This is a genomic window from Marinobacter koreensis (assembly GCF_023156285.1).
Classification (GTDB): domain Bacteria; phylum Pseudomonadota; class Gammaproteobacteria; order Pseudomonadales; family Oleiphilaceae; genus Marinobacter; species Marinobacter koreensis.
Genome location: NZ_JAKZAJ010000006.1, coordinates 1 through 56767, shown reverse-complemented (window position 1 = coordinate 56767; position 56767 = coordinate 1). Strand labels below are relative to the sequence as shown.

At 58.5% G+C, this 56767-nt stretch carries 50 protein-coding genes and 1 tRNA gene (1 of these 51 cut by a window edge); 21 read left to right on the top strand and 30 right to left on the bottom strand.

What is annotated here, in order from left to right:
• The 4 genes from MLD04_RS15745 to MLD04_RS15730 all read right to left on the bottom strand — a co-directional run.
• Positions 1 to 1910 carry the 5' portion of a CHASE2 domain-containing protein gene (locus tag MLD04_RS15745; protein ID WP_248160401.1) on the bottom strand. Its footprint begins 658 nt before the window's first position, so 1910 of the gene's 2568 nt are visible here — the first part of the coding sequence; it begins with the start codon at positions 1908 to 1910; the stop codon falls past the left edge of the window.
• Between the two features lie 33 nt (positions 1911 to 1943).
• Positions 1944 to 3578: a FecR domain-containing protein gene (locus tag MLD04_RS15740; protein ID WP_248160400.1), complete on the bottom strand. Its 1635-nt coding sequence runs from the start codon at positions 3576 to 3578 to the stop codon at positions 1944 to 1946.
• Complete coding sequence (locus MLD04_RS15735) at positions 3571 to 4299, bottom strand: response regulator transcription factor (protein ID WP_248160399.1); 729 nt, start codon at positions 4297 to 4299, stop codon at positions 3571 to 3573. The genes MLD04_RS15740 and MLD04_RS15735 overlap by 8 nt, the downstream gene beginning before the upstream one ends.
• Before the next feature lie 114 nt (positions 4300 to 4413).
• Positions 4414 to 6588, bottom strand: a complete 2175-nt coding sequence (locus tag MLD04_RS15730; RefSeq protein WP_248160398.1) for a DNA topoisomerase III — start codon at positions 6586 to 6588, stop codon at positions 4414 to 4416.
• Between the two features lie 142 nt (positions 6589 to 6730).
• Here MLD04_RS15730 and MLD04_RS15725 point away from each other — a divergent pair, with 142 nt between their 5' ends.
• Entirely contained in the window at positions 6731 to 7087 is a 357-nt protein-coding gene (locus MLD04_RS15725; RefSeq protein WP_248160397.1) for a BolA family protein, read from the top strand.
• Positions 7084 to 7707: an L-threonylcarbamoyladenylate synthase gene (locus tag MLD04_RS15720; RefSeq protein WP_248160396.1), complete on the top strand. Its 624-nt coding sequence runs from the start codon at positions 7084 to 7086 to the stop codon at positions 7705 to 7707. The genes MLD04_RS15725 and MLD04_RS15720 overlap by 4 nt, the downstream gene beginning before the upstream one ends.
• Before the next feature lie 9 nt (positions 7708 to 7716).
• Here the strand turns inward: MLD04_RS15720 and MLD04_RS15715 are convergent, their stop codons facing one another.
• Positions 7717 to 8388, bottom strand: a complete 672-nt coding sequence (locus tag MLD04_RS15715) for a hypothetical protein (RefSeq protein ID WP_248160395.1) — start codon at positions 8386 to 8388, stop codon at positions 7717 to 7719.
• Positions 8389 to 8604: 216 nt separating this feature from the next.
• On the opposite strand from MLD04_RS15715, the gene MLD04_RS15710 reads away from it, so the two are divergent.
• Positions 8605 to 10224, top strand: a complete 1620-nt coding sequence (locus MLD04_RS15710) for a methyl-accepting chemotaxis protein (RefSeq protein WP_248160394.1) — start codon at positions 8605 to 8607, stop codon at positions 10222 to 10224.
• A gap of 26 nt (positions 10225 to 10250) precedes the next feature.
• On the opposite strand, the gene MLD04_RS15705 is transcribed toward MLD04_RS15710, so the two are convergent.
• Positions 10251 to 10898: an MBL fold metallo-hydrolase gene (locus tag MLD04_RS15705; RefSeq protein WP_282451972.1), complete on the bottom strand. Its 648-nt coding sequence runs from the start codon at positions 10896 to 10898 to the stop codon at positions 10251 to 10253.
• 96 nt (positions 10899 to 10994) lie between these two features.
• Here MLD04_RS15705 and MLD04_RS15700 point away from each other — a divergent pair, with 96 nt between their 5' ends.
• A complete protein-coding gene (locus MLD04_RS15700) occupies positions 10995 to 11657 on the top strand; it encodes an alpha/beta hydrolase (RefSeq protein ID WP_248160393.1) in 663 nt (220 codons plus the stop codon).
• Positions 11658 to 11693: 36 nt separating this feature from the next.
• On the opposite strand, the gene MLD04_RS15695 is transcribed toward MLD04_RS15700, so the two are convergent.
• On the bottom strand, positions 11694 to 12269 hold the full coding sequence (locus MLD04_RS15695) for a Tll0287-like domain-containing protein (RefSeq protein WP_248160392.1): 576 nt from the start codon (positions 12267 to 12269) through the stop codon (positions 11694 to 11696).
• A 223-nt stretch (positions 12270 to 12492) separates the two neighbouring features.
• Here MLD04_RS15695 and MLD04_RS15690 point away from each other — a divergent pair, with 223 nt between their 5' ends.
• Positions 12493 to 13359 carry an MBL fold metallo-hydrolase gene (locus MLD04_RS15690; RefSeq protein ID WP_248160391.1) on the top strand — a complete coding sequence of 289 codons (867 nt, stop codon included), beginning with the start codon at positions 12493 to 12495 and terminating at the stop codon, positions 13357 to 13359.
• A 34-nt stretch (positions 13360 to 13393) separates the two neighbouring features.
• Complete coding sequence (locus MLD04_RS15685) at positions 13394 to 15145, top strand: SulP family inorganic anion transporter (RefSeq protein ID WP_248160390.1); 1752 nt, start codon at positions 13394 to 13396, stop codon at positions 15143 to 15145.
• A 21-nt stretch (positions 15146 to 15166) separates the two neighbouring features.
• On the opposite strand, the gene MLD04_RS15680 is transcribed toward MLD04_RS15685, so the two are convergent.
• Both MLD04_RS15680 and MLD04_RS15675 read right to left on the bottom strand, forming a co-directional pair.
• Positions 15167 to 15841, bottom strand: coding sequence for a spermidine synthase (locus tag MLD04_RS15680; protein ID WP_248160389.1), 675 nt, complete (start codon positions 15839 to 15841; stop codon positions 15167 to 15169).
• A gap of 75 nt (positions 15842 to 15916) precedes the next feature.
• Positions 15917 to 15993 (bottom strand) — tRNA-Arg (locus tag MLD04_RS15675).
• Positions 15994 to 16080: 87 nt separating this feature from the next.
• Between MLD04_RS15675 and MLD04_RS15670 the strand changes: the two genes are divergently transcribed.
• Both MLD04_RS15670 and MLD04_RS15665 read left to right on the top strand, forming a co-directional pair.
• Positions 16081 to 16788: a TIGR04283 family arsenosugar biosynthesis glycosyltransferase gene (locus tag MLD04_RS15670; RefSeq protein WP_248160388.1), complete on the top strand. Its 708-nt coding sequence runs from the start codon at positions 16081 to 16083 to the stop codon at positions 16786 to 16788.
• Positions 16775 to 17413, top strand: a complete 639-nt coding sequence (locus MLD04_RS15665; protein WP_248160387.1) for a TIGR04282 family arsenosugar biosynthesis glycosyltransferase — start codon at positions 16775 to 16777, stop codon at positions 17411 to 17413. The genes MLD04_RS15670 and MLD04_RS15665 overlap by 14 nt, the downstream gene beginning before the upstream one ends.
• Positions 17414 to 17420: 7 nt before the next feature.
• Here MLD04_RS15665 and MLD04_RS15660 read toward each other — a convergent pair whose 3' ends face one another.
• Positions 17421 to 20261, bottom strand: coding sequence for an insulinase family protein (locus MLD04_RS15660; protein ID WP_248160386.1), 2841 nt, complete (start codon positions 20259 to 20261; stop codon positions 17421 to 17423).
• Between the two features lie 28 nt (positions 20262 to 20289).
• Positions 20290 to 20589, bottom strand: a complete 300-nt coding sequence (locus MLD04_RS15655; protein ID WP_040886623.1) for a hypothetical protein — start codon at positions 20587 to 20589, stop codon at positions 20290 to 20292.
• A 381-nt stretch (positions 20590 to 20970) separates the two neighbouring features.
• Between MLD04_RS15655 and MLD04_RS15650 the strand changes: the two genes are divergently transcribed.
• Complete coding sequence (locus tag MLD04_RS15650) at positions 20971 to 22956, top strand: SDR family oxidoreductase (protein ID WP_248160385.1); 1986 nt, start codon at positions 20971 to 20973, stop codon at positions 22954 to 22956.
• Positions 22957 to 23006: 50 nt separating this feature from the next.
• On the opposite strand, the gene rnt is transcribed toward MLD04_RS15650, so the two are convergent.
• Both rnt and pyrC read right to left on the bottom strand, forming a co-directional pair.
• A complete protein-coding gene (gene rnt, locus MLD04_RS15645; protein ID WP_248160384.1) occupies positions 23007 to 23663 on the bottom strand; it encodes a ribonuclease T in 657 nt (218 codons plus the stop codon).
• Between the two features lie 44 nt (positions 23664 to 23707).
• Entirely contained in the window at positions 23708 to 24739 is a 1032-nt protein-coding gene (gene pyrC, locus MLD04_RS15640; RefSeq protein WP_248160383.1) for a dihydroorotase, read from the bottom strand.
• 148 nt (positions 24740 to 24887) lie between these two features.
• Between pyrC and MLD04_RS15635 the strand changes: the two genes are divergently transcribed.
• On the top strand, positions 24888 to 25805 hold the full coding sequence (locus MLD04_RS15635) for a flagellar protein MotY (protein WP_248160382.1): 918 nt from the start codon (positions 24888 to 24890) through the stop codon (positions 25803 to 25805).
• Between the two features lie 6 nt (positions 25806 to 25811).
• On the opposite strand, the gene MLD04_RS15630 is transcribed toward MLD04_RS15635, so the two are convergent.
• On the bottom strand, positions 25812 to 26738 hold the full coding sequence (locus MLD04_RS15630; protein WP_248160381.1) for a histone deacetylase family protein: 927 nt from the start codon (positions 26736 to 26738) through the stop codon (positions 25812 to 25814).
• Positions 26739 to 26948: 210 nt separating this feature from the next.
• Here MLD04_RS15630 and MLD04_RS15625 point away from each other — a divergent pair, with 210 nt between their 5' ends.
• On the top strand, positions 26949 to 29705 hold the full coding sequence (locus tag MLD04_RS15625) for a bifunctional acetate--CoA ligase family protein/GNAT family N-acetyltransferase (RefSeq protein WP_248160380.1): 2757 nt from the start codon (positions 26949 to 26951) through the stop codon (positions 29703 to 29705).
• A gap of 18 nt (positions 29706 to 29723) precedes the next feature.
• On the opposite strand, the gene rdgC is transcribed toward MLD04_RS15625, so the two are convergent.
• From rdgC to MLD04_RS15585, 8 genes are all read right to left on the bottom strand, one after another.
• Entirely contained in the window at positions 29724 to 30650 is a 927-nt protein-coding gene (gene rdgC, locus MLD04_RS15620; protein ID WP_248160379.1) for a recombination-associated protein RdgC, read from the bottom strand.
• 97 nt (positions 30651 to 30747) lie between these two features.
• Positions 30748 to 30948, bottom strand: a complete 201-nt coding sequence (locus tag MLD04_RS15615) for a DUF2788 domain-containing protein (RefSeq protein WP_008937903.1) — start codon at positions 30946 to 30948, stop codon at positions 30748 to 30750.
• A 24-nt stretch (positions 30949 to 30972) separates the two neighbouring features.
• Positions 30973 to 31743, bottom strand: coding sequence for a peroxide stress protein YaaA (gene yaaA, locus MLD04_RS15610; RefSeq protein ID WP_248160378.1), 771 nt, complete (start codon positions 31741 to 31743; stop codon positions 30973 to 30975).
• A gap of 12 nt (positions 31744 to 31755) precedes the next feature.
• Entirely contained in the window at positions 31756 to 31989 is a 234-nt protein-coding gene (locus tag MLD04_RS15605) for a glutaredoxin family protein (protein WP_008937905.1), read from the bottom strand.
• The gene (locus MLD04_RS15600; protein ID WP_248160377.1) at positions 31989 to 32741 is read right to left on the bottom strand and encodes a YciK family oxidoreductase; all 753 of its coding nucleotides are present in this window, start codon (positions 32739 to 32741) and stop codon (positions 31989 to 31991) included. The genes MLD04_RS15605 and MLD04_RS15600 overlap by 1 nt, the downstream gene beginning before the upstream one ends.
• Before the next feature lie 34 nt (positions 32742 to 32775).
• Positions 32776 to 33465, bottom strand: coding sequence for a phosphoglycolate phosphatase (gene gph / locus MLD04_RS15595; RefSeq protein WP_248160376.1), 690 nt, complete (start codon positions 33463 to 33465; stop codon positions 32776 to 32778).
• Entirely contained in the window at positions 33458 to 34174 is a 717-nt protein-coding gene (gene ubiG / locus MLD04_RS15590) for a bifunctional 2-polyprenyl-6-hydroxyphenol methylase/3-demethylubiquinol 3-O-methyltransferase UbiG (RefSeq protein ID WP_248160375.1), read from the bottom strand. The genes gph and ubiG overlap by 8 nt, the downstream gene beginning before the upstream one ends.
• A gap of 32 nt (positions 34175 to 34206) precedes the next feature.
• Positions 34207 to 35550 (bottom strand): TRZ/ATZ family hydrolase, encoded by a 1344-nt coding sequence (locus tag MLD04_RS15585; RefSeq protein WP_248160374.1) that lies wholly within the window; start codon positions 35548 to 35550, stop codon positions 34207 to 34209.
• Positions 35551 to 35761: 211 nt separating this feature from the next.
• On the opposite strand from MLD04_RS15585, the gene mtnA reads away from it, so the two are divergent.
• Complete coding sequence (gene mtnA / locus MLD04_RS15580; RefSeq protein ID WP_248160373.1) at positions 35762 to 36823, top strand: S-methyl-5-thioribose-1-phosphate isomerase; 1062 nt, start codon at positions 35762 to 35764, stop codon at positions 36821 to 36823.
• Here the strand turns inward: mtnA and MLD04_RS15575 are convergent.
• The 4 genes from MLD04_RS15575 to MLD04_RS15560 all read right to left on the bottom strand — a co-directional run bounded on the left by MLD04_RS15575 (position 36812) and on the right by MLD04_RS15560 (position 43359).
• A complete protein-coding gene (locus MLD04_RS15575) occupies positions 36812 to 37555 on the bottom strand; it encodes a helix-turn-helix domain-containing protein (RefSeq protein WP_248160372.1) in 744 nt (247 codons plus the stop codon). The genes mtnA and MLD04_RS15575 overlap by 12 nt on opposite strands.
• Before the next feature lie 15 nt (positions 37556 to 37570).
• Positions 37571 to 39748, bottom strand: coding sequence for a carboxy terminal-processing peptidase (locus MLD04_RS15570; RefSeq protein WP_248160371.1), 2178 nt, complete (start codon positions 39746 to 39748; stop codon positions 37571 to 37573).
• Positions 39749 to 39969: 221 nt separating this feature from the next.
• Positions 39970 to 42120 carry a 3-hydroxyacyl-CoA dehydrogenase NAD-binding domain-containing protein gene (locus MLD04_RS15565; protein ID WP_248160370.1) on the bottom strand — a complete coding sequence of 717 codons (2151 nt, stop codon included), beginning with the start codon at positions 42118 to 42120 and terminating at the stop codon, positions 39970 to 39972.
• A gap of 30 nt (positions 42121 to 42150) precedes the next feature.
• Positions 42151 to 43359, bottom strand: a complete 1209-nt coding sequence (locus MLD04_RS15560) for an acetyl-CoA C-acetyltransferase (RefSeq protein WP_248160369.1) — start codon at positions 43357 to 43359, stop codon at positions 42151 to 42153.
• A 183-nt stretch (positions 43360 to 43542) separates the two neighbouring features.
• Between MLD04_RS15560 and MLD04_RS15555 the strand changes: the two genes are divergently transcribed.
• Positions 43543 to 43806 (top strand): late competence development ComFB family protein, encoded by a 264-nt coding sequence (locus tag MLD04_RS15555; RefSeq protein ID WP_248160368.1) that lies wholly within the window; start codon positions 43543 to 43545, stop codon positions 43804 to 43806.
• A gap of 6 nt (positions 43807 to 43812) precedes the next feature.
• Here the strand turns inward: MLD04_RS15555 and MLD04_RS15550 are convergent, their stop codons facing one another.
• A complete protein-coding gene (locus MLD04_RS15550; RefSeq protein WP_248160367.1) occupies positions 43813 to 46269 on the bottom strand; it encodes a DUF349 domain-containing protein in 2457 nt (818 codons plus the stop codon).
• A gap of 178 nt (positions 46270 to 46447) precedes the next feature.
• On the opposite strand from MLD04_RS15550, the gene MLD04_RS15545 reads away from it, so the two are divergent.
• On the top strand, positions 46448 to 46939 hold the full coding sequence (locus MLD04_RS15545; protein ID WP_248160366.1) for a regulatory protein RecX: 492 nt from the start codon (positions 46448 to 46450) through the stop codon (positions 46937 to 46939).
• Here the strand turns inward: MLD04_RS15545 and mltF are convergent.
• On the bottom strand, positions 46936 to 48456 hold the full coding sequence (mltF, locus tag MLD04_RS15540) for a membrane-bound lytic murein transglycosylase MltF (RefSeq protein ID WP_379883459.1): 1521 nt from the start codon (positions 48454 to 48456) through the stop codon (positions 46936 to 46938). The two genes, MLD04_RS15545 and mltF, sit on opposite strands and share 4 nt — an antisense overlap.
• Before the next feature lie 279 nt (positions 48457 to 48735).
• Here mltF and purL point away from each other — a divergent pair, with 279 nt between their 5' ends.
• The 3 genes from purL to MLD04_RS15525 all read left to right on the top strand — a co-directional run bounded on the left by purL (position 48736) and on the right by MLD04_RS15525 (position 53371).
• Entirely contained in the window at positions 48736 to 52641 is a 3906-nt protein-coding gene (purL, locus tag MLD04_RS15535) for a phosphoribosylformylglycinamidine synthase (protein ID WP_248160365.1), read from the top strand.
• A 41-nt stretch (positions 52642 to 52682) separates the two neighbouring features.
• Positions 52683 to 52823: a hypothetical protein gene (locus tag MLD04_RS15530; protein ID WP_248160364.1), complete on the top strand. Its 141-nt coding sequence runs from the start codon at positions 52683 to 52685 to the stop codon at positions 52821 to 52823.
• 236 nt (positions 52824 to 53059) lie between these two features.
• On the top strand, positions 53060 to 53371 hold the full coding sequence (locus MLD04_RS15525) for a YqfO family protein (RefSeq protein WP_248160363.1): 312 nt from the start codon (positions 53060 to 53062) through the stop codon (positions 53369 to 53371).
• Here MLD04_RS15525 and MLD04_RS15520 read toward each other — a convergent pair whose 3' ends face one another.
• Positions 53372 to 53917 carry an NUDIX hydrolase gene (locus MLD04_RS15520; protein ID WP_008937921.1) on the bottom strand — a complete coding sequence of 182 codons (546 nt, stop codon included), beginning with the start codon at positions 53915 to 53917 and terminating at the stop codon, positions 53372 to 53374.
• Between the two features lie 98 nt (positions 53918 to 54015).
• Here MLD04_RS15520 and MLD04_RS15515 point away from each other — a divergent pair, with 98 nt between their 5' ends.
• Genes MLD04_RS15515 through purT form a run of 4 tightly spaced genes read left to right on the top strand, consistent with a single transcriptional unit; the run spans position 54016 to position 56515 of the window.
• Positions 54016 to 54603, top strand: a complete 588-nt coding sequence (locus tag MLD04_RS15515) for an NUDIX hydrolase (RefSeq protein ID WP_248160362.1) — start codon at positions 54016 to 54018, stop codon at positions 54601 to 54603.
• Position 54604: 1 nt separating this feature from the next.
• Positions 54605 to 55138 carry a gamma carbonic anhydrase family protein gene (locus MLD04_RS15510; protein ID WP_248160361.1) on the top strand — a complete coding sequence of 178 codons (534 nt, stop codon included), beginning with the start codon at positions 54605 to 54607 and terminating at the stop codon, positions 55136 to 55138.
• Positions 55135 to 55317: a DUF1289 domain-containing protein gene (locus tag MLD04_RS15505; protein WP_248160360.1), complete on the top strand. Its 183-nt coding sequence runs from the start codon at positions 55135 to 55137 to the stop codon at positions 55315 to 55317. The genes MLD04_RS15510 and MLD04_RS15505 overlap by 4 nt, the downstream gene beginning before the upstream one ends.
• 1 nt (position 55318) lies before the next feature.
• Positions 55319 to 56515, top strand: a complete 1197-nt coding sequence (gene purT / locus MLD04_RS15500; protein ID WP_248160359.1) for a formate-dependent phosphoribosylglycinamide formyltransferase — start codon at positions 55319 to 55321, stop codon at positions 56513 to 56515.
• Between the two features lie 48 nt (positions 56516 to 56563).
• Here purT and MLD04_RS15495 read toward each other — a convergent pair.
• Positions 56564 to 56767: hypothetical protein (locus MLD04_RS15495; protein WP_248160358.1), on the bottom strand; the 204-nt coding region annotated here is incomplete at its 5' end.

Sequence of the window (56767 nt, the reverse complement as noted above, 5' to 3'; positions counted from 1 at the left end):
ATCGCCTCGCGATGCTGGCGTTGTTGCTCCCTGAGCTCGGATATGTCGGAGATATTGGCGATTATGCCGTTCTGCTTCACCTCGGGTAACGCGAAGGGTGCGAAATGGATCAGAAAATCCTTGTTATGAATGCGCAGGTCTACCGTACGACTCTGTTGCAGGGTGAGGGTATCTGAGACCGTCTCGTGCCAGGGCGGTGTCTCGCGGGGGTCATGGCCCTCCAGAAGGTTGGCCAGAGGAAGCCCGTTCAGGCTGGGCATGGGTTCTCTGAACCACTCCTCGATATGGCCGTTGGCGAACCGTATAACGCCCAGTTCGTCGGTCACGATGACCCCGTCAGGCATTCGTTCGAAACTGCGGCGGATAAATTGCTGCATCCGCTCCAGCCGCTCGGTGGCAGAGCGCAATCGTTCGATGCGCGCCGAGATGTTTTCCCGGGACGGATGGTAATGGCGAGAGGGCGCTTCGGCATCGAGATCCAGGCGTTGCAGATAGCGCTGAATGACCTCCCGGCCCAGATCGTTCGGAAGCGTGAGGCCAAGGATATAGCTTTGCGGGCCCCGTTGCAGACAAATCCAGCTCCTTCCGTCCAGGTGTGTCCATTGTCCGGGTGTCAGGCGCTCGGGAATGTCTCCAGTGCCGAGACCTTTGCAGGACAGGATGTCCTTCCCGGTGGTCAGCAGCCAACCTTCCGGCTGGAGCAGGGCTTTCAGCTGGTCGAGTAGTTGGGCCGGATGGCGACGGCCAGGCTCGGGTAGCGAGACCTGGGGGCTGCGGGCCAGATCATCCAGCTGGCGGTTCAGAAAGCGATTGGTCATGGCCAGGCGCAGACCGCTGGAGGCTGGAAATGCGAACAGTGGTATCAGCAGAGCGTTGGCCACGGGAATCCAGACTCTCGCTCCGAACAGGGCTGCCAGGAATACCAGGCCGAGCCCAAGCATTGTGGCGAGGCATGCAAAAAGGGTTCGGGTAGGCCGCATGCGGGGCAGGAGCACGCAAAGCATGGCGAGCGTCAGCAGGCACAGTGCGTATTCCATCCACTCGGGTGCCGTGCGAATGAGCAGCCCCTGGGACTGAGCTGAATAGGCATTGGCGTGGAACTCGACACCGGACATGGGGCGGCTCAGTCCAGAAAAGGGAGTCGGCAGAACATCGCCGAAGCCCGCCGCCGTGGCGCCCACGAAAACCACCTTGTTCCTGAATAACTCCGGTGAAGGCGGCTGCCGGAGCACTTGCGCGTAGGAGTAGGTCGGAAGGGTCCCCGCACCGCCGGTCATGGGCACGGCGCGGTATTCATTGCGAACATTCACGAATGAGGGGACATCGATATCATCCTGGCGCATTGGCTCCGCGCCTGTCGCTGCGAGGGCCAGACTTGGCCAGAGGGTTCGTTCAAGGCCGTTGTAAAGGTAGAGTCCCCGGGCGACGCCATCGCTGTCCAGTTCGACATGGGCATGACCGAGGTTGTACGCGGCCGCTGCCAGCATGGGGGCCGGGAGTTGTTCGTTCAGCAAGTACTGCGAGGTTGGTGGTGACAGATAAACCGGGAGCACCACGTTGCCGTGGGTTGTCATCGCACGCGCCAGGTCGGCGTCATCGGTAGATGGCTCCGGAAACAACACGTCAAAAACGATGGTTTTCGCACCCGCGGCTTCCAGTTTTCGGATCAGCTCGGCGTGGCGTGACCGGGGCCAGGGCCACCGTCCGAGCTGCCCCAGACTCCGGTCATCAATCGCAACGACTACCACGTTCGGGGAAGTAGGCGCCGGGTGGGAGGTGATGGCGGTATCGTAGAGCCAGTAGTCGAGCCGTTGCGGCAGGGCCGAAGCCTGCAAAGCCGCAAGTATGACAAGGAGTATCAGGCCCAGGCTCCAGGGAGTCGTTCTTATGATTGGCAAATCCCGGTTCATGAGCCCCGCTTTGTCATGTGTCTGCTGAAGAGATTATTCCAGGTACAGTTCCCTCCCTGGTCCCCAGCGGCTGGTCAGGGGCCCATTCGAGAGCGCTTTCAGCCGCACAAAATACCGTCTTCCGGGAATCAGACGCAAGGCTGCGGTAGTATCAGCCAGGGTTGCTTCCTTGATGATGTTGTGGAACTGCGGCCCTTCGGACAGCTGCAGTCGGTACTCGCTGGCAGTATTCACCTTTTCCCAGAAGATGCGGACCTGGCTGTTGAGGTAGTTCACGCTGATGATCCGGGTGGGCGGCAGGCTGCCGTTTACCACCAGCTTTCGGGCTTCCGATTCGGTGACGGACGTGCCGCCAGCTTCGGTAACGACCCGCCAATAATATTCACCGGGTGACAGCGGCCGGGAGGGCAGCGCCTGGTTTTCCGGTGCCCACTCGCTGGTTGTTATAAGGTCACTGAAGCTGTCGTCCCCGGCAATCTCGACCCTGGCAACCTCGTTGCTGCCATTGAGCTTCCACTGAAACTCGGGCATATCGTCATTAGCGGTTGCGCCCGGGGCCGGAGAAACCAATGTTGCGGGCTGCGCCTGCAGGTTGACATTCAGCGGGAGAGAAGCAGGCATGCCGGCCATTCCCCGGTTATCCAGGGCGGCGAGCTGAACCTCGTACTGCCCGTTGTCCAGAAGGGAGATGTCGAAGTTGGAACCAGTCACCTTCCGGCTTTTGATCCATCGGCCGCTGTCCTTCTCGAAAATATCCACTCGATGGGCCGGGGCGCCATCCTCAGACCAGCGCAACGCGACCGGCAGGCTTGTGACGCTCTCCGGAATCGGGTCCACCGCTGGCGCGGGGGGCAAGCGACGAATGCGCAGGCCGCCTGCTGAATTGGTGGAAAGGCTGGCACCATAACCGGCGGGAACCCGCTGGGTTTTGCCTCGCGGGCCAAAATCCACAATGCCCTTAGTCACCTGCAGCTCTGTGCCCGCAGGCGAGGTCTGGACGGTAAATGCAGTTCCGCGGACGGCCGCAACTGCCGACGGCGTCTCGATTTCAAAACGGGCACCGCCTTCCATGACTGGCTTGACGCGGGTGTGGACTTCACCCTTGTTCAGGCGCAGGCGCGTATCGACCATACCCGACTTTCCATACTGGGTCAGACGATTGAACATGAGACGCGAATCCGGAGACAGGCGCACTTCGGAGCCGTCAGCAAGTTCGACGGTGGCCGTTCCCTGAGCGGAAACGATCTCATCCCCGACTCTTACGAGGCTGTTGGCCGTCAATGGACGCTTTTGACCATCCCGGCCGGAGATCAGTTGCACCGTGCCGCTGACCGACCGAACCCTGGCCGGTTCTGGCTGCCTGCGAAGCCAGTTGAGGGGAATGCGGAAACGGTCACCGGTATCGACGACGGCGTTTTGTGACAGCTGGTTGTACTGTCTCAGCTGGGCGACGCTGTGTCCCGTTGCCAGCAGTTCCGAGGCAACGTCAGAAAAGGTTTCGCCGGATTTAAGGGTGTATGTCCACTCCGGAACACTGCCGGAGGTGGCAGTCGCAGGGCTGCTGGCCGACCCCTGTGTCAACGACAGTTCGGCATGTGCCGGCATCGCAAGGGACAGGAACGCCAGCGCAATGAAAACGGTTGTCAGTGGGAGTAGACGTTTACTCATTCGCCGCACAGGGAGTGGTATCCAGCATGTCGTCGGCTGTCTTCATGGCCTCAAGCCGATAGCCTCGCTGATAAATGGTTTTGATCCGGAAGCCGTTCTCAGGGTTCAGCCCGAGCCGGCGCCGAAGTCGGCTCATGTGCGTATCGACAGTACGGGTATTGATGTCCCGGGCCAGTCCCCACACCCGCTCAAGCAGCATTTCCCGAGTCAGCAGCCGGCCCTGGTTCTGGAACAGGAACAGGGTGAGATCGAAATCCTTGTCGGTCAGTGTCAGCGGCTCACCATGCAACGTAATGCTGCGCTGCTGGGTATTGATCTCGAACGGACCGTAGTGGAGAACTTCTTTGTCGCTGTCCGGGTTGCTTCGACGAGCCAGTGCGTGGATACGGGCAATCAGTTCTGCAGGCCGGGCCGGTTTCGAGAGGTAGTCGTCGGCACCGGCGTCCAGGGCCCTGACGATGTCGGTTTCACTGTCCCTCTGGGTCAGGAAGACTACGGGAATCGGCCAGTTCAACTGAGCCCGTACACCTTCCAGCACATCAATTCCCGTCATGTCCGGGATTTGCCAGTCCAGGATCAGCAAGTCGTAGCTACGATGGAGCACAGCGCTCAGAAACGCCTGACCGGAAGGAAAGCTGTCACAGTGGTGTCCGTTATCGGACAGGATTGTCTGGATGTTTTGCGCCTGTTCGTGTTCGTCTTCAAGCAGAGCAATGCGCATCTTGGTTCCTCCGGAGATATTTCTGCCCGGTCTGTATCTGGACACCCGGGATTCAGGGGCAGACCCTGCATTTTCAGGGGATTATCCCAAAATGTAACGGGCGAATCAGTATCGTTATGTAGATTTGCGTAAATTGATGGCCGGCTGCCCGTCGAGGTCATCTACTGTTTGTCGGCAGCCCGGGAAATTACTGCACCCCCAGAACCAGCCTTTTTTGCCTTTCCGGCGGACCAGTGGTGAAAAACAATGGGGGCAGGGCACGGGTTTCTGGCTGGTTCCGTCGGCTGGTGTGGCCTCCTCAATGGGGCGTGTTCCGCGGCAGTCCGGGTATCGCGTGCAGGCATGGAATCGACCGAATTTACCCTCCCGTTCAACCATCGGTGCCCGGCATTTCGGACAATGGGGCCCGGTCTGGGCCTGATCGGGAGTCGTCTGGTCCGATGGTGATCCCAGGGGGGCGTTGATAAAAGCGCGAATTTCCCGCTTCAGCGTTTCAAGGAAAGCGCGGGGATCACCCTCACCCTGGCGTATGCTCTCGAGGGTGGCCTCCCATACGGCGGTTCGGTCTGGCGTTGTAATGGATTCGGGCAGTGCTTCAATCAGGCGCCGCCCTTTGGTTGTCGCCCGGATGTGCCGGCCTTCCCTGAACAGGTAATTCCGCTTGAATAATGTCTCGAGGATGGCTGCGCGGGTGGCTTCTGTGCCCAGGCCGTCGGTTTCCCGAAGGGTTTTTCGTAGCTCCCGGTCACTGACAAACCGGGCAATGTTGGTCATCGCCGACAGCAGGGTCGCGTCCGTAAAGTACTGGGGAGGCTGGGTCTTTTTTTCGGTGACGGTCGCCTGCTGACAATGGACAGGTTCGTTGTTGTCCAGCCTGGGTAAGGGGGCTTTGGCGGCGTCGGACGGGCCTTCCCGACGCTTGGGTTCCAGTGTTTTCCAGCCTGGTTCGAGGATTGCGGTTTCCGTTGCCCGGAACCGGTGATCGGCAACCCGGGCGGTCAGCTTCCCCTCCCGATGGATCGCATCGGCCGAGAACTGCATCAGGTAATATCGGCTGACCAGTTCGTAGATTCTTGCCTCGGCTTGCGACAATCTGCCATTCGATGTTGGCCGGGTGGTCGGGATGATGGCGTGGTGCGCATCCACCCGGGAATCATCCCATGCCCGGCTTTTCCGGTTGGTGTCTGTCTGGCCGGTCGCCTCGGCGAGGTCCGGGCAAACGCGCCCGATGGCATTGATCACCTGTTGGCGCTGACCATAATGCTCCTCCGGCAGGTACCGGCAGTCGGAACGAGGGTAGGTGATCAGCTGGTGTCGTTCGTAGAGATTCTGCGCGGTATCCAGTACTTCCTTGGCGCCCATCCGGAACAGGCGCCCGGCCTCGATCTGCAGGGCCGAGAGGGACAGAGGCAAAGGCGGTGCTTCCGGCCGGTCCCGGAACTGCGACTCGACGATGGTTCCGGGGCGATCCTCGACGCTCTGGGCGATGCGCTCGGCAACGGAGCGATCCAGAAGCCGATTGTCTTCGTCCAGGCTATCGGCGAACGACTCGTCCGGGAGCCACCGGGCGGTAAAGGGCTGTGGGTCGGCCTCCGGCTCCCGGGCCTGGAACTGGGCGTCAATCCGGTAGTAGGGGCGGGGCTCGAAGTTTTCGATCGTCGTGTCCCGTTCCACCACCAGTCCGAGCACGGGTGTCTGCACCCGGCCCACGGAATACACACCCTGCTCGCCCTGCTGCTGATAACTCAGTGTGTAAAAGCGGGTCAGATTGATCCCGTAAAGCCAGTCGGCCCGCTGTCGTGCCAGTGCCGAATGTGACAGACGCCGATATTCCCGGTTGTCCCGGGGGGCACGGATGGCCTTCTCAACGGCCGATGGTGTGAGATCGTTGATCAGGATTCGGAACACCGGTGCCTTGGTGCCCGTATAGCGAAGTACCTCGTCCACCAGCAGCTGGCCCTCGCGATCCGGATCCCCGGCGTGGACAATGGTCTTTGCCTGCCGGATCAGTGACTCAAGAACGCTGAGTTGCTGGCGGACACCGTCCTTGGGAACCACTTGCCAGCGGTCGGGAATCAGGGGCAGGTCTTCTCCCCGCCATTTTTTCCAGGTCGGGTTGTAGTGGGCGGGTTCTGCTGGCTCCAGCAAGTGGCCGATGCACCAGCTGACGGTGGCGGCGTCCTCGCCTTTGCCGCAACGGATCCAGCCCTGACCTTTCTGGTGGGGACCGGGCAATGCGGCGGCGATGGCGCGGGCCAGACTGGGCTTCTCGGCAATATAGAGTTGCATGGTGTCGGGTGTTACAGGATTGGCGTTGGAATGTGGCCCTTTGGTGGTTTGGTGTCAAGGGCCTTGCCTGGTGTAGTAAACTTGGAGGCCTGTGCTGTGCGCTGTTGGGCACCCACAAAATTTTCCAAAGGAGTTTTGCCGAATGCAAGTACAGAACACCATCGAATCCAAACTGAAGGCGGCGTTTGATGGCCCTTTCCTCTGGGTGGAGAACGAGAGTCACATGCACAGCGTGCCGGCGAATTCGGAGACGCATTTCAAGGTGACTCTGGTTTCTCCCGAGTTTGAAGGGCAGATGAAGGTCAAGCGCCATCAGGCGATTTACAAGGTGCTGGCGGAGGAGTTGGCGGGTCCTGTCCACGCTCTGGCGTTGCATCTCTATACGCCTGAGGAGTGGGAAGCGGCCGGTCAGGCGTCTCCGGCTTCTCCGAACTGCATGGGCGGATCGAAAGGGGATCCGGCAATGGCAATGAAAACCGGTCAGGGAGAGCATTCATGAGCCAGTTTTTCCAGATTCATCCAGAGACGCCCCAGAAGCGATTGATCAACCAGGCGGTGGAGATTCTGCGTAAGGGCGGGGTCGTCGTGTATCCGACAGATTCGGCGTACGCCATTGGTTGTCACCTTGGTGACAAGCAGGCTGCGGATCGGATCAAGCGCATTCGCAAGCTGGACGACAAACACAATTTCACCCTGGTTTGCCGGGATCTGTCCGACATCGGTGTGTACGCGAAGGTGGACAACACCCAATACCGGCTGCTGAAGAATTTTACGCCCGGGCCTTACACTTTCATTCTCGACGCCACCAGTGAAGTCCCGCGCCGGTTGTTGCACCCGAAGCGCCGTTCTATCGGTGTCCGGGTTCCCGACAATGCGATTGTCCAGGCGTTGCTGGGTGAATTGGGCGAACCGATCATGAGCAGCACGCTGATCCTGCCGGGAGACACCGAGCCCATGACGGACCCTTATGATATCCGGGAGACCCTGGAGCACGAGCTGGATCTGATCATTGATGGTGGTTTCTGCGGCCTTGAAGCCACGACGGTGGTTGATTTCACCGGCGAAGCGCCTGAGGTTGTCCGGGAAGGCAAAGGCGATCCGGCACCGTTTCGGGTATAGCGTCTCCGGTCAGGCGCGGGCGTTCAGGCTGAAGGCGTACCTTTGACCATTGCCGGCGGCTTCAATCTGCTGCGCGCCGGCGGTCTTCCTCAAGGTGTCATAGCGGTGAATGACATCGTGAAGGCCGTTGAACTGCTGGTTTTCACTGACCAGGTTGTCCAGAAGCGAATTGTTGACGCCGTAGGCCTGGTTCAGTTTGACCGCGTTGTCCATGAATCGAAGTGTTGGCTCTGTGCTGCTCAGCCGGCTGAAAGCCTCTTTGAACGCGGTATTGTTGTTCAGATCCTTCTCAACCTGCTGTCGGACGGTATCCGACATTTTCCCGTCGACTCTCAGCTCACCATCATCCTTTCTGCTGACATTCACCGTGGTTGCCGGGTGCAGGTTGTACTCGGCAAGTTTGTGCCGCAGGGTCTCCCGCACAAAGGCAACATCCTGCCCGACCGTTTGCTTGTAGTTGGTCAGCGGCAATTGCCGGGTTTTCCTGTCCGATGGATTAGCCAGACTGTCCGAGGGGGTAAATCGGTCGTCCCCGGGTGATCCGGCGGGCTCAGGGGTGGCTGGCGCTGAAGGCTGGGCTTTGCTGGCGGATTGCTCCCGTGTTTCCGCGGAGGCACGACGGTTCTCCATTGCCTGTTGGAACTGTGAGCTGGCCTGAATCAGTGACGCTAAAAGGGACATGGATTTCCTCCGCCGGCGGCGTGTCTCGGCGCCGAAAAATAATCACTGAAGTGACTTAATGCAGAATCCGGGCCATTTTATGAGGTTGGCCTGTGATCTGATCTGGATCAGGGAAAGTTTGACGTTTATCTATACAGTTCTGTGCCGAATTGTCGTCAAAGAAGACATGAGTCAACGTTCACATTGCCGAAGCCGGCATCCAGCAGTCGAGTTGCCATGAAAAAACAATATTCCATCCGTTTCCTGCTACTGGCGGCGCTGGCCGCAGCCTTTTCTCTCGTTCTGGTTCTGACGGTCCTCTACAACGCCAGGGCTCAAAGCGATCACCTTGAGGAATACACCCACCGCTATGTCGACGGGCTTGCCAAGTCCTATTTCGACGGCCTCAATACCATGATGCTGACCGGTACCATGGCCAACCGGGAGATGCTCCGCCAGAAATTTGCAGCGCCCGAGGACGTTCTGGACGTGCGGGTGATTCGCGGCGACCACGTCAAGCAGGTGTTCGGGAATGGGCTGGCCGAAGAGGAGCAGCGCGGAGCGATGGATGAGCGAGCGCTCTCGGGTGAGCGTATCCAGACCTACACGGAAGGCGAGGATGGGCGCGTCTATACCCTGATCGAGCCGGTCATTGCGCGGGAAGACTATCAGGGGGTGAACTGTCTGGGGTGTCATCAGGCCAAAGAGGGCCAGGTACTGGGCGCTATCCGGGTGGATTACTCCATGGCCGACAGTGACGCCCGCCTCCATCAGCAGTTGCTGGCCAGCGGCGGAATTCAGGTGGTGATTTTCGTCACCGTGTTTCTGCTGACCGCACTGGTTCTTGGACGACTGGTGTTTGCCCGCCTGCGCCGGCTCCATGACCGGATGGACGAGATCTCACGCAACTCCGATCTGACCATTGAGCTGGATGTGCATCGAAACGATGAAATCGGTTCTGTCTCCCGGGCTTTCAACCGGATGATGGCCAAAATTCGGGAAAGCATGAATACCGTTCTGGATAACGCCGAACGGGTGGAGCAGGCAGCCAAGAGCATTTCGCTCAAGGCGGAAACCACGGAAAAGGAAGTCCTGGCGCAACGGGACAATACTGATCAGGTTGCAAGTGCGACGACGGAAATGGCGGCCTCGGCCGTTCAGGTCCGGGAAAACGCGATTCACACGACCCAGAAATCGCTGGCCACGGTCGAGTCAGCCGGTACAGGGGAGACCCTGGCCAGAAATGCCGTCGAAGGCATCGAGGCGCTGAACACTGAGGTTCAGGACGGGGCACGCCGGATCGAATTGCTGGATCAGCGCACCAGCCAGATGACCGATATGCTCAAGGTGATCTCTGACATTGCCGATCAGACCAATCTTCTGGCCCTGAATGCCGCCATAGAGGCGGCCCGGGCAGGAGAGCAGGGCCGTGGCTTTGCCGTCGTCGCCGACGAGGTGCGCGCCCTGGCTGCAAGGACCCAGGATTCCACCGGTGATATCCGCAACACCATCGAAGGCCTGAAAGCCGAAGTGGTCGATTGTGTGGGCACCATGCGCCATGCCTCGGAACTGGCCGGCCAACAGGTGGACGCTATCCTGAGGGTGGAGACGGAGCTTCAGGGGATTGCATCAGCGGTTCGGGAAATTACCGGGCTGAACGAGGAGATGGAGAGCGCGGCAAACGAGCAGAGCCAGGTGTCCGAATCCATCAATCAGAACGTGATCGAGATCAGCCGGTCCAGCGAGCAAACCTCGGGCGATGCCCAGGAAACGGCGCGGATTGCCGGCGATCTTCTGGCCATGGCGGAAAACTTGCGTCGCACCATCGAACAGTTTCGTCTCAACCAGTCCCGATAGCAGTGGTTGGCACCGGGGTTGAGGGATCAGCCCCGGTGGTCCGAAACAAAAGGATTACTTTGGCGTTCCTGACCGAACGTCGACATGGGGCCGTGCCCCGGAATGAAGGCAACCGTATCGCCAAGCGGGAACAGCTTTTCCCGGATGGACCGCACCAGTGTGTTGTAGTCCCCCTTCGGAAAATCCGTTCGACCGATTGATCCCTGGAACAGAACGTCGCCAACCAGTGCCAGGCCGGATGCCCGATTGAAAAACACCACATGGCCCGGCGTGTGGCCGGGGCAGTGCAGGACTTCCAGTGTTTCTCCACCGACAGTCACCGTGTCGCCGTCCTCCAGCCAGTGATCGGGTGTGAACACCTCCGGCGCGGGAAAGCCGAACATCTGTGCCTGCTGTGGCAGTCCCTGGATCCAGAAATTATCGTCGTGATGCGGTCCCTCGATCGGCAGTGACAGCGCTTTGGCCAGCTCGGCAGTGCCGCCGGCATGATCAATGTGCGCATGGGTCAGAAGGATCTTCTCGACGGTTACCCCTTCCTCTGAAATGGCGGACCGGATTCGATCCAGGTCACCGCCGGGATCCACCACCGCGGCTTTGCCAGTGGCGTCGCACCAGATGAGGGAACAGTTCTGCTGGAAAGGCGTGACAGGAATGATTCTGTACTTCAGGGACATACCTTTTCTCGAACGGAGTGGGTCATGGGTATCGGGTTATCATACCAACAATGGTAAGGTTCCGGGCTGACTCATCATAGAGGGTAGGAAATGACGATGACAGCCCTGGATACGCTGCAGATCGATACCGGTGATAATCCGGAGATAACGGTAATCTGGCTTCACGGGCTGGGTGCCAGCGGCCACGATTTCGAGCCTGTGGTTCCCGAGTTGGCCTTTGGTAAAGGCCGGCCGGTCCGGTTTATCTTTCCCCACGCGCCGGATATGCCGGTCACGGTGAACGGTGGCATGGTGATGCCGGCCTGGTACGACATCCTCGCCATGGACATTGATCGCAAGGTCGACGAACCCCAGCTCAAGGCTTCCGCCAGGGCAGTCGCCAGGCTGATCGAGCAGGAGCGGGATCGTGGCGTCGCCAGCGAGAATATTATTATCGGCGGGTTTTCCCAGGGTGGGGCGGTCGCCTACGAGCTGGCGCTGAGCTATCCCGAACGGCTTGGTGGACTCTTCGCGCTGTCGACCTACTACGCCACCGCAGCGACCATCGAACTATCCGAGCCCAACCGGGGACTGCCGGTATTCATCGGCCATGGTCGTTTTGATCCGATCGTTCCGGAATCCCTTGGCGAGGCGGCAAAAGCGCAACTGGAGAAGCAGGGATTCGAGCCCGAATTTCATTCCTATGGTATGGACCATAGCCTGTGTCTGGAAGAAATCCGGGATCTGGATTCGTTTCTCGAGCGGTGCCGCGAACAATAGCCACGCGACCGTTGGCTGGTTGCCGCCTCCGGACAATTATTGCTCCGGTTGATAGGTGACGACGAACGCGCCCCTGAGTTCCCCTTCGGAGAAACCGGTCGCCTTGTCGTTCGGATAGAGCTCTGCCAATTTTGCCTTCACGCCAGGCTCAATGGACTTGCCATGGCACCCAAGGCACAGCTTCTGTGTGGGAATAGCGCTCATATACCGAAAGGCCGGTTGTCCGGTGGCATCCGATACCTGCCAGGTTTCGACCGGCTTGCCGTTTTTGACCGGCTGTCGGTCCATGGCCTGCAATTGCAGCCGCTGCCATTCAGTTGGTGTGTTTCCTGGGTTGCGGACCTTGAGACTGGTGCGGCTTATGGTCCAGGCGCCCTTGCTGTTCGAGGCGGCAATCTCAGGGGCCACGGTGTTACAGACCCCGATCCCGTTCTCCAGTCCCCCTTCCTTGATGGCTGCCTGCAGAGCCTGTTTTAAAGATCCTCCAAAGTCCTTGACCATGGCGCGTGCTTCAGCAACCAGGGCTTCCGTGGATGGGGTGGTTTCCTGCGCGATGGCGCCGACCGGGGCTAACGCGAGCAGTACGGCGGATGCCAATGCGGGCTTGAACATGGGTCACCTCCTGATGAGTCCTGTTTAAGCTGTCAGTATAGAGCTCGCAGCCGTTCGGATATCGATTTATTCCGGTGGTGCGACGATCTGTCGCCGGGATAACCGGCGATTGACCAGCCCTATCAAGCTTATCGTTTCATTATTCCATAACGAACTATGGTTATTCCATAAAGTATGTTTAAATTGTGGGCAATGATTCATACCCCACAGGGAGGGCAGGACTATGCAGACGCCGCTGGTCACCCATTTCTTCGATGAACCGACCAATACGTTCAGCTACGTGGTTCGCGATCCGCAAAGCTCGGCATGCGCCATTATCGATTCAGTGCTGGATTTCGATTATGCAGCGGGCCGAACCGACGTCCGTTCCGCCGACGACATTGTCCGGCATGTGAGAAATAACGGGCTTACTGTTGAATGGATCCTCGAGACCCACGTGCATGCGGATCACCTGTCGGCCGCCCCTTATCTCCAGGCGCAGCTGAACGGTCAAACCGGTATTGGCGAAAAAATCGTGGATGTTCAGGAAATTTTCGGCAAGGTCTTCAACGCCGGTACGGACTTCGCCCGGGACGGCAGCCAGTTCGATCGCCTGTTCAAGGAGGGTGATACCTTCCGGATTGGCACGCTTGAAGGTCGCGTTCTTCACACCCCTGGCCATACCCCGGCGTGCCTGACCTACGTGATTGGGGATGCCGCCTTTGTTGGTGACACCCTGTTTGCTCCGGATTCCGGGACCGCCCGGTGTGATTTTCCGGGAGGCGATGCCCATACCCTTTATCGTTCCGTCCAGAAAGTGCTGGCACTGCCGGGTGACACCCGGATTTTCCTGTGCCACGACTACAAAGGCGCCGGGCGCGACGAGTTCCTCCACGAAACAACCGTGGCTGAGCAGCTGGCGAACAATATCCACGTGGGTGAAGGCATCAGCGAAAGCGACTTCGTCAGGCTCAGAACCGAGCGCGATGCCACATTGAACATGCCTCGTCTGATCCTGCCGTCGGTGCAGGTAAATATGAGGGCTGGTGAGATGCCGCCCGCAGAGGATAACGGCCAGGTTTACCTGAGAGTCCCGCTCAATCGCTTTTAAGGGGAGTCCGGTAACGCAAGGAGTTCGATAGGAAATGAAGCGGATTGCCAAATTCCTGCCCATTGTGGGTTGGCTGAAAACGTACCGGGGCGACACCTTCGTCAGTGACACCCTGGCTGCCGTCATTGTTACCCTGATGCTCGTGCCGCAGGCATTGGCCTATGCGTTGCTCGCGGGATTACCGCCGGAGGTCGGGTTGTACGCGAGTATGATCCCGCTGGTGGTTTATGCCGTGTTCGGAACCAGTGCAACGTTGGCCGTCGGACCGGTCGCGGTCGCCTCGTTGATGACGGCCTCCGCGCTGGGCGGCATAGCCGCTGCCGGAACGCCGGAGTATGTGGGCGCCGCCCTGGTGCTGGCAGCGCTTTCCGGCCTGATCCTCGTTGCCATGGGCCTCCTGCGTCTCGGGTTTATGGCCAACTTTCTGAGCCATCCCGTGATTTCCGGCTTTGTCACGGCATCCGGAATACTGATTGCCGGCAGTCAGATTGGTCATATCCTCGGGATCAAGGGCGGTGGCCACAATCTGATCGAGATGGTTCACGGGCTCTGGCAGCAGCTGGGCGGGATCAATCCAATAACCCTCCTGATTGGCGGTGGGGTTGCGATGTATCTGTACCTCTGCCGACGCTACCTGAAAAAGTGGCTGACAGGCCTGGGGCTTTCAGCGCGTCTGGCAGATCTGAGCGCTAAGGCCGCGCCGGTGTCTGCAGTGATTGTGACGACGCTGGCCGCATGGCATTTTGACCTCGGGGCAGCCGGGGTAAATCTGGTCGGCGACGTTCCAAAAGGGCTTCCAAGCATCAGCCTGCCGTCCCTTGATCCGGAGATCTGGGCCACACTGGTGCCGGCGGCTGTACTGATCAGTCTTGTGGGTTTCGTGGAGTCCGTATCCGTGGCCCAGACCCTGGCAGCCAAAAGGCGCCAGAGAATTGATCCCGACTCGGAGCTGATCGCTCTGGGGCTGGCAAACATGGGTGCTGGAATCAGCGGGGGCTCACCGGTCTCAGGCGGCTTCTCCCGGTCTGTGGTTAACTTCGAAGCCGGTGCTCAAACTCCCATCGCGGGCGCGCTGACTGCCGTCGGCATTGCGCTTGCCACGCTCACTCTGACCGGATTCCTTGCCTTTCTGCCCAAGGCGACCCTGGCCGCCACGATTATCATTGCGGTGTCCACGCTGATTGACTTTGCCGCGATCCGGCGAACACTGGCCTACTCCAGGGGCGATGCCGCGGCCATGCTCGCGACCATCATCCTGACGCTTGTTCAGGGTGTCGAAGCGGGCATCCTCGTGGGGGTGGGGCTCTCAATCGGGTTGTATCTCTATCGCACAAGCCGGCCTCACAGCGCTGTTGTCGGACGCATTCCCGGTACCGAACATTTCAGGAATATCCGGCGCCACAACGTTGAGATCGACGAAGAGACTCTGGTGCTGCGAGTGGACGAAAGCCTTTACTTTGCCAATGCCAGGTTTCTGGAAGAAACCGTATTGGAACTGGTATCCGAGCATCCCAGGGTCAAAGATCTGGTGCTCGCCTGTCAGGCGGTAAACGCCATTGATGCGTCGGCGCTCGAAAGCCTCGAGACGATCAACGCACGTCTGAGGGACGCCGGGATTCGTTTGCATCTTGCCGAGGTGAAGGGGCCGGTTATGGACCGGCTGAAGGGCACCGATTTCTGTGCGGAATTGACGGGCCAGATCTTCCTGAGTACCTATGATGCCTGGAAAAACCTGGTAAAGCCCCCAGTCGACAAACCCTGTGAATCGGGGGCTCCGGTTATCTGATTGGGTCAGATAGAGCCGGGGCTACCATGCCAGCCAGATAACGTGGCGGGCGCCCTTGCCGGGCCGCAGCGCACGAACGGTCACCGGCTCCACGGAAAACCCGGCGCGGCGAAGCCTCTCGGTAAACGCCTGCTCCGGGCCGGCGGACCAATAGGCCAGGATGCCCTCGGGGCTCAGAGATTTCTGGGCGGCGGCAATACCTTCCGGGGAGTAAATCCAGTTATTCTCCTTGCGGGTCAGGCCTTCCGGGCCATTATCCACATCCAGCAGGATGGCATCCCATTGTCCCTCGCTGGTTCTGAGCAGTTCTGCGACATCACCGATATGTACACTCGCCCGGGGATCCTTCAGCGGGTTCCCTGCGGCCGCTCCCAGGGGGCCCCGGTTCCATTCCTCCACTTCGGGAACCAGTTCCGCCACCGTTACCCGGGCATCTTCACCCAGGGCTGATAATGCCGCGGCCAGAGTAAATCCCATCCCCAGGCCGCCAATCAGGACTCGGGGAGAGGGTTGTCCGGCGATACGTTCACAGGCAAGGGTGGCCAGGGCGTCCTCGGAACCATGAACACGGCTGTTCATAAGCTCTCCGGTGGTGCCGGCGATCTTGATCGAGAATTCATCATTGCGTTGCAAAAGGCGAAGCTGTGTCCCCTTGCCGGGAATCGTTGCGGTGCCGATTTCAGTGAAGCGGGCCATTTGAGATCCGGATAGTCGAACGGATTCGCAGTTTAACCTGCGTGATTCAGAGAGAACATGCCTGGGGGGGAAAGCTGGTACCCCCGGCAGGACTCGAACCTGCTACCTTCCCCTTAGGAGGGGGACGCTCTATCCAGATGAGCTACGGGGGCAAATCTCTGAGAAGGCCGGTATGATAGCGGTCAAGGGCTTGTGGCTCAAGGTGTTGTCTCAGTTGAAAGATCTTCCGGGAGCGAGGTGTGTCTGAAGGGTTCGCGTTAAGCGTGATTGTTCCGGTGTGGAATGAGGCCGAAGGCATTACCGAGTCGCTGACGGCTCTGCAAGACATCCGGTCGGCCGGCCATGAGGTTCTGGTGGTGGATGCCGGCAGCCCGGACGGCACCGCCGAACTGGCTCGTCCGCTGTGTGACCGGCTTGTGGTCTCGGAAAAGGGGCGGGCCGCACAGATGAATGCCGGTGCGTCCCGGGCGCGGGGCAATGTGTTGCTCTTCCTGCACGCCGATACCCGTCTGCCGCCCACGGCGCTTGTCGAGCTGAGCCGGTTTTTCCTAAGCGGTCGGTCCTGGGGACGTTTCGACGTTCGCCTGAGTGGCGATCGCTTTCTGTTTCGTGTGATCGGCTGGTTCATGAACCGGCGATCCCGTCTCACCGGAGTCTGTACCGGCGACCAGGCCTTGTTCGTGCGCCGGGCCCTGTTTGAAGACCTCGGCGGGTTTGAGCCGATTCCGCTGATGGAGGACGTCGAGTTCTCCAGCCGATTGGCGAGGCGATCAAGGCCTTTTTGTGTATCGGCACCGGTGGTAACCGACAGCCGGCGATGGGAGCATCTGGGGCCATGGCGCACAATTTTTTTGATGTGGCGTCTGCGTTGGCGATACTGGCGTGGTGAATCGCCGGAGACGCTTTCACTGTCCTACCGAACGGATGTCCGAAATGCCCGACACTGAACGCGCTGCTGACGCGGTTTTCCTGCAGTTTGCCAAATGGCCGGAAGCCGGTCGTGTAAAGACCCGGTTGATGCCTGAACTGGGTGCTGACGGAGCCCTGGACGCTCATAACCGGCTCACGTTGAGCGTTCTCGACAACCTGTGTGCCACCGGCTATCCGGTTCAGTTCTGGTGGGACCGTCTCTGCGAAGATGATCTGGCGGACGCGGCGACCATTCTGCAGGAGGTTGAAGGCGCAGGTTTGGTTCAGAATACGCAACAGGGAGCGACCCTGGGTGACCGGATGGAGGCGGCCCTTTCCGCGTCGCTGCACGCCCATTCACGGGCACTTGTGGTGGGTAGCGATTGCCCATCGGTTGATCCGGCCTATGCGCGAAAGGCCGTCGAATGTCTTGCCAATCACGATGTCGTGCTTGGCCCCTCCGAAGACGGTGGATACGTCCTGATCGGGGCGTCTCGTGTGGTCGAGGGTATGCTGTCGGGAATTGACTGGGGAACGTCCCGGGTGCTGGCACAGACCTGTGAGAGACTGGAAGAAAAGGGGCTCAGCTTTGCCTTGCTTGAGCCCCGTTGGGATGTGGATGAGCCTGAGGACTGGCTGCGGTTCCTCAGGCAGATTCAGTAGAGCAGGATCAGCTTGCGGGAACCGGTGGCCGGGCGGTGAGTGTGCTCAGCGCCTTATCACGGTCCAGCCCTTCGCCGCCGGTGACAACTCTCAGTGCCTTATCGCGCTGGAGCAGGGCCGCACGATAGACCTTCATCAAACCATCCCGGGTTACATTGCTGATGGCTTGAGCCAGTTTTTGCCGGCTGTCGAAGGTGTCCACGCCCCGATCAATCTCGTGCCAGTAGCGACTGGAAATATCACCAAGCTGGCGGTCCTGTTCAAGGATCTGGCTGATGACGGCCTGCTTTTCCTGTTGGAGCCGCTTGTCGGACATCGATGCCAGTGTGTCCGAGAAGCGCTGGAAGAACGCAGATACCGCCTGGTCAATGTCCGCCGGTGAGGCAGAAGGGGACTGAACCACGAAGCCCAGCGCCGGCGTTTCCAGCATCTCGAAAGGCGTGGCATAGACAATGTAGCCGAGCTGGCGGTTGGTACGGATATCCTCGTAAAAGGGGCTGCTCAGAATCTGGCCCAGTAACCGGTAGCGAGCCCGTTCCTCGAAGCTGGTGTTCCGGCCCTGGACGTAGAGCGTATAACCGGTATCCGGGTGATCCACTGAAAGTGAAACGTCGATTTCCTTTTCCGGCAGCTCACGAATACGACTGCGGGGTACCGACTGGTGCTCGGACTTTGCCAGAACAATGGCGTCAACCTGCTGGGTCAGGTTCAGTGCCGCCGCCCGCGTCAGATTTCCGTGCGCCAGCATGACCGGATCCACCCGGGCCAGGAAATTCTGCGCGAACGATTGCAGTTCCGGAAGCGTGACTTCCCGTGCAGCCTTCAGCTTCGCTTCCCGGCTCCAGGTTCCCTCGATGAGTGCCGTCTGGATGAAGTCCGAGGTCTGTCTGACCGGGCGCTCCTTGGCCTGGTTCAGGAGATTGTCGATCAGGTTCTGACGGGCAATCTGGAATCGCTGTTGGGTTAGCTGGGGATGCGCCACCTGCATCAGGATGCGATTGAGCAGGGTGTGTAATTTATCGTCATACCCGCCAACCCGGATCGTGATGCCACGCAGGTGCGAATACACGCTGTAATCGAGCCCCGCCAACTTCGCGGAATAGGCCCAGGCGTTGAGGTTGTCGTTGATGGCGTCCACCAGCAGATTGGTCAGCACCGCACTGCGTGCACTGGCCCGCGCCGCAGGCGTACGCAGGCTGATAAACACATTCGCCTTGGGCGTTCCGAAACGGGTATCCCTCGCATACCAGACATTCATATCCTGGCTGGTTTGGAGGTGTTCGGGCCGATCCATGGTCTTTCCCGGGACCATGGCCAGATCCTGTGGGATAAATGGGTTGGCTGCCGGCAGCTTCAGCTGCGACGCCAGATCAGTGGGCCCGCTGGCAAGGATGGTTGCAGGATCGATCGCGGACATTTGCCACTTGGTGTCGTACCAGCGTGTGCTCCTGGGATTGTCCAGCTTGGGGTCCGGTTCAAGTTTGAATACCATCACGTTCGCCGGCGTCAGGCGATCAAGGATGTCCCGGTACTGCTCCGGGGCGTACCGGTCCATCAGATAGGGGGCCTGCAGGATGTCCCTGGCCGGATAATCCTGAAGCTGGCTGGCCAGCCGCATGGCTTCGTGCAGGGGATCGCCCTGTTCCCGAAAGCGGAAGTCGATACGCGACAGCTGCTGCATCTCCTTGAATCGCGCTTCGGAAATCCCTTTTTCGCGAATTCGCTGGATGTAGTCGAACACCAATGGCAGCACATCCTGGCTGCGTTTGAGTCCTTCGGGCGTCAGGGCAATGGAGATATCGAGTGTGGCATTGCTGCCGGTGTCCATGCCCAGGCCTGCAGAAAGGCTTTCCGCCAAACCGGCCCGTTTCAGAACATCGAACAGGCTGCCGGGGCCCTCGTGTCCGAGGAGATTTGCCACGTAACTTGCTGGCTTGGTCCGGTAGAGATCCTCTTGCGAGGGAATGGGGAAGCTGAGGGTCAGTCGCCGCACGTCCTTGATCGCATCAACGGTCACTTCCGCCGGAAGCGTGTCCGGCGAGTAAAGCGGCTGATCGTGTTTGGTGCGGCTCAGGTGACGGTTTTCGATGGCACTGAAACGCGGCCGGACCATGGCTTCGAGCTGGTCGAGGGACTGGGGCCCGTACACCGCCAATGTCATCAGGTTGGAGGAATAATGGGTTTTCCAGAATCGTACCAGATCCGGCCGGAGCGGGTTGTACTTGGTGTTTTCGAGGGTAGTCAGGTTGCCCACGGCAAAATGACTGAAGGCGTGATCCGGATTACTGACCGCCTTTTCCACGGAGTAAAGCCGGCGCCCATCATCTTTTTGTTTGGCACTGAACTCTGAATGGACCGCCTTGCGTTCACGATCGACCAGATCGGGTGTAAACAAAGGCGCGGCGAACTGCTGAGCAAAACGGTCCAGTGCCTGGGGAAGAAAGGCGGACTGGACGTCGAAAAAGTAATTGGTGTTCTGAAACGCAGTGAACGCATTGTGGTTGCCGCCATGGCTCTTGATGAACTCCTGATACTCACCGGCCTTCGGGTATTTTTCGGTACCCAAGAACAGCATGTGCTCAAGGAAATGGGCGAGGCCCTCGCGATCTTTCGGATCGTCACCGCTGCCCACTGCCACATTCAGGGACGCAGCGGCCCTGTCCGCTCCCGGATCTGAAATAAGCAAGGCTTTCAGTCCGTTATCAAGCTCGATGTAGCGATACTGGTTGTTGTCATTGGGACTCTTGATCGGCTGTTGCGAGGCCACGGCCTGAGTGGCCAGGAGCAACAGTCCGCACAGTATCGAGAACAGTCCGAAGGAACGGGTCGGTAATTTTCCGTTGGTCATGGGGCCTCTTTTTGTCTGGTGGACAGAATCAATGCATCAGTGCGTTTCGCGTGGCCTCGGGTTGCTGGTCCAGCGTTTTTCGGGCCAGTTCGGCGGCCTTGTCGGCATCCAGCTGGCCCGAAGCAATCCGTTCGAGCACCGTTGCCATGATCGCCACGGACTGACGATACTCGGCGAACTCCGCCTGGAAGGCATGGTCGATGGCCTGGTAAACCGCTTCGATTTTCTGTTCCCTCGAGTCGGTATTTTCCGCCGTGTCGTTGATAGCTTTGAGGCAGGCTCGGGCGATGGCGATGTAGCGTTCGGTGTTTGGATTGTCGTTCTGCATGATTGCGCGTGTAAGACCTTGATGGCTTTGAGGTTGAATGACGCCCGTCAGGGCGAGAAGTTCCTGATTATCGCACTGCATGACGGTTGTTTCATGGTTTTCCGGTAATGTCCGGTGCAAACCGGCAATCCACATGCGCTGTGCTAGTCTCAGAGAGATGTATCGTTGCCGGGCCTGCGGTGATGCGGCTCCCACGGCAAAGCTAGAGTAAAAGCTCTATACAAAACAATAGCTTAAAGAGCAAAAGCTCTAAAAAAGTTCGATACATGAACGTTGCAATTAAGTACAATGCCGGCGTTTCCGGAGAAATATTCGACTTTAGTCGTATATGGGGCCGGCATGGATGGACAACAAACAAGCAACAGGCAGGGTGGAAAATCGATGAATTACTTCCTCACAGGTGGAACCGGATTTATTGGGCGTTTTCTGGTGGAGAAGCTGCTGGCGCGCGGTGGCACGATCCACGTTCTGGTGCGTGAACAGAGCCAGGACAAGCTTCAGGTGCTGAGAGAGCGCTGGGGGGCGGATGAAAGCCAGGTCAAGGCCGTGATCGGTGACCTCACCAGTCCGAATCTGGGTATTGATGCTGCGGTGCTGGAATCGCTGAAGGGCGACATTGATCACTTCTTCCACCTTGCGGCTGTTTACGACATGGGCGCCGATGAGGAAAGCCAGCAGATCGCCAATATTGAAGGTACGCGAGCAGCGGTTCAGGCCGCCGAAGCCATGGGCGCGAAGCACTTTCATCATGTCTCCTCAATCGCGGCGGCCGGTCTTTTCAAGGGTATTTTCCGCGAGGACATGTTCGAGGAAGCGGAGAAGCTGGACCATCCGTATCTGCGTACCAAGCACGAGTCTGAAAAGGTCGTCCGGGAAGAGTGCAAGGTGCCCTTCCGCGTCTATCGTCCGGGTATGGTTATCGGACACTCAAAGACCGGTGAAATGGACAAGGTCGATGGGCCTTATTACTTCTTCAAAATGATCCAGAAGATCCGTCATGCGCTTCCCCAGTGGGTTCCCACCATTGGTATCGAAGGCGGTCGTCTGAATATCGTGCCCGTGGATTTTGTGGTCGATGCCCTTGATCACATCGCGCACCTTGAAGGCGAGGACGGCAACTGTTTCCACCTGGTGGATTCCGACCCGTACAAGGTCGGTGAGATCCTCAATATCTTCTCCGAAGCCGGCCACGCGCCGAAGATGGGAATGCGGATCGATTCCCGCATGTTCGGCTTCATCCCGCCGTTTATCCGGCAGAGTCTGAAGAACCTGCCGCCGGTCAAACGCCTGACCAGCGCAGTACTGGATGACATGGGCATTCCGCCATCGGTGATGTCTTTCATTAATTACCCGACGCGCTTTGATGCCCGCGAGACCGAGCGTGCGCTCAAGGACAGCGGGATCGAGGTGCCTCGCCTGCCGGACTACGCGCCCGTGATCTGGGACTACTGGGAGCGGAACCTGGATCCTGATCTGTTCAAGGATCGGACCCTGAAGGGCACCGTTGAAGGTCGTGTCTGCGTGGTCACCGGTGCGACATCCGGCATTGGTCTGGCGACGGCTCAGAAACTGGCGGATGCGGGCGCAATCCTGGTAATTGGTGCGCGTAAGCTCGAGCGGCTCAAGGAAGTGGCAGCGGAGCTTGAGTCCCGGGGTGCCAGCGTTCATGCCTATCCGTGTGACTTCTCGGATATGGAAGCCTGTGACGAGTTTGTCAAAACGGTGCTGGATAACCATGGCCACGTGGATGTACTGGTGAACAACGCCGGGCGTTCCATCCGCCGGTCGCTGGATCTTTCCTTCGATCGTTTCCACGACTTCGAGCGCACGATGCAACTGAATTACTTTGGCTCAGTGCGACTGATTATGGGATTTGCGCCGAAGATGCTGGAGCGTCGCCGGGGGCATGTTGTGAACATCTCGTCCATTGGCGTGCTGACAAACGCCCCACGTTTCTCGGCGTATGTCGCCTCCAAGTCCGCGCTGGATGCCTTCAGTCGCTGTGCAGCGGCCGAGTGGTCCGATCGTAATGTCACATTCACCACCATCAATATGCCGCTGGTGAAAACGCCGATGATCGCGCCCACCAAGATCTACGATTCGGTGCCGACGCTTACGCCGGACGAAGCCGCGGGAATGGTGGCGGATGCGATCGTGTACCGGCCCAAGCGCATTGCCACACGTCTGGGCATTTTCGCCCAGGTGCTTCATGCTCTGGCGCCGAAGATGGGGGAGATCGTGATGAATACCGGTTACCGGATGTTCCCGGATTCTCCCGCCGCCGCAGGCAGCAAGTCCGGCGAGAAGCCGAAAGTGTCCACAGAACAGGTGGCGTTCGCCGCCATCATGCGCGGCATCTACTGGTAATCAGAGTTTCGCGCCATAAAAAAACCCGCTTCGGCGGGTTTTTTTATGGCTTACTCGGAGGCTTCCTCGAGAGGAGGTGGAGGGAAGCCGCCCAGCTCTTTCCAACGGTTCACAATCCCGCAGAAAAGGTCGGCCGTTTTCTCCGCATCATAGGCGGCCGAATGCGCCTCTTTGTTGCTGAACGGAATACCGGCAATCTTGCAGGCCTGCGCCAGAACGGTGTGGCCATACGCAAGGCCGGCGAGGGTAGCGGTATCGAAGGTGGAAAACGGGTGGAAGGGATTTCGCTTGATGTCCGCACGCATTGCGGCGGCAAACACGAAGTTGTGATCAAAGGTGGCATTGTGGCCCACCAGGACCGCCCGCTTGCAGTCGTGGGATTTGACCGCCTTTCGGATCGGGCTGAAGATCTCACTCAATCCTTCCCGTTCAGGCACGGCTTCCCGCTCCGGATCCCAGGGGTCTATGCCGGTGAAATCCAGGGCCGACTGCTCCAGATTGGCACCTTCAAACGGGTCAATCTGTTGCACGTGGGTTTCTCCACGCACCAGCCAGCCATCCTCGTCCATGGTGAGCAGCACAGCGGCAATCTCCAGTAATGCATCACGCTCCGGGTTGAAGCCAGCCGTTTCCACGTCCACCACGACGGGCAGGAAGCCGCGAAAGCGTCGGGATAATGGGTGCGGTTCTTGGGGTTGGTCGGTCACTCGTGCTCCGGTCGTCGGCTGTATGTTGGGTTTCAGTCTGGTTGTTACGCCAGTTGCCAGTTGATGGTTTCACCGGCTTTGAGCGGTACAATCGTTCCGTCTGCCAGTGGCAGTTCTTCGGGCATGGTCCAGGGCTGCCGGATCAGTGTCACGGTATCGCGGTTTCTGGGAAGCCCGTAGAAATCCGCGCCATTGAAGCTGGCAAAGGCCTCAAGCTTGTCGAGGATGCCCAGTTCCTCGAAGATATCGGCATACAATCCGATGGCACCGTAGGCCGAATAGCATCCGGCACAACCACATGCGGCTTCCTTGCGGTCTTTGGCGTGGGGCGCTGAATCGGTTCCGAGGAAAAATCGACGGTCGCCACTGGCAACCGCGGCCCGCAGCGCCTCCTGGTGTCGATTGCGCTTGAGAATCGGCAGGCAGTAGAGATGGGGGCGGATGCCACCTACCAGCATGTGGTTGCGGTTGTACATCAGGTGTTGGGGCGTCAGGGTGGCCCCGAGGTTGTCGCCCTGGTGATTCCGGACAAACTCGGCGGAATCGGCGGTCGTGATATGTTCAAGCACAACCTTCAGCCCCGGAAATCCCTCAAGTGTTGGTGCCAGAACCCGTTCGAGGAAAACCTTCTCCCGATCAAAGATGTCGATCTCTGGATCGGTCACCTCGCCGTGCACCAACAGCAGCATGCCGCAATCGGCCATCGCCTGCAGGACCGGATAGATCTTCCGGATATCGGTAACCCCGGATGCCGAATTGGTGGTGGCCCCGGCGGGATAGAGCTTTGCGGCGATCACGCCGGCTGACTTCGCCTCACGGATGGTTTCCGGCGTTGTCGCTTCCGTCAGGTAGAGTGTCATCAACGGCTCAAACGCTGACGTCCCGGCGGCGGCCAGGATCCGTTCGCGATAGGCCATGGCATCCGCCGCGGTGGTGACCGGTGGTACCAGATTCGGCATGATGATGGCCCGCCCGAAACAGGAGGCGGTGGCCGGTACAACGTTGTTCAGCACGTCGCCATCCCGCACATGGAGGTGCCAGTCGTCCGGGCGGGTTATGGTCAGTTGATCTGTCATGGACGGATTCCGGAAGGCAATAAAATTTGGCGGATTATACCAGAAGCCGGGCCCTCTTGTTTTCCTGCCTGGCGATTAAAGCATTCCGGAGGCCTGCCGATAACCGCAATAGTAACCGACGAAGAACCCTATTTCTGGTAACGATACGATGGCGCTACGGCTTCGAAAAACAGTCCCGGGCATGGTTGCGGCTTTTGCGATCTCGGCAGTGGCTCCCGCCAGTCATGGCGCCAGCTTCGGCGCGGGCGTGGAAACCAGTCAGTGGTACCTTTCGGAATCCGTCTTTCAGTGTTCGTTGGTGCACGATGTGCCCGGTTATGGTCGGGCGGTGTTTCGTCGTCGTGCCGGGGAATCCCTCTCGTTTTTCCTTGAGACGGACTCGGCAATGATGAAGCCTGGTCGGGGGCAGCTCGTTGTCGAAGCACCTGCCTGGCGCCCCGGCGTTGCTCCGAAGCCGCTTGGCACTATCAATATCTCTGACGGCAACCGACCGGTGGCACTGGATACCCGAAAGGCTCTTATGGTGGCCCGGGGACTGCTGGATGGCATGCAGCCGACCATTATCCGTGATGCCTGGTATGACGAGAACCCGGTACGGGTTCAGGTTTCGAACATCAACTTCGCCGGTCCGTTCGAGCAGTACCGGGCCTGTACAGCCAATCTTCTGCCAGTCAATTTCGATCAGGTTCAGCGGTCGAAGATCCGATTCAGCAGCGGCAGCAAATCCCTGTCCCAATCAGACATGAAGTTGCTCGATAACATTGCGACGTTTGTCCGTGCGGACTCGACCATCGAGCGAATCTTTGTGGACGGCCACACCGATCGCCGGGGCAGTCGGATCGACAATCGTGCCCTTTCTGAGGATCGCGCCAATGTGGTGGCGGACTATCTGAAATTCAGAGGCGTTCCGGAAGACCTGATCATTGTCCGGGCGCATGGCGATCGTTACCCGATTTCCAGTCGCCCGTCCGAGAACCGTCGCACCACCATCCGTCTTCAACGCAAGGGCGAGCGGCCGGTTTTCCAGCAGGCCAGCGGTTATGGTGGGGATGATAACGCCGGCTAGGTGGCGCTAGTAAACCGAGTTCAGTACCTCCAGATGAGCCGTCACGCTCTCCGCCAGGGCCCGAAGGTGGTAGCCCCCTTCAAGCGTTGAAATGACCCGGTCGTTGGAATGGTCGTTGGCGACGCTGGTAATCATTTCCGTCAACCATCGATAATCTTCCGTTTCCAGGTTGAGTTCGGCCATCGGGTCCAGCTTGTGGCCATCGAAGCCGGCGGACACCAGGATCACCTGGGGTCGGAAATCCTGAAGTTTCTTCAACCAGCCATCTTCCACTGCTTTGCGGTATTCCGCCGGTGAACAATCGGCCGGAATCGGCACGTTCACGATGTTGTGGGCCTGCCGGTGTACGTGGGAATGGGGGTAGAACGGGTGCTGGAAACTCGAGCACATGAGGATGCGTTCATCCCCGCCGACGATGTCCACCGTGCCATTGCCCTGATGAACGTCGAAATCGATGATGGCCACCCGCTCAAGATGGTGGAAGTTCAATGCCCGCATTGCAGCGAGGGCAATGTTGTTGAAAAAGCAGAAGCCCATGGACTTGGAGCGCTCGGCGTGATGCCCGGGCGGCCTCGCACAGACAAACGCGTTGGTCACCTGGCTGCTCATCACCATGTCGACGGCCTGGATATTGGCACCAGCGGCCAGACGGGCAGCCCGGAGTGTGTCCGGCATCATGGCGGTATCCGGATCGGTGAACACCCGCCCCCGGGTCGGCTCCATCATCTCCAGTTGCTGGATGTATTTCTCCGGATGGACGGTGAGTAGCTGGTCCCGAGTGGCTTCTTCCGGACGCACCCAGTCCAGATCCTGTTCAAGGTGGGTGTCCGCCAGGTAGGCCAGAATCGACGACAGTCGCTCGGGGCATTCCGGATGGTCAGCGCCCATGTTGTGCTTCATGAAGTCGTCGTGGGAAAAGAATGCCGTCGTCATACGTCTCTGCAGGTCCTGATTTTGTCTGTCTTTTCATCAATGGTATCAGGGAAGACCGCAGTGCGCCGTGTTTCTTTGGTCTTATAGAAGGGATAGCCGTTTTACATCAATACAGGAATGCCTAAGATAGGGTATACATCGATAAGTAACCTGTTCTATTGACGTTATCATGCGCTTCATCCCGACCTGGGACGTTCCGAGGAGACCATTTTGAGCACCCGTTACCTGGAAAGCCTGTTCAATCCTGACTCGATTGTCGTGATCGGTGCTTCCGAGCGTGCCGATAATCTGGGGGGCATGGTCCTGCGGAATCTGATGGGGGGCGGCTATCCCACTGACCGGCTGCTGGTGGTGAACCAGAGCGGTTACGATAACGTCCATGGTGTGCGTTGCGTTGCGAAAGTGGGCAAGATGGACTTCACACCCGACCTCGCAATTATCTGTACCCCGCCGGACACTGTGCCCAAGATGGTCCGTAAGCTGGGCGAGGCGGGGGTGAGAACGGCCATTGTGATGACCGGCGGTATGTCCCGGACTCACAGTAAAACCGGTCAGCCGTTGATGTATTCCGTGCGTGAGGCTGCGCGGGAGACCAGTATCCGGGTCCTCGGTCCGAACACTATCGGCCTGATGGTGCCCGCAAGGAATCTCAACGCCACCTATGCGCACATGGGGGCCATTCCGGGACGCGTGGCCTTCGTTGGCCAGAGTGGCACCATTGCCAGTTCCGTGCTGGATTGGGCGTTCGCCCGGGGTGTCGGCTTTTCCTACTTTCTGACGCTGGGTGATGGAATGGACATCGATCATGATGATCTGATCGATTATCTGGCGCAGGACACCCAGACCCGGGCCATCCTGCTGCACATCGAAAATATCCCCAATGCGCGACGATTCATGTCGGCGGTCCGGGTGGCCTCGCGGACCAAACCTGTCATCGCGGTCAAATCCGGTCGGGTTCCGGAATCCGAGTGGTTCCATCACGAACTGCCGGCCGGTCTCAAGCGCAGCGATCCGATCTACGATGCCATGCTGCAGAGGGCGGGTGTGCTACGGGTGGACGGCCTGGGCCAGATGTTCGATGCGCTGGAAACTCTGACCCGAATGCGGCCGCTTCGCCGGGAAACCCTGGCCATCATGGCTAACGGGGTTGGTCCCGGCGTTCTGGCAGTGGATCGGTTGGCGGATCTTGGCGGTGAGCTGGCCCAGCTGTCCGACCATTCCATTGAAGCATTGGCGGAATTACTGCCGCCGTACTGGACCCGGAAGAACCCCATCGACCTGAACTACGATGCCTCCCCGGAACTTTACGCCAAGGCCATAAAGGTTCTGGCAAAAGACCCGGAGGTGGCCAACGTACTGGTCATGTACGCGCCGAGTCTCACGGAGGACAGTCTGCAAATTGCGGATGCCGTGGTTCAGGCCTCCAAGGGAACCCGTCTCAATGTGTTCACCTGCTGGCTGGGGCAGAGCACCGTGATGGATTCCCGCGAGGAGTTCTACCGGGCCGGGATCCCGTCGTTTTTCAATCCGGAAAAGGCGGTGATGGCCTTTATGCAGCACGTCCGGCACCAGCGGGTCCAGAGGCTGCTGACGGAAACGCCGGAGTCCTTTACCGAACATTTTGCCGACCGGAGCCAGATCCGGCGGTTGGTGGTGAATGCCTTACGCAGCGGTCGAATGCACCTGTCCAATCGGGAAGCACGGCGTGTTGTCAGTGACTATGGCATCAACACCATCGATACCATCTACTGCGAAGACATGGAGGAGGTGCTGGAAGCGTTTGCCGTAGAGCGCCGCCCCGTGGATATCACCATCATCCATGAGCAGGTCTGTCACCCGTTTCTGGACCTCAGCCCTACGCAGCGTCGTTACAAGGGCACCATGAAAAAGCTTAACAGCGAGGCAGCCATCATGGATGCCTGCCGTTATCTCATGGAGGAGTACAAGGAACATTTCCCCGAGAGCGGATTCGTCGGCTTTGCGGTACAGCGCTCCTATCAACACGTGGGTGGCGTGGAATTCAGCGTGGGTATTACCCGGGACCGGGATTTTGGCCCGCTTGTGGTCTGCGGTGCATCCGGTGCCCAGATCAACGTGATGACCGATCGCCAGATTGCTTTGCCCCCGTTGAACATGGTTCTGGCGCGGGAGTTGTTGCGTCGCACCTATATGTACAAGCTGCTGATGGAACACAGCCTCAAGCCTGAGGAAGACATCCGGGCGGTATCGGAAACCCTGGTGACCCTGTCGCAGATCGTGATTGATATTCCCGAGATCAAGGGGCTGGAGATCTCTCCCTTACTGTTCAACGAGAACGGTGCCGTGGCGGTGAACGTGGCGATCAACCTGGACGAAAAGCCGAACCGGCCGATCATCCAGCCGTACCCGAAAGAGCTCGAGGAGTGGATTGTATTGCCCAGGTCCGGGCGCCGGGTGGTCATCCGGCCGGTTCTGGCCGAGGATGAACCGGCCCACCGAGCATTCCACGAACACCAGTCTCCGGAATCGATCCGTTATCGCTTTTTCCAGTATCGCAAGCATTTCTCGCGGGAAGACGTAGCCCAGATGGTGCAGATCGACTATGACCGAGAAATGGTTTTCATCGCTAATGCACCGAGGGAAGACGGTGAGGGGGAAGAGACCCTGGGGACCGTACGAACCTGGACCGATGCCGATAACCTTCGCTGTGAGTTCGCCGTGATGGTCGACGATAAAATGAAAGGCGAGGGGCTGGGCGTTGCGCTGATGCAGAAGATGATCGACTACTGCCGTGCCCGGGGAACCATGGAAATGATCGGCAATGTACTTCCGGATAACCGGCCCATGCTGCAGCTGGCCGAACATCTGGGCTTCGAGATCAAGTACAACACCGAGGAAGAAGTCATGGATCTCCGGCTCGTCCTGAACGAACCGGAGAAAGACTGGCAGAAGGAGAGGCTCGGGCAGGCCAGCGGCGCCCACCTATAGCGGGTCTCGGCCGGCGGGCTATTCCTCGACAATGGCGGAACGGTCTTCTCCGCCAAGTGCCTCAAGCAGTCCCGGTATCATGCGGGACAGCTCCAGTGTCATCAGGCTGAATGCGGCGTCGAAGCGGGCGGCCGCGTCATCCGCATCGACGTCATCCAGCTGCTCCTGCAGGGTTTCGCCGAATTTCAGGCGGCGGATGCCCAGTTCTTCGTCCAGTACCAGGGAAACATTGTCGTCCCAGGTAAGCGAGAGCTTGGTGACCTGCATTCCGGCTTCGAGGTGGTTGCGGATTTCGTCGGCCTTCAGGTCGAGCCCTTTACAGCGAACGACACCGCCATCCTCGGAGGGGTCCTTGAGTTCGCACTCGCTGCCCAGGGTGATGCGCTCTGGCAGATCGATGGTTTCGTTGAGCCAGCCAGTGAATGTAAAGGCCGGGGATTGCTCGACAGCCGGGGGACGCACCGGCAGCGAGCCGACGCTTTTGCGCAGGGTGGAGGCCAGGTCCTCGGCCTGTTTGGCGGACCCGGCATCGACGACCAGCACGCCGTCCTGCGGTGCGAGGTACGCGTAGCAGCGACGGTTCCGGGAGAAGGCCTGGGGCAGCATCTCCAGCATGACCTGTTCCTTGATTTCGTCCTTTTCCTTCCGGCGGACCTTACGGCCCTGCTCGATCTCAATGGCCTCTGCGCGTTCTTCCACCGCTTCCTTGACGACTGGTCCCGGGAGGATCTTCTCTTCCTTGCGAAGAGCAATCAGGTGATAGCCATTTGCGCTGTGCACCAGTTGCTCTCCGTGCTTGCCAAGCGGCGGAACCCAGCCCTGACGAGTGGTTTCCTGGGGGCCACAGGGCTTGAAGGCCTCGGCTTGCAGTTTTTCTTCCAGGTCTTCGGCAGAAATATCGAACGGCTTGGTGAAACGGAATACACGGGCGTTACGAAACCACATCGGGCGGAATCCTTGCTGTTGAATCGAGTCGGGAATACGAAAAGGGGAGGGGATGATACGGCCACCGGGCGGTGGCCGTAAAGTGACGGGACAGACGCTATATCTGGAGGACCTCAACCAGAACGGTCTTCACCAGAAAACCGACTACGCCGGCCCCGAGGACAATGAACAGGGCGATGGTGCCGAACCGGCCCGCCTGGGATTTCTTGGCAAGATCCCACACGATAAAGCCCATCCAGCCGATCAGGGCGGTGAGCAGGACAAGCATGGCAATCTGGGAAAATACAGCTTCGTTCATCGATAACTCCGTAGAAAAGCGCCTTTACTGTTCGTCACGCAGGAAGACCCAGTTGTCCCCCTTGGACTGGTCTTCGCTGAAATAGTATCCATCCAGGTCAAAGCCCTTGAGATCGTCCGCCTGGGTTATGCGGTTCTGTATGGCATACCGGCACATCAGGCCCCTGGCCTTCTTGGCGTAGAAGCTGATCATCTTGTATTGACCATTCTTCCAGTCCTTGAACTGCGGCGTGATCAGCCGGCCTTCAAGCTCCTTCTTGCGGATGCTCTTGAAATACTCGTTGGAGGCCAGGTTCACCAGCACGCCATCGTCATTGGTCAGGAGGCGGTTGATTTCTTCAGTGATCCGGCTGCCCCAGAAGGCATAAAGGTCCTTGCCGCGATGATTTTCAAAGCGGGTTCCCATTTCGAGACGGTAGGGCTGCATCAGATCGAGCGGCTTCAATACTCCGTATAGGCCTGACAGCATGCGGAGGTGTTCCTGAGCAAACTGGAAGTCGTCTTCACTGAAGCTTTCGGCGGCCAGGCCGGTGTACACATCGCCCTTGAACGCCAGGATGGCCTGACGGGCGTTTTCCGGGGTGAACGGCGTGTGCCAGGTACGGAAGCGATCGGCGTTGAGCTGTCCCAGCTTGTCGCTGATGCTCATCAGGTTACTGATCTGATGCGGCTCCAGCGTCTTCAGTTGGTCAACCAGTTCGCAGGCGTCGTCCAGAAAATCTGGCTGGGTGTATGTGTTTGTCGCCAGCGGACTCTCGTAGTCCAGCGTCTTGGCCGGGGAGATCACCATTAACATGTCAGAAAGTCCTCATTGCAAAAACGTCAGTAACTGGTCCCGGGTAAACGGCCAGTCCAGTTCAGCCCCGGTATCGTTGCGGCGCAGGACCGGGATGCGTGTGCCATAACGTTTTACCAGGTCCTCCGACTGGGCGATGTCCACAACGTCCACCGGCACAGGTTCCGGCATCGGGGTATTGACCAGCAGGGCCTCCGCCAGTTCACACAAATGGCACTGGGATGTGGTGTAGAAATACAGTTCCATTATTTCTTCGGCTGTGCGTCCAGTTGTTGGCCGTTCACGTCACGGCTGTCACGTCCCATCAGATACAGGTAAATGGGCATCAGTTCCTCTGGTGCGGGGTTCTGCTGTGGATTCTCCGCCGGATAGGCCATGGACCGCATCTGGGTACGCGTTGCGCCCGGGTTCAGGCTGTTGACCCGGATATTGTGCCGCTCGTCGTCAAGTTCTTCCGACATCAGCTGGCTCAGGCCCTCAATGGCAAATTTTGAGACCGCATAAGCGCCCCAGTAGGCCTTCGCCTTGCGGCCGACGCCAGAGGAGGTAAAGACGACGGAGGCATCGCCTGATTGGCGTAAAAGCGGAATCATGGCCCGGCTCAGCAGGAAAGGCGCGGTGGCGTTAACGTGCATGACCTTGTTCCACATTTCCGGATCGTACAGTTCAACCGGACTCCGGTTGCCGAGAATCGCCGCATTGTGAAGCAAACCGTCGAGTCGACCGAAGTTGTCTTCGATGGTCATGGCCAGCTCTTCGTAGTCCTTGACGGCCGCGCCCTCGAAATTCATGGGTACGATGGCAGGCTTCGGATGACCGGCGGCCTCAATCTCATCGTAGACTTCTTCCAGCCGCGATACGGTACGACCCACCAGAATGACGGTGGCTCCGTGTGCGGCATAGGCCTTGGCGGCGGCACGTCCGATTCCGCTGCCGGCACCCGTTACCATGATAATGCGATCCTTGAGCAGATCGGCGGGCGCTTGGTAATCGTGCATACACGTGTCTCCGTTTCGCGTAAGCGCCTGGCCGTCAGGCCGGCGAGGTTTCGTCAGGTTCGCATTGTAACAGCTTTGCCAGATCGCTGACCGTATCGGCGATCTGGTCGGCTTGCCATAGATCCACCGTCTCCGGTTCCTCGATGTAGCCATAACGGACCGCTACCGTTTTCATCCCCGCGTTGCGGCCTGCCTGAATATCCCGTTCGTGATCACCCACATAAATTGTGCCGGCCGGATCACGGCCGATCCGCGAACAGGCGAGCAGAAGGGCCTCGGGATGGGGTTTCCGTTGCGCAACGTGATCCGGGCAGATGACCACCGCGCACCGGTCGGCCAGGCCCAGAGCTTTGACCAGAGGCGCGGCGAATCGCACCGGCTTGTTGGTGACGATACCCCAGGGGATGTTCCTCGCTTCCAGACTACGCAATAACACGTCCATACCTTCAAACAGCCGTGTTTCAACGGCTACGCCGGCTTCGTAGAGATCCAGGAAGGCGGTGTGTTTCTCGGTGTAGTCCGGATGATCGGGGTCCAGCCCGAAACCGACCCGGATCATGGCGCGGGCCCCGTTTGAGACCGAACGTCGTATCTGTTCTGCCGGGAGGGCTGAAAGGCCGTGTTGTGCACGCAACTGGTTGAGGCACCGGATAAAGTCCGGCGCGGTGTCAATCAGGGTACCGTCCAGGTCGAAAAGAACGGCGGAAAGGCTCTGTTCAGGCATCACGGGTGTCGCGGGCGTGCATCAGGTAGTTTACATCGACATCCCGTCCCAGTTTGTAGCTCTTGGTGATCGGGTTATACGTCATTCCGGTAAGCTCCCGCACGTCCAGGCCGGCCTGCCGCAGAAAATCCGACATTTCCGAAGGGCGGATAAACTTTTTCCATTCGTGGGTGCCTTTGGGGAGCATGTTCAGGACGTACTCGGCACCCACAATAGCGAACAGGAACGACTTCGGGTTCCGGTTGATGGTCGAGACGAAAAGGTGCCCACCGGGCTTCAGCATCGCAGCGCAGGACTTGAGCACAGAAGCCGGATCAGGCACATGCTCGAGCATTTCGAGGCAGGTTACTACGTCGTACTGTCCGGCCTGTTCAGGATCCCGGGCAAGCTCTTCAACGGTGATCTGCCGGTAGTCCACGGAAATCCCGCTCTCCAGGCCGTGCAGTCTGGCAACCGACAAGGGCGCTTCGCCCATATCGATTCCGGTCACGTGTGCGCCGCGCTGGGCCATGCCCTCGGAGAGCAAACCTCCGCCGCAACCCACATCCAGAACCTTTTTGCCCGCCAGAGACACGCGCTCATCGATGTAGTTGAGCCGCAACGGGTTGATGTCGTGCAGCGGCTTGAACTCGCTGGAGGGGTCCCACCAGCGATTCGCCAGTGCTTCGAATTTGGCGATTTCGTTCCGGTCTACGTTCTGATTGGTCATGGTTGGCCCTGTCTGGCACTGTCGAAATTCAGTTAACGGGTTTCGGACTGGCGGATTCGCTCCCGCCACGCATTGACCCGAAGTGTGAGGTCCGCAACGTCGATGCGGGTGAGCTTTCCATCCTGCAGTTGAGGTACGCCGTGAATCCAGCTATGGCTTACCGCACGGCCATGATTGCTGTAGACCAGATGCGAGGCCGGATCATACACCGGTTGCAGAAAGGGATCACTCAGATCAATGGCAATGAGATCGGCAAGCTTGCCCGGGACCAGGGAACCCAGATCGTGCTCCCGGCCCAGAGCACGGGCGCCATTGATCGTCGCCATGGCAAGCGCCTGATGTGCCGACAGCGCAGCGGCATCCTGGGCGGTGACCTTGGCGATCATGGCGGCACTGCGCAGCTCACCGAACAGGTCGAGATCATTGTTACTGGCTGCCCCGTCGGTGCCGATGGCCACATTGATGCCCCGATCGATGAGTCGCTGCACGGGGCAGAGTCCGCTGGCCAGCTTCAGGTTGGACTCCGGGCAATGCACAACGTGCGCACCAGAGGTCGCCACCCGGTCGATGTCTGTGTCATCGAGTTGGGTCATGTGGACGCACTGGGTGTCGGGCCCGAGCAGGCCGATTTCGTCAATCCGCTGAGTGGGGCGCTTTTCGCTGGTCTTCACCGCCTCGTCTACCTCGAACGCGGTTTCGTGCAGGTGCATCTGGATGCGTGCGCCGGTCTCGCGGGATAGCGCCAGTGCAGTCGCCAGGGGGCCGTCAGAGACGGTGTAGGGCGCGTGCGGACCGATAGCCGGCATAATGAACTCGTCGGTTTCCCAGGTTTCGATCAGATCGGCACCTTTACGGAAGTACTCTTCCGGCCCGGATCCCCAGGCCGTCGGGAAGTCGAGCAACGGGAAACATACCTGTGCTCTCATGCCGGCATCATGGGCCGCCTGGGCAACGATTTCGGGGAAGAAATACATGTCCGAAAAGGTTGTCGTGCCGGTGCGCAGCATTTCGGCCATGGCCAGTTGGGTACCATCGGCGATGAACTGCTCGCTGATAAACTTCTGTTCGGCGGGCCAGATATGATCATTCAGCCAGGTCATCAATGGCAGGTCATCCGCGAGGCCGCGAAACAGCGACATGGCGGCGTGTCCGTGCATGTTGATCAGCCCGGGCATCACGACGTGGTCGGGTAAATCCACCGCTTCACGGGCGTGGAATTCGTGATTGGCCTGATCCTGGGGAATGACCGCCAGTATCCGGGAGCCGCGAATAATAATGGCGTGGTTTTCCAGAACTGTATCGGCCGGTTCAATGGGAATCACCCATCGGGCATTGATGCGGATATCGGCTGCGGTGGTGATGGTATCTGCCGTCATTCGTTCGCCTTGAAATGCGCCGGCGAATTGCCCGCGCGTGCGGATGAATTGTTGCCCGAGAGTATAACCAGCGCGTGCAGCAAGGACTACCCTGGACCTTGTGATAAGGGCTCAACGGATCCACTGTTAGTTAAAGAAAGGAATTCCGGGCGTATCTTTTTCCGGGGCCGGTATACTGTCCGGCCCTGAAAGCATCCAAAGGAGGCATGTAATGGCAAATCAGAGTGGTCAGAGTGAGCGGAAGCTTGGGACAGTTGCGTTGCGCTGGCATGGCCATAGCCTCGAGTTACTGGATCAGAGACTGTTGCCAACTGAAGAGCACTGGATAACGGCGGAGGGCGCTACCGCCGTGGCACAGTGCATTCGTGACATGGTGGTGCGAGGGGCACCGGCGATCGGGATCAGTGCCGCCTATGGTGTTGCGTTGGCAGCCCGCCACGCTGGCGGAGGTGACTGGAAGGCCGAGATTCTCCAGGCCATACGCGTTCTTGCAGAATCGCGACCAACCGCTGTCAATCTGTTCTGGGCGCTCCAGCGCATGGAACGTGTGTTCCATGAGTGCCATTCTCTGGAGGAGGCAACCAAGCGCCTCGCCGTCGAAGCGGAACGCATCCACGAGGAGGATGTTGCCGCCAATCTCGCCATGGCGGATCACGCTCTGGAACTGATCAATCCCGAGGGTTCCATTTCGGTCCTGACCCACTGCAATACCGGTGCACTGGCAACAGGTGGTTATGGCACGGCCCTGGGTGTCATTCGGCGTTTGCATGAGCAGGGGAAATTGAAGGAGGTGTTTGCGGATGAAACCCGTCCCTGGCTTCAGGGCAGTCGCCTGACGGCCTGGGAGCTTTCCCGGGATGGCATCCCTGTCACGTTGAATGCCGATGGGGCGGCCGCTGCTATCCTGGCTCGAGGCGAGGTCAGCTGGATTGTCGTCGGCGCTGACCGGATTACCGCCAATGGCGATGTCGCGAACAAGATCGGAACCTATAACCTGGCGGTCCTCGCCAGGCATCACAAGGTGGGCTTTATGGTTGTGGCTCCGTCAAGCACGATCGACATGTCATTGTCCTCCGGTAAGGACATTCCTATTGAGGAGCGCCATGGCAACGAGGTGAGAGAGATTCGGGGTATTCCGTTGGCACCGGACGGCGTAAGTGTCTTCAATCCGGTGTTCGATGTGACGCCGGCCAGTCTGATTGACGCAATCGTGACCGAAAAGGGCGTTGTCAAAAATCCGAACATTACCGGAATGCAGGCGTTATTCGATTGAGGAGTCCTTTCCGGATTCCTCCAATTGGCGTTTCATTTCGCTAACCTGGCGCTCCTGTTCCTCCACAAAGTGCAGTGACATTTCGAAGCTTTGGCGCGTGAATTCCAGAACCCGGCGAAAACCTTCATCGGTCAGGTTTCGCGCGTCGTCGTGACGACGGAAAATGTTAATGAACTCCCGTTCCCGCTCGAACTGCAGCGGTAACCGGCCAACGCCCCAGTCGTTCAGCAGTTTCCAGACTTCCGGATTGTAGTTCCGGGTAGTTCGAAGAATGAAGGGAATCGGGTCGTTGCGGGCGATCAGTGCCGCCAGCCGCAGTATCAATTCAAAAGACAGAGTGGCGGTGCCGTTTTCAATGGCTTCCAGCACCGACTTGTCGCGAAGGTTGAGAGCCTCGCTCATTTCACTCAGCGTCAGACCCGCGACTTCGCGGATGTCCTTCAGTGACTGGCCGGCAATCAGCATCGCCCTGAGCTGGTCCTGGGAGTGCATCAATGCCCGCCCGAACCGGAGTGACGTGTCGGTGGCCCTGGCACCCAACCTGAGTGCCGAGCCTGTGAGCTGAAGCAGCCGGTCGACAATGCCTTCCTGTTCCCTGGTACTCCCGGCTGCCGGCGCCATGGAATCCGCCGCGTCCATGGATTTCATGGCATGCAGGGCATCCAGCAGCATGTTCCGGATCTCCCGGGCTTCTTCGGGGTTCTCCGGCTTGCGCCCGCTGTCGGCCGTCATGGGAGTGCCCCGGCCCTATTTGGCCGGAGCCTGGGCCGCAAACTGGTGAGGCGTGATGATGGACGCCATGTTGTGATCCAGATCCAGCATATCGGCCATGATGTATCCGCCTTCCTTGATGACAAAGTCCATTTCCTCATCCGTCTTATCCAGATCTGCGGCCTGAGCGTCCTGCCATTTTTCCAATGCTTCAAGGCTATCGAACGGCTTCTCGCCGTGAAGCTCGCGACGGGCATTGGCAATCGTCAGGCGGGTTCGTTCGATCTGATTGTATTGGGAGCGACGCTTGTCCTCGTTCAGGCTGACGGAGTCCTGTTCACGCTGCTTGTTCAGGAAGTCGATTTCCCGTTGGAGAAGCTTGAAATCCGGGCTTTTGGCAAACCGTTGGTCGTGGCGTTTGCGCAATTCACCAATCACGTTACTGAAGTCGAAGTAACGGGTGTGGGGGACGGCTTCAATCTGATCCCAGGGCAGGGCATGATCCAGTGCGTCCTCACCAATCCGGTTCTTGTCGATGCGCGAGGGGATCTCGATGTCCGGAATAACGCCCTTGTGCTGGGTGGAACCGCCGGAGATACGATAGAACTTGGACTGGGTGATCTTGAGTTGCCCGTGATTGAGGGGGCGAACTGCCTGCACTGTTCCCTTGCCGAACGTCTGTGAGCCAACCACCAGACCTCGGCCATAATCCTGGATAGCGCCAGCGAAAATCTCCGAGGCGGACGCACTCATCCGGTTCACCAGAACCACCATCGGGCCGTCATAGGCGACCGACGGGTCTTCGTCCTTCATGACCTGAACTTCGTTGTTGGCATGGCGGATCTGAACGGTCGGGCCCTGCTCGATAAACAGTCCGACCAGGTCGTTGGCTTCCTGGAGCGCGCCGCCGCCGTTGTTGCGCAGGTCAATGACGAGTCCGTCGATACCGTCGTTCTGTTCGAGCTCGCCGATCAGTTTACGGACATCCCGAGTGGTGCTCTTGTAGTTCGGATCACCAGCCTGCATTGCCTGGAAGTCGGCGTAGAAAGTGGGGATGGTAATCACCCCGACGTTGTAGTCCTTGCCGTCCCGCTTGAGATGGATGACGTCCTTGCTCGCGCTTTGCTCTTCCAGTTTGACCTGGTCCCGCTTGATCGAAATGGTCTTGGTAACCGTCTCGTCGGAGGCATTGGCCGGGATCACCTCCAGTTTCACCACGGAATCCCGCGGGCCACGAATCAGGTCGACCACCTCGTCCAGGCGCCAGCCAATGACGTTGACGGGCTTCTCGTCGCCCTGGCCAACAGCCACGATCCGATCAGCCGGTTGCAACTGGCCCTGTTTGGACGCCGGTCCTCCGGGTACGAGACGAACGACCTTGGTGTATTCGTTGTCGGACTGGAGCACGGCGCCAATCCCTTCCAGGGACAGGCTCATGTTGATGTTGAAGTTTTCGGAAACGCGCGGCGAGAAGTAGGAGGTATGGGGATCCCACATGCCGGTAAATGCGTTCATATAGGCCTGGAACGCATCTTCGCTACGTGCCTGGTAAGCCCGCTTGAGCTGACCTTCGTAACGTCGCTTGAGATTGTCGGCAATGGTGTCGTCGTCAGTGCCGTTCAGTCGCTGGGCGAGGACGGCGTTCTTGATGCGCTTGATCCACAGTTCATCCAGTGCCGCGGTGTCTGGTTCCCAGTCCGCCTTTGATCGGTCCAGAAGAATCGACTCGTCTTTGGAGAAATCAAGCTTGTCGATGCCCTGGTCAATGACATTCAGGGCAAATTTGAGCCGCCCGATGATTCTTTCCTGCACCAGGTTGTAGATGTCAAAACCGGGCTGCAGTTGTCCGGTTTTCAGGGCCGAGCCGAGTTGTGGTCGGACATTGTCGAACTTGCTGATGTCCTGCTTTGTGAGGTAGATCCGCTGCCCATCCAGATAATCCAGATAAGCGTTGAACACCTCATCTGAGAGCTGATTGTTGATGCTGAGGTCGCGGAAATGGGTGAACTGAAGCTGCCTCGCGATCAGGATATTGGCGCGGGCCTGTTCAATGGTCGGCGCCACCGGCTTATAGACCTTGTTTGCCTCATCAAGCTTTGCTTGCGCGCCAAACGCAGTTGAGAGCAGCAGGGTAACAGTCAGAGTTCTAAAGAGCTTCTTGCCGGAACCGGAGAAGGCCTGGCGACGGGGAAAAACGTTTTCCGCGATGGTCATAAAATACTTACCTGACGGTGCGGGGAATCCGGCATGTCGGCCGGATGCTCACCCATGAACGATAAATTTATTGTAGGCAAGCGCCAGATCGGTTGCCATAGGCAGGGAGTATCGGTTCGTGACAATCTGTCCATGAACTGGTCAGGTTTGTCACATTTTGGTCAATCGGTAAGCTTCAGGATGGCACCCGGGGAGAGCCGAACTCCCCGGGTGTTGGCGCTTCAGGCGAACGGTTTGTTGGATTCGGCGTGTTCGAGCAACAGATCGGGCGGGGTGAAACGTTCCCCGTACTGAGCCGCGAGTTCGCGGGCCCGTTCGGTGAACGATCGAACGCCATACTGGTTGATGAACTGGATAGCACCACCCGTCCAGGGGGCGTATCCGATGCCAAAAATACTGCCAACGTTGGCGTCCTCAACGGTTCTCAGAACACCTTCTTCGAGACAGCGAACGGTCTCGATCGCCTGTATGAACAGGATCCGGTCTTTCAGGTCCTGCAATGCAATTGACCGGGCTTTGTCCGAATCGACAAAACGGCGTTCGAGTTCCGGCCAGAGGTATTTCCGACCTTTTTCCGGGTACTCGTAGAATCCGGCGCCGGTGGCTTTACCTTTGCGCCCGAATTCATCAACCATGGTATCGATGATCGCCTCGGCAGGATGGGCGTTCCACGTAGCTCCCGCCGCCTCTGTGTCGCGCTTGCTTTGATCCCGGATGTGTTGCATGAGGGTCATGCTCACTTCATCGGAAATAGCCAGCGGTCCGACGGGCATCCCCGACAACAGCCCGGCATTTTCGATGCTGGCTGGGTGAATACCCTCGCCGAGCATCGCGATGCCCTCGTTGACGAAGGTACCGAAGACACGGGACGTGAAGAAACCCCGACTGTCGTTGACCACGATCGGAATTTTGCCAATCTGCTGAACATAGTCGAAGGCGCGGGCCAGGGTTTCATCGGAGGTTTTTGCCCCGACGATGATTTCCACGAGCTGCATCTTGTCCACCGGTGAGAAGAAGTGCAGTCCGATGAAGTTCTCCGGTTTTCCGGATGCCTCTGCCAACTGGGTGATCGGGATGGTGGAGGTGTTGGAGGCGAAGATGCCATTGGTGACCATCCGGGGTTCTGCTTCCTGGGTGACCCTGGCCTTCAGGCTGCTGTCTTCGAAGACCGCTTCGATGATCAGATCGCACCCTTCCAGGTCGTCCGCGGACTCGGTGGGTGTAATTCGCTCCAGGATGTCGGTTTTGCTGGCTTCGCTCATGCGCCCGCGGCCGACCTTTTTCGCCAGCAGATTCTCGGAATAGGCCTTGCCTTTTTCCGCGTTTTCCGCAGACACATCCTTGAGTACGACATCGACGCCACGAACGGCGGTTGCATAGGCAATGCCTGCCCCCATCATGCCGGCACCCAGAACACCGACTTTCCTGAACGTTTCCCGGGGGAATTTGTCCGGGCGACTGCCGCCGGCCTTGATGGCGTTGAGCTGGAACCAGAAGGTTCCGGTCATGTTCTTGGCCACCTGGCCAACGACCAGCTCCGCAAAATACCGCGTTTCGATCAGGCTGCCGTTATCGAAGTCAACCTGGGCGCCCTCGACGGCGGCCGAGAGGATACGTTCCGGTGCCGGATAGCAGCCTCTGGTTTTCTGCCTGAGCATGGCCGGTGCAATCGCCAGCTTCTGGGCCATGGCCGGATGATGCGGGGCGCCCCCGGGGAACCTGAAGCCTTTCTGGTCCCAGGGTTGTTGGCTCTTGGGGTGTGCATCGATAAACGCTCTGGCCTTGTCCAGCATGTCCTCTGGCGAGCTGGCCAGTGCATCGACAATCCCGGCCTTGAGTGCGGCGGCCGGATTGGCTTTCTTGCCTTCCATGAGATACGGAAACGCGGCTTCAAGGCCAATCATTCGCGGCAGGCGTTGGGTGCCGCCTCCGCCGGGCAGGAGTCCCAGCGTCACTTCCGGCAAGCCAAGCTGGATGCGCTCGTCGTCAAGGACGATCCGGTGATGGCAGGCCAGGGCAATTTCCAGCCCGCCGCCCAGAGCGCTGCCGTTAATGGCGGCGACCAGGGGTTTGCCGGTAGTTTCGAGAAAACGCATGTCGGCCTTGAGGCCATTGACCATTGTCTCGAACTGACCGGCCTGATCCGCGGTGACTCCATGCAGTTCCCTGAGGTCGCCTCCTGCAAAGAACGTCTTTTTGGCAGACGTCACGATGATACCCCGGATGGTGTCGAGGTCCGCTTTAACCCGCTGTACGGTTTCCGAGAGGCCTTTCCGGAACTCCGCGTTCATGGTGTTGGCCGATTGTCCCGGCATGTCGATAGTGAGGGTCAGGATCTGATCTGTCCCCAGTTCGTAATTGATGGCGCTCATGATTGGTTCTCCTGTTCGCAATCTTTGGGGTCAGACACGTTCGATGATGGTGGCAATGCCCATGCCGCCGCCGACGCAGAGTGTGGCCAGGCCATAGCGCAGTTCACGGCGTTCCAGTTCATCCAGCAGGGTGCCCAGAATCATGGCTCCGGTGGCACCGAGCGGATGACCCATGGCGATGGCTCCGCCGTTCACGTTGACCTTTTCATCCGGTACATCGAGTTCCCGCTGGAAGCGCATGACGACGGAGGCGAACGCTTCGTTGACTTCGAACAGGTCGATTTGATCGACTGACATTCCCGCCTTTGCCAGAGCCTTGCGCGCCGCCGGTGCCGGGCCGGTCAGCATGATGGTGGGGTCGGTACTGGTGACCGCGGTCGCAACGATGCGGGCCCGTGGCGTCAGGCCCAGTTCACGCCCCTTGGCCTCGCTTCCGATCAGCATGGCGGTGGCGCCATCCACGATGCCCGAAGAATTGCCCGCGTGGTGAACGTGATTGATCTTCTCGACATAGTGGTATTTTTCACGGGCCACACCATCGAAACCCATTTCTCCCATCATCTGGAAGGACGGTTTCAGACTGGCCAGGGATTCTACTGTGGTGCTGCCCCGGACATGTTCATCACGGTCCAGGATCACCACGCCATTCTGGTCGGTTACGGGGATGATGGATTTACTGAAGTAACCGTTCTCCCAGGCGTTGGCCGCCTTTCTTTGCGAGTTCACGGCGAACCCGTCAACGTCCTCGCGGGAGAAACCTTCAAGTGTTGCGATAAGATCGGCGCCGATGCCCTGGGGCATGAATCCGGTGTGAAGGTTGGTTTCCGGATCGGTGGCCCAGGCACCGCCATCGGATCCCATCGGCACACGGGACATGGCTTCAACGCCGCCAGCGACAACGAGGTCTTCCCAGCCGGAGCGAACCTTCATGGCTGCCAGATTCACCGCCTCGAGCCCGGAAGCGCAAAAACGGTTCAGGGTCACGCCCGCGACCTTTTCGTCCCAGTCGGCCGCGAGGGCGGCCGTCTTGGCAATGTCGGCGCCCTGATCGCCAATGGCTGTGACACAGCCCATGACGATATCGTCCACTTCTGCTGTATTCAGGCTGTTCCGGGTCTCTAGGGCATGCAGCACCGTTGTCAGCAGGCTGATGGGTTTGACGCTGTGCAGTGAACCGTCTTTTTTGCCACGCCCCCTGGGGGTACGAACCGCGTCGAAGATGTAGGCTTCGGTGCTCATTGCCTGTCCTCTGGTGATGGTTGGGTGGTTGTCTGTTGTGCAGGTAACCATAGCCTCTGAACCGGGATACGCGTAATGACGCCGGCTGCCAATCCCATTGGCGAAATTGCTCACCGGCCATGACAATCGTCCCGAGGGCTTCTATGTTTCAGGGTAGAGAGAATTAGATCCGGGAGGTCTGGGATGTCCCTGAGAGATGCGATCGACAATTTTTATGAACGCCTGGTGGCAGATGCGATCGAGGCAACAAGCGAGCAGACGGATAACGCCGATTATCTGACCGACGTCATGTGCGTGGCCCTGAACAGGTTGCCCACGCGCTATTACCGGCATTCAATCGATATGATGTTCTATCTGGCAGACGAGGAACTGAAAGATATGAAAGACAAATCCCTGGCCGCTGTCCGTGCAGCCAGGGCGTTTGTCAGTGAGCATCGGCGGGAGTAGCGTAGATCAGCTGGAGGCAGCCCCCATCAAGGCTTTATTCAGGCGCTGCGCCAGGCTGCTGTCGACCGGTTCTTCGGAAGGCTGGAGACACCATTGGGCGACAAGCTGTTCCATTTCCTGCAGCGGGTCAGGTTGTTGATCGCTGTTACCCAGCCCGGCGGTGAGCCTTTTAACCTGAATCTCCATTCTCCTTTGCTGTTCATCGGCAGGCGATTCGATACCACCGAGGATTTCGGCACGGATCACAAGTTCCTGGGCAGGCACGGCGTTCTGGTCGGCCACGAGGCGGTGCCAGTGATCGGGGATCTCTGAAGGCACGATACCGCCGTTTCCACGGGCTTCAATCAATTGCTGCCAGTGTCCGATTTTTTGTGTGAGCCGCACGGCTTTCAGCCTTTCCGTCAGATTCTGACGTTTTGCCCGAACCCGGTCTTTGAGTGAATCCGACAGTGCGCCGGTATCGATGGACTGAATCTGGGTCAACGCCTGCTGGATGGCTTCATCGGTTTCGGGCGTCGCCTGAGCGTCCAGGTTCGCCAGTACTTCGCTGGCAGTCTGGTCGGCTATTTCAGTTGCCTGATGCCGGGCATTCCGCTGGGCATCCCGGCGTTCAAAAATCCGGTCGCAGGCTTTGCGGAAGGCTTGCCAGAGTTTCCGGTCTTCACGATGCCGGGTGATGCCAATGGCCTTCCATTCGGCCTGAAGCGCTTTGGCCTCGTTCATGGCCTCCTGCAGCGGTTCGTGTTCCACCAGGGATTGCGCCTTTTCAACGATGTCCTGTTTCAGGGCCTCGTTTCGGCGCCGTTCTTCATCGAGCGGCTTTTCCAGTCGGCGGAGCAGGTCGTCGAATCGTTTCTGAACCTGGCGGTTATCGCGGAATTCGACGGGCCAGGCCTGCTTCCATTCCTGCCGAGCCGTTTGGTGGATTCTCTCTGCGCCTTTCCAGTCCACGTTGTTCCAGTCCGCGTGCGTCAGGAAAGTCTCGAGTTCGTCGCAGATCGCCTGTCGCTTCTCTAGATTGGCCTGCTTGAGCCCGGATTTGGCCTCAAAATACGCCTTGCAGGGCTCAAATGCCTTATCCGAGGCAGCCTTGAATCTGGACCACAGAGTCCGGTCCGACGAGCCGCCCAGTTCCCGCCATTCGGTCTGAAGTTCTTTAATCCGCTCCGCCTTGGCTTCCGGCTCCATCGGTTGGTTTGCCAGGTATTCCATCTGTTCGCACAGCGCGATCTGTTTGGGCTCAGTGGCAAACCCCTGCCAGTCACTCAGCTCCCGGAACTGGCCGGCGAGCAACTGCATACGCGCCTGGAACGGGCGGGCATGCCGACGGTCGAGCTGTTTGAACTGGGTCTGTGCGGATTTCAGCAGTTGTCTGGACTCCCGGAACTGCTTTGCCTCAAGGGCGGATTCGAGTTTTTCGATCAGGTTTTGGAGGTCGTCTGAAAGCGCCTGTTGTTCCTGCGTGTCTTTCTGGACCGGCGGGGTATCCGGACGTTTTCCGGCGAGCTTTCGAACCGATTCCAGAGCCTGGGGCAGGGGGAATTCCTCCGGCCAGTCAATGTCTTTCAGAAGGGCTTTTCCGTGGTCCCGGTGTTCTTGCGAGGTGGGTTCACCGGAGTTGAAGAGCCCGGAGAGCTGGCTGATCGTGTCCTCGGCCTGTGAAAGGCGGCGAACGGCCCCCAGGTAATGCCGCAAGCTCTGCATGTGCGTCTCGTAAGCCTTCTGTTCCTGCTTGCCGACATCGGTATCGCGTGTGGCTTCGAGCCAGCGATTTTCCTGGGTTCGTTGCAGGGCATCCAGCGAGGACAGAGAGGGGAGGTCCGTCGTCCGGGATTTCAGCCCCTCAAGGGTGTCCTCCAGCAGGGTGAGTGTTTCCTTCCGTTGCCGCTGCTGTTCCTCGTGCCGCAGGGATTCGGTCAACTCGGATTCAATATCCTGCAGGCGCTGACGGCAGCGGTGCACTGCCTCCAGAAACTGCTGGGTTTGCTCCGCCGTGGCTGAGGATTCCACAGGCTGCCATTGGCCGAGTAAAGCGTCCAGGCGTGCCTCGAAAAGCTTGGTATCCTCGCTGTTGGCCTGTTCTTCGGCGCTGTTGATCAGCTTCTGGATTTTCCTGGCCGTGTCGGCTTCCAGATCCCGGGCCTCCTTCAGTGCGTGCAGAGCCTGCTTGGCGATCTGATAGACGCCTTTGTCCCGCCCTTTGGCCTGTTTCTGGACCCGTTGGAGCGCCTCGGGGTCGGTGAGCTTCTGAGCCGCTGACAAGCGAATATCGGCGGTCACGCCATTGATCGCGAGGTCTGCCAGTTCGTCCTGGGTAGCCTGTCCCCCAAGCGCTTCGAGCTGTTTGTCCCGCTGGTTGGCTCGCGTGTCCTCGACGGGGGCTTGCGCCGGATTGTCCGCTTTTTTGGGTGCCGGTTTCGCGGATTTGCGGGATTTGAACAGTTTCTGGATAAATGCGGCCATGAAGGTGTCCTTTGGGATTGAAACCAGTCCTCGGTGTCGGGCAAAGTGCTCCGTCACCGGCCATCGGCTCGGTATGCCGGGTACGGGTATCGGATGGCCTCTGCTGATCAAGCCCATCCGATGATGGAAAATCGGGGGCTAGTCTAGCGTTTTGATGGCGTTTGCGGAAAGGGTCTGAATGGCAAAACAGGAAAATCGTGGTGACGAACAATACCGGGCCCGTGCGGTGGCGCTCCGATTGCTGGCGCGCCGGGAGCACAGCCGTCGTGAGCTCTCGCTGAAGCTCAGGCAGCGCCGGTTCGCGGAGGATCTGATCCGGGAGGTTCTCGACGAATATGAGGCGGAAGGCTGGCTGGATGATAGCCGGTTTGCCGACGTTTACGCCCGTCAGCGCCTGGATCTTGGTTACGGGCCCTTGAGGATTGTGGGGGAATTGCAGCAAAGGGGAGTCCGCGAAACACCGGCCTGTCTTGACGACATGGACGAAGCGGCCTGGTGCCACAATGCCATTCGCCTGAGGGATCGTCGGTTCGGGCTGTCAGATCTTGACGATGACTGGGAGGAAAAAGCCAGGCAAGCCCGCTTCCTGAACCGTCGTGGTTTCTCGGCCAGCCAGGTCGAAGCGGCTCTTGAGGCAACGTCCCTCCCCGAGGAGCGGGATTGTGACTAGAGCGTCGGGGGAATGACGCTCAGGTCCGGAGGCAGGCTCGCTCTGAGTTCGGGATCGTCCTTTGCCTGTGATGTATCGGCATTGCTCTGGCTGTTGGTTGGCTCGGCACTCGACAATTGTGGAGGTACCTCAGGAGAGACTGGGGCAGCCGGCGAGGTCAGGCGTGCCAACACGTCGTAATAGCGGCGGATATTCTGGACATAAATAACGGGCTCCTGGCCCCGGGCGTATCCGAAACGAGTCTTCGAATACCATTCTTTCTGCGCGAGCAGTGGCAGAAATTCCTTCACGTCGATCCAGCGATCTGGATCCTTTCCTGCGCTTTCCGCCAGTCGTCGGGCGTCCTCGAGGTGCCCGAAGCCGACATTATAGGAAGCCAGGGCAAACCAGGTGCGATCCGGCTCGGGTATGCGCTCGGGAATCTTGTCATGCACGATCTGGAAGTAGCGGGCGCCTCCTTCAATGCTTTCTTCCGCGTCCAGCCGGTTGTTGACGCCGATGTAGCTCGCGGTATTGCGCGTCAGCATCATCAGACCCCGCACGCCGGTCGGGGAGACGGCGTTGGGTCGCCAGTGGGATTCCTGATAGCCGATGGCCGCAAGCAGTCGCCAGTCCATGTCGAATGCCTTGGCCTGTTCACGGAAAAGGTCTTCATATTTCGGTAGCCGATTACGCACATGGAACATGAAAGTGCGTGCTCCCACGTAATTGAGGCGGTCGAGATGGCCGTAGAATCGCTCGGAAAGCTGGGCCAGCACACCGTTTTCTTTCAGGTCATTCAGGACCGAGCGCGCTGTCTTGACGAGGGTGTCATCCTGTTCTTTCGGGAACAGCCACACCAGTTCACGGGGTTTGCCCAGAGCAAACGCCTCCTTCACGTGCGGGAAAAACACCTGGTTCAGTTCCAGTTCATTGGAGGAGACAACGGCAAAGGGATACTTTCCGCTTTCGACCCTGGCAAGAATACCGGCGGGATCGAGGCCAGGGTGCGTTTTCAGTGCAATCGACTGATCGAGGGCACCAAGCGACTTCAGGATTGCTTCATGATCGCTGTCAGCGACCAGGTTCAGGCTCTTCCCGGACAGGTCTGCGAGTGACTCCGGCCGACTCATGTCCCGGTGATAGACAACGACGGACTGGGTTCGGATGCCGGTGGCGAGTGTTCGGAATCGCTTGTCGAACTCTGGCTGATCCGAAAGGCCTGCCATGCCAATATGAGCGTAATTCCGGTCAAGCACCGACAGAATCTCGGTGTTGTCCTCAGCCGTCCGGACCTTGAGCTTTACCCCCAGCTTTCCGGCAAGACGTTTGGCGAGTTCATAGTCATAGCCGGTGGGGCCGTCCCTACCTTCGTAGTAGATCGAAGGCGCAACCCGGGTAATGACGTGCAGGGTGCCTTCGTTCCGAATTTCCTGGACGGTACTCGGGCGTGAGCAGCCCGAGAGTGTGAGGGCTGCACCGATGACCAAGGCGACGGGGGCATTGGAAGCAAAAAGGCGGTGCAATAATCTGGGCAAATCCCTGATCTCCCTGAGAACTTACTTCAGCCAGATACGCACGGAACTCGCTCGCGTATTTCTGGATCCTGGTGTTCGTCGCTTCCTTGCTCTCTACATGATCCTTGGCCGATTCGCTCTGGTCAATAAAACACCGGCAGGACAATGCAAAACAATGTCAATTATCCGGGTGCGCAATAACCGCAGGTGCGCTGTATCCCGGCTTCGCTTTCAAGTATCATTGCGGGCTTTCAAATTGCACCGGATTCCCTTTCTTTTCGCGCGATACAGGTTGATATCATGCTTGAACTTCGCGGCGCACCCGCGCTTTCGCCCTTCCGTTCCCGCAAACTGCATTCCCGGATCCAGGATATCGTCCCGGAAGTTGAGCACGTGTATGCAGAGTTCATGCACTTTGTGGACCTTGAATTCGACCTTTCCGATGCTGAGCAGGCAATCCTGGACCGCCTTCTCGTGTATGGCCCGAGCGTTCCTGTGGAAGATCCGGAGGGTGTGCTTTTTCTGGTTGTTCCCCGGCCGGGAACCCTGTCGCCCTGGTCCAGCAAGGCGACCGATATTGCCCGCAACTGTGGATTGAGGCAGATCCATCGTATCGAGCGGGGTATCGCCTATTACATTCGTGCCAGCCGGAAACTCGGGCTGGAGCAGCGGGAGCAGATTGCGGCTCTGCTCCACGATCGCATGACTCAGAAAGTGTTCCACGAGATGGGAGGGGCGGAACTCCTTTTCAGCCACGACGAGCCTCGTCCTCTGGCCCGGATTCCGGTGCTCTCTGGCGGCAGGGAGGCGCTGGTCAAGGCCAACCGGGATCTGGGACTGGCGCTTGCGGACGATGAAATTGATTATCTCGTGACGTCGTTTACCGACCTCCAGCGGGATCCGACTGACGTTGAGCTGATGATGTTCGCCCAGGCCAACTCGGAACACTGCCGCCACAAAATCTTCAACGCCTCCTGGGACATCGATGGCGAAGGACAGGAAAAATCCCTGTTCGCGATGATTCGCAACACCTTTGAAATGAACAGTGAGGGTGTGCTGTCGGCGTACAAGGATAATGCCTCGGTGATTCGCGGTAGCCGTGGAGGCCGCTTTTTCCCGGATCCCGAAACCGGCATTTACGGATACCATGAGGAAGACATCCATATCCTCATGAAAGTGGAAACTCACAACCACCCCACTGCGATTGCACCGGCGGCTGGCTCTGCCACAGGGTCGGGCGGCGAGATCCGTGATGAGGGTGCGACCGGGCGTGGCTCCAAGCCAAAGGCCGGTCTGACCGGGTTTACCGTCTCCAATCTCAATCTTCCCGACGACCCGCAGCCCTGGGAAATTGGATATGGCAAGCCGGATCGTATCGCTTCGGCGCTGGATATCATGATTGAGGGCCCTATTGGTGGCGCCTCTTTTAATAACGAATTCGGTCGCCCGAATCTGGCCGGCTATTTCCGTACTTTCGAAGAGAAGGTGCCCGGGGCGGCCGGTGAGGAAGTGCGCGGTTACCATAAGCCGATCATGATTGCCGGGGGGCTCGGCAATATCCGCGAGCAACACGTGGAGAAAGGCAATATTCCGGTCGGCGCCAAGCTGATTGTGCTTGGGGGGCCCTCAATGCTGATCGGACTGGGCGGTGGCGCAGCGTCCTCCATGGATTCCGGGACCAGTAACGAGCATCTGGATTTCGCGTCAGTCCAGCGGGACAACCCTGAAATGGAACGGCGCTGTCAGGAAGTGATCGACCGGTGCTGGCAGATGGGTGACAAAAACCCGATCTGCTTTATCCACGATGTGGGCGCAGGCGGGTTGTCTAACGCGATGCCTGAGCTGGTCAAAGACGGCGGCCGGGGCGGCAAGTTCGAGTTGCGGGATATCCTCAGCGACGAGCCTGGAATGTCTCCGTTGGAAATCTGGTGTAACGAATCCCAGGAACGGTACGTGATGGCCGTTGCGCCGGAAAATCTGGACCTTTTCGATGCGCTCTGTCGTCGGGAGCGTTGCCCATACTCTGTGATTGGCGAGGCCACTGAAGCCCATCATCTTGAGCTTGGCGACTCGTACTTCGATGACAAGCCGGTCGATCTGCCCATGGAGGTTCTCTTTGGCAAGCCGCCGCGCATGCATCGCAGCGTTTCCCGGTCCTCCTTCACCAAGCCGATTTTCGATTCTACCAAGGTTGATCTGAACGACGCGATTCGCCGGGTGCTTCGGCTGCCGGCGGTAGGCTCCAAAAGTTTCCTGGTTACGATCGGGGACCGGACCATTACCGGCCTGGTCGCCCGGGACCAGATGGTCGGCCCGTGGCAGGTGCCGGTCAGTGACGTTGCCGTGACCACCAGTTCTTTTGACGTTAGCACTGGCGAGGCCATGGCTATGGGTGAGCGTACGCCCGTGGCGGTCATTGACGCACCAGCATCTGGACGCATGGCGGTTGGTGAGGTCATCACCAATCTTGCGGCCGCGCCCATCGGTAAATTGTCGGATATCAGGCTCTCCGCGAACTGGATGGCCGCCGCAGGGCATCCGGGCGAAGACGAGAATCTTTACGAAACAGTTCGTGCAGTGGGTATGGAGCTGTGTCCGGCACTGGGTATTACGATCCCGGTTGGCAAGGATTCCATGTCCATGAAAATGACGTGGGAGGAGGACAACGGCGAATCCAAAAGCGTGACGGCGCCGCTGTCTCTGATTGTCAGCGGGTTTGCCCCGGTTACCGATGTCTCCCGGACCCTGACACCTCAATTGGAGACGGACTCGGGAGAGACCGATCTCATCCTCGTGGATCTCGCCGCTGGTCAGAATCGGCTTGGTGGCTCTGCGCTGGCGCAGGTTTATCGTCATGTCGGAGCGGTGGCTCCGGACCTCGACGACCCGGAGGACATCAAGGCATTCTTTGCCGTGATTCAGGGGCTGAATGGCGACGGCAAACTGCTGGCGTATCACGACCGTTCCGACGGTGGTCTGTTCGTCACCCTTGCCGAGATGTGTTTTGCCGGTCACACCGGCATTGATATCAAACTTGACGGTCTGGCGGAGGATAGCTCCCAGTTTGCTCGTGAACTGTTCAATGAGGAGTTGGGTGCCGTCATTCAGGTTCGTCGGGAGGATACCAGCTTCGTACTCCAGCAATTCTCCGCGGCAGGCTTGGGCGACCATACCAGTGTGATCGGTACGCTGAACACCGAAGACCGGCTTCGACTCTCATTTGAGGGCGAGACGGTGGTGGATGAGCCTCGGGTGGATCTTCAGAGGCTCTGGGCGGAAACCAGTTATCGGATCCAGTCACTGCGTGACAATGCCGACTGCGCCGGGGAAGAGTTCGACAACCTGCTGGATACCAGCGATCCCGGCCTGAATGCCAGGTTAACCTTTGACCTTGATGACGATATTGCGGCTCCCTACATCGCCCGAGGTGCGCGTCCGAAGGTTGCAGTGCTTCGGGAGCAGGGCGTTAACGGTCAGGTCGAGATGGCAGCCGCCTTTGATCGGGCTGGTTTCGACGCAGTGGATGTCCACATGAGCGACCTGCTGTCCGGTCGGAGCTCTTTGGAGGGCTTCAAGACACTGGTGGCTTGTGGTGGTTTCTCCTACGGCGATGTGCTCGGTGCCGGTGAAGGTTGGGCAAAATCGATTCTGTTCAGTGACCGGGTCCGTGACCAGTTCGCGGAATTTTTCAACCGTCAGGATACGTTGGCCCTGGGCGTCTGTAATGGCTGCCAGATGCTGTCAAACCTGCACGAACTGATACCGGGTAGCGATGGCTGGCCGCGTTTTGTCAGGAATGAGTCCGAACAGTTCGAAGCGCGCCTGGTCATGGTGGAAGTACCCTCATCGCCCTCTGCCTTTCTGGATGGTATGAGTGGGTCTCGGATGCCGATTGCCGTTGCCCATGGTGAAGGGCGGGTGGAATTCGCCGGCAGTAACTCTGCTGCGACACTTGCCGAGAATGAGTTGGTCGCGTTGCGATACGTGGATAACCGGGGCGAGGTTACCCAACGCTATCCGTTCAACCCTAACGGATCTGAAGGTGGTATCACTGGGGTTACGACCCGGGATGGGCGAGTAACAATCATGATGCCGCACCCGGAGCGGGTTTTCCGGGCTGTCCAGTATTCATGGAGACCGGCTCAATGGCAGGAAGATGGTCCCTGGATGCGGATGTTCCGCAACGCGAGGCGCTGGTTTAGTTAACGAATCGGTAGTCCTTGAAACCGGTGCAGGGGCCATTCTGAATGAATGTCATCCTGCACCGGTTTTTTTGTGGCTCTGTTGCCTTTTTTTGGGGCGCATTTCAAGGTAAAAAAGCGCTGAAATGGCAAAAAAAACGCTTGACGCAGTGCTTTTATGCACACTTATGGAGCCCGGTTGTGTGATGTGTGCGCAAAGGAAGGGATCTTGGTTCAATATTTGATCGGATCTCGCAGATCATTGAAAATAAAGGGAAAAAATAATCGGGCCATTTTGTCGCCAATTTGAGGGGAGTGCAGTATTTACGGGGTTTCGAGGCGTGTTCCCAAAAAGTTTCCCCAGAGTTATCCACAGATTCTGTGGGTAAGTGGCTAAGTTGCTAATCTGTACAAAAAATGTCCGCAAATGGAGGAGGCTTTGCATGTTCAAGTTCTGCTATTTCGTACCCGAGTCCCACCTGGAACAGACCAAGCAGGCCCTGTTTGATGCCGGCGCCGGAAAGATTGGTGATTACGACAGTTGTGCATGGCAATGTCGGGGGCAGGGGCAGTTCCGGCCGCTGGAAGGAAGCGATCCTTATCTTGGAAATCGGGGTGAGCTTGAGGTCGTCGACGAATTCAAGGTGGAACTGGTGTGTGACGACGCGGTTATCGACAGGGCGCTTGAGGCTTTCAAGCGGGCGCATCCATACGAAGAGCCCGCCTATGAGATTTACCGGATGGAATTGCGCTGATCAGGTTCGGGACATTGGGCGGCGGATGTCTTTCAGGTGAACCTGATAGTGATCCGACTTCATGTCCTCAAGGAAGAGCTCAAGGGTCTTTTTGACGGTCGGGAAGGAGATTTCCTCCCAGGGGATTTCATCGACACCGAACAGGCGTGACTCCAGGGACTCTTCACCCGCGCCGAATTTACCACCGATCAGGCTGGCCCGGTAAAACATATGGACCTGGTTGATGTGAGGAACATCGATGATGGAGAACAGCCCCTCGATGTCGACTTCGGCCAGTGCTTCTTCCTGCGTTTCACGGGCTGCCGCTTCAATGGTGGTTTCGGCGTTTTCCATGAAGCCCGCCGGTAGAGTCCAATAACCATAGCGGGGTTCGATTGCTCGTTTGCACAGAAGTATTTTGCCCTCCCACACAGGAACGGTACCGGCGATGATTCTCGGGTTCTGGTAATGTATGGTTTCGCAGCTGGTACAGACATAGCGGTGCCGGTTGTCCCCTTCGGGGATACGCTGTTCCACCGGATGGCCGCAAAAGCTGCAATACTTCATGTTTTTTCACCGTATACTGGTTGGGTTTTAGTAGTCAGTTTAACCATACCGGCTACCTATGTCCCAGCCAATATGGCGACGTTCCCGGGAGTGGTTCATTGCGAGATTTTCTGACCCAACGATTGGCTGGATACGCACCGCGACAGCTGGCGCTGGATTACCCGGAGGCGGGTATCCTGGTCCCGATCACCGATTCGCCCGGGAATCCCGAAATGATTTTTACGCTGAGGTCATCGACCCTGAGTACCCATCGAGGTCAGGTCGCCTATCCCGGCGGTAAGCGTGATCCCGGGGATCCTTCTCTGGCAGCGACCGCCTTGCGTGAAACCCACGAGGAGATTGGCCTTCCTCCGAGCGAGGTCGAGGTCATTGCGCCCCTCAGTCAGGTTATGTCCCGCTACGGTATTCTCGTTACTCCTTACGTCGGTGTGGTTCCTGTCGATCACCCCCTGGAGCCCAATCCCGCGGAGATCGAGAGCGTCTTTCGTGTGCCAGTCTCCTTTTTCCTGGAAGATCGCCGGGAGCGTACGGACTCTCTCAATTTCCTCAACAATACCTTCTATGTGCCCTGCTACCGGTGGGACCGTTATCAGATCTGGGGCCTGTCTGCCGTGGTTCTGGTGGACTTTCTGAACGCCGTGTACGATGCAGGCATTGATTTGCTTGAACCCCCTTCAGGAGGCTGACATGTACTTCGAGTTGGACAAACGCAGTCCGGAGTTGGTTGGTGAGAATCAGTTTGTTGCCCATAACGCGTCCGTGATTGGCAGCGTGAAGCTGATGGAAAAAAGCAGTGTCTGGTACAACGTGGTGATTCGTGGCGACAACGACCTGATCACGATCGGACCGGAGTCGAACGTTCAGGATGGCTCCGTGTTGCATACGGACCCGGGCATTCCCCTGACACTTGGTCGGGGCGTAACCGTGGGGCACAAGGTGATGCTGCATGGTTGTGATATCGGCGATTATTCGCTGATCGGTATCAATGCGGTCGTGCTCAATGGGGCCAAAATCGGCAAGCACTGCCTTATTGGCGCCAATACACTGATCCCTGAGGGTATGGAAATTCCGGATGGTTCGATGGTTGTCGGCTCGCCAGGCAAGATCAAAAAGCAGCTCAACGATCAGCAGAAAAAAATGCTGGAAATGAGCGCGGCCCACTATGTTGAGAATGCCGCACGATACAGGGAGCAACTCTCACCCTGCGAGCCCTCTAAATGAAAAGTTCGGAAAAAGTGCGTTCTCCATGCGTGAGCGTGTGCGCTCTTGATGAAAACGATCTCTGTATCGGTTGCCATCGGACCGGCGATGAAATTCTGCGCTGGACCCGAATGACCAACGAGGAACGCAGAGAGGTTCTGCAGGAAGTTGCAAAACGGGAAGAAAAGGTGGCCCTCTGAAATGACAGACAAAGATTCAGTGCGTATTGGCACTCCGCTTAAGGCTCACGCGTTCAGGGTTCTGTTCTGTGGCTCGGGTGAGCTCGGCAAGGAAGTGGTGATTGAGCTTCAGCGTCTTGGCGTCGAAGTCATTGCCGTTGACCGGTACGCCAATGCCCCGGCCATGCAGGTAGCGCATCGCTCTCACGTTCTCGATATGTTGGATACCACCGCGCTTCGGGCCGTTATTGAGCAGGAAAAGCCGGATCTGATCGTGCCGGAGATTGAGGCGATCGCGACGCCGGAGCTGGTCCGGCTTGAAGCCGAAGGCTATCGGGTGATTCCGACGGCGAGGGCGGTCAATCTCACTATGAATCGGGAAGGTATTCGCCGACTGGCAGCTGAGGAGTTGGGATTGCCTACATCTCCTTACCGGTTTGCCGGAGACCGGGATGAATTTCTGGCTGCTGTAAAGGAGGTGGGTTTGCCGCTGGTGGTCAAGCCGGTCATGAGTTCTTCCGGTAAAGGCCAGAGCACGGTCAAAACCGACGCTGATATCGATGCGGCTTGGGATTACGCCCAGAGCGGCGGCCGGGCCGGTAAGGGGCGTGTGATCGTTGAAGGCTTTGTCGATTTTGATTATGAGATAACCCTGTTGACCGTCCGTCACCGTGATGGCATTTCCTTCTGCGATCCGATTGGTCACCGACAGGAAGATGGTGACTATCGGGAATCCTGGCAGCCTCAGCCAATGTCACCGAAAGCGCTGGAGCGTTCCCGCCAGATTGCCCGGGCTGTTGTTGACGATCTTGGAGGCTACGGCATATATGGCGTAGAGCTCTTTGTGAAAGGAGATGACGTCTGGTTCTCTGAAGTGTCGCCTCGCCCCCACGACACGGGGCTGGTAACGCTGGTATCTCAGGATCTCTCCGAATTTGCACTGCATGCGCGGGTGATTCTCGGGTTGCCGGTACCGGCGATTCGCCAGAACGGACCCAGTGCATCTGCTGTCATTCTCCCGGAAGGCGAGTCCTCCGATGTGGTTTACACGCATGTTGAAAAGGCGCTTGTTGAGCCGGACACCCAGTTGCGGCTGTTTGGTAAGCCGGAACTCGCAGGCCGACGCAGGATGGGCGTCGCGCTGGCGAAAGCGGATAGCATTGATGAGGCGCGGGAAAAGGCTCGTGTAGCCGCTTCAGCCGTGGGCGTTGAGCTTTGATTGGTGGCCGGGTAGCTCACCGATAAAGAAGACGGAACTGCGCGCATTTTAATCAGTCGAATAGGTGGAAACCGAAGGGTTTTGAAATAAAGGAAAATTGGTCGTTGACAGTTTGGCTGAGGGCTGTAGAATGCGCACCACTTCTGAGGGACAAGCCGCTGAGGCGGCGGGGTTCGAGGGAGTTAACTGCTTGAAAGCTTTGAAGAAAAAAGAGTTCGAGATTTCTTCAGAAAGCGGTTGACAAGGTAGCGG

What these genes read in the sequence shown, in the direction of transcription:
- MLD04_RS15740 (WP_248160400.1), bottom strand. Translation starts at nt 3,578, where the DNA reads ATGAGTAAACGTCTACTCCCACTGACAACCGTTTTCATTGCGCTGGCG.
- MLD04_RS15735 (WP_248160399.1), bottom strand. Translation starts at nt 4,299, where the DNA reads ATGCGCATTGCTCTGCTTGAAGACGAACACGAACAGGCGCAAAACATC.
- MLD04_RS15730 (WP_248160398.1), bottom strand. Translation starts at nt 6,588, where the DNA reads ATGCAACTCTATATTGCCGAGAAGCCCAGTCTGGCCCGCGCCATCGCC.
- MLD04_RS15725 (WP_248160397.1), top strand. Translation starts at nt 6,731, where the DNA reads ATGCAAGTACAGAACACCATCGAATCCAAACTGAAGGCGGCGTTTGAT.
- MLD04_RS15720 (WP_248160396.1), top strand. Translation starts at nt 7,084, where the DNA reads ATGAGCCAGTTTTTCCAGATTCATCCAGAGACGCCCCAGAAGCGATTG.
- MLD04_RS15715 (WP_248160395.1), bottom strand. Translation starts at nt 8,388, where the DNA reads ATGTCCCTTTTAGCGTCACTGATTCAGGCCAGCTCACAGTTCCAACAG.
- MLD04_RS15710 (WP_248160394.1), top strand. Translation starts at nt 8,605, where the DNA reads ATGAAAAAACAATATTCCATCCGTTTCCTGCTACTGGCGGCGCTGGCC.
- MLD04_RS15705 (WP_282451972.1), bottom strand. Translation starts at nt 10,898, where the DNA reads ATGTCCCTGAAGTACAGAATCATTCCTGTCACGCCTTTCCAGCAGAAC.
- MLD04_RS15700 (WP_248160393.1), top strand. Translation starts at nt 10,995, where the DNA reads ATGACAGCCCTGGATACGCTGCAGATCGATACCGGTGATAATCCGGAG.
- MLD04_RS15695 (WP_248160392.1), bottom strand. Translation starts at nt 12,269, where the DNA reads ATGTTCAAGCCCGCATTGGCATCCGCCGTACTGCTCGCGTTAGCCCCG.
- MLD04_RS15690 (WP_248160391.1), top strand. Translation starts at nt 12,493, where the DNA reads ATGCAGACGCCGCTGGTCACCCATTTCTTCGATGAACCGACCAATACG.
- MLD04_RS15685 (WP_248160390.1), top strand. Translation starts at nt 13,394, where the DNA reads ATGAAGCGGATTGCCAAATTCCTGCCCATTGTGGGTTGGCTGAAAACG.
- MLD04_RS15680 (WP_248160389.1), bottom strand. Translation starts at nt 15,841, where the DNA reads ATGGCCCGCTTCACTGAAATCGGCACCGCAACGATTCCCGGCAAGGGG.
- MLD04_RS15665 (WP_248160387.1), top strand. Translation starts at nt 16,775, where the DNA reads ATGCCCGACACTGAACGCGCTGCTGACGCGGTTTTCCTGCAGTTTGCC.
- MLD04_RS15660 (WP_248160386.1), bottom strand. Translation starts at nt 20,261, where the DNA reads ATGACCAACGGAAAATTACCGACCCGTTCCTTCGGACTGTTCTCGATA.
- MLD04_RS15655 (WP_040886623.1), bottom strand. Translation starts at nt 20,589, where the DNA reads ATGCAGAACGACAATCCAAACACCGAACGCTACATCGCCATCGCCCGA.
- MLD04_RS15650 (WP_248160385.1), top strand. Translation starts at nt 20,971, where the DNA reads ATGAATTACTTCCTCACAGGTGGAACCGGATTTATTGGGCGTTTTCTG.
- pyrC (WP_248160383.1), bottom strand. Translation starts at nt 24,739, where the DNA reads ATGACAGATCAACTGACCATAACCCGCCCGGACGACTGGCACCTCCAT.
- MLD04_RS15635 (WP_248160382.1), top strand. Translation starts at nt 24,888, where the DNA reads ATGGCGCTACGGCTTCGAAAAACAGTCCCGGGCATGGTTGCGGCTTTT.
- MLD04_RS15630 (WP_248160381.1), bottom strand. Translation starts at nt 26,738, where the DNA reads ATGACGACGGCATTCTTTTCCCACGACGACTTCATGAAGCACAACATG.
- rdgC (WP_248160379.1), bottom strand. Translation starts at nt 30,650, where the DNA reads ATGTGGTTTCGTAACGCCCGTGTATTCCGTTTCACCAAGCCGTTCGAT.
- MLD04_RS15615 (WP_008937903.1), bottom strand. Translation starts at nt 30,948, where the DNA reads ATGAACGAAGCTGTATTTTCCCAGATTGCCATGCTTGTCCTGCTCACC.
- yaaA (WP_248160378.1), bottom strand. Translation starts at nt 31,743, where the DNA reads ATGTTAATGGTGATCTCCCCGGCCAAGACGCTGGACTACGAGAGTCCG.
- MLD04_RS15605 (WP_008937905.1), bottom strand. Translation starts at nt 31,989, where the DNA reads ATGGAACTGTATTTCTACACCACATCCCAGTGCCATTTGTGTGAACTG.
- MLD04_RS15600 (WP_248160377.1), bottom strand. Translation starts at nt 32,741, where the DNA reads ATGCACGATTACCAAGCGCCCGCCGATCTGCTCAAGGATCGCATTATC.
- gph (WP_248160376.1), bottom strand. Translation starts at nt 33,465, where the DNA reads ATGCCTGAACAGAGCCTTTCCGCCGTTCTTTTCGACCTGGACGGTACC.
- ubiG (WP_248160375.1), bottom strand. Translation starts at nt 34,174, where the DNA reads ATGACCAATCAGAACGTAGACCGGAACGAAATCGCCAAATTCGAAGCA.
- MLD04_RS15585 (WP_248160374.1), bottom strand. Translation starts at nt 35,550, where the DNA reads ATGACGGCAGATACCATCACCACCGCAGCCGATATCCGCATCAATGCC.
- mtnA (WP_248160373.1), top strand. Translation starts at nt 35,762, where the DNA reads ATGGCAAATCAGAGTGGTCAGAGTGAGCGGAAGCTTGGGACAGTTGCG.
- MLD04_RS15575 (WP_248160372.1), bottom strand. Translation starts at nt 37,555, where the DNA reads ATGACGGCCGACAGCGGGCGCAAGCCGGAGAACCCCGAAGAAGCCCGG.
- MLD04_RS15570 (WP_248160371.1), bottom strand. Translation starts at nt 39,748, where the DNA reads ATGACCATCGCGGAAAACGTTTTTCCCCGTCGCCAGGCCTTCTCCGGT.
- MLD04_RS15565 (WP_248160370.1), bottom strand. Translation starts at nt 42,120, where the DNA reads ATGAGCGCCATCAATTACGAACTGGGGACAGATCAGATCCTGACCCTC.
- MLD04_RS15560 (WP_248160369.1), bottom strand. Translation starts at nt 43,359, where the DNA reads ATGAGCACCGAAGCCTACATCTTCGACGCGGTTCGTACCCCCAGGGGG.
- MLD04_RS15555 (WP_248160368.1), top strand. Translation starts at nt 43,543, where the DNA reads ATGTCCCTGAGAGATGCGATCGACAATTTTTATGAACGCCTGGTGGCA.
- MLD04_RS15550 (WP_248160367.1), bottom strand. Translation starts at nt 46,269, where the DNA reads ATGGCCGCATTTATCCAGAAACTGTTCAAATCCCGCAAATCCGCGAAA.
- MLD04_RS15545 (WP_248160366.1), top strand. Translation starts at nt 46,448, where the DNA reads ATGGCAAAACAGGAAAATCGTGGTGACGAACAATACCGGGCCCGTGCG.
- purL (WP_248160365.1), top strand. Translation starts at nt 48,736, where the DNA reads ATGCTTGAACTTCGCGGCGCACCCGCGCTTTCGCCCTTCCGTTCCCGC.
- MLD04_RS15530 (WP_248160364.1), top strand. Translation starts at nt 52,683, where the DNA reads ATGAATGTCATCCTGCACCGGTTTTTTTGTGGCTCTGTTGCCTTTTTT.
- MLD04_RS15525 (WP_248160363.1), top strand. Translation starts at nt 53,060, where the DNA reads ATGTTCAAGTTCTGCTATTTCGTACCCGAGTCCCACCTGGAACAGACC.
- MLD04_RS15520 (WP_008937921.1), bottom strand. Translation starts at nt 53,917, where the DNA reads ATGAAGTATTGCAGCTTTTGCGGCCATCCGGTGGAACAGCGTATCCCC.
- MLD04_RS15510 (WP_248160361.1), top strand. Translation starts at nt 54,605, where the DNA reads ATGTACTTCGAGTTGGACAAACGCAGTCCGGAGTTGGTTGGTGAGAAT.
- MLD04_RS15505 (WP_248160360.1), top strand. Translation starts at nt 55,135, where the DNA reads ATGAAAAGTTCGGAAAAAGTGCGTTCTCCATGCGTGAGCGTGTGCGCT.
- purT (WP_248160359.1), top strand. Translation starts at nt 55,319, where the DNA reads ATGACAGACAAAGATTCAGTGCGTATTGGCACTCCGCTTAAGGCTCAC.